At 71.5% G+C, this 55008-nt stretch carries 56 protein-coding genes and 2 tRNA genes (2 of these 58 running past the window's edge); 31 read left to right on the top strand and 27 right to left on the bottom strand.

Annotation, left to right across the window (positions count from 1 at the left end):
* The 3 genes in view from ABGB14_RS30050 to ABGB14_RS30060 are tightly spaced (at most 52 nt apart) and all read left to right on the top strand, a layout consistent with a single transcriptional unit that may run on beyond the window.
* A protein-coding gene (locus ABGB14_RS30050) for a DUF4235 domain-containing protein (RefSeq protein WP_347647188.1) crosses the window boundary here: on the top strand, positions 1 to 157 show its 3' portion. Its footprint begins 107 nt before the window's first position; only the last 157 of its 264 coding nucleotides appear in the window; its start codon lies off the left edge, out of view; the stop codon is at positions 155 to 157.
* Between the two features lie 52 nt (positions 158 to 209).
* On the top strand, positions 210 to 1340 hold the full coding sequence (locus ABGB14_RS30055; RefSeq protein ID WP_347647189.1) for a histidine kinase: 1131 nt from the start codon (positions 210 to 212) through the stop codon (positions 1338 to 1340).
* Positions 1337 to 1993: a response regulator transcription factor gene (locus ABGB14_RS30060; protein ID WP_347618790.1), complete on the top strand. Its 657-nt coding sequence runs from the start codon at positions 1337 to 1339 to the stop codon at positions 1991 to 1993. The genes ABGB14_RS30055 and ABGB14_RS30060 overlap by 4 nt, the downstream gene beginning before the upstream one ends.
* Here ABGB14_RS30060 and ABGB14_RS30065 read toward each other — a convergent pair.
* Positions 1983 to 2648 (bottom strand): DUF2306 domain-containing protein, encoded by a 666-nt coding sequence (locus ABGB14_RS30065; protein WP_347647190.1) that lies wholly within the window; start codon positions 2646 to 2648, stop codon positions 1983 to 1985. The two genes, ABGB14_RS30060 and ABGB14_RS30065, sit on opposite strands and share 11 nt — an antisense overlap.
* Before the next feature lie 177 nt (positions 2649 to 2825).
* Between ABGB14_RS30065 and ABGB14_RS30070 the strand changes: the two genes are divergently transcribed.
* Complete coding sequence (locus ABGB14_RS30070) at positions 2826 to 3815, top strand: NAD(P)-dependent alcohol dehydrogenase (protein WP_347647191.1); 990 nt, start codon at positions 2826 to 2828, stop codon at positions 3813 to 3815.
* A gap of 78 nt (positions 3816 to 3893) precedes the next feature.
* Here the strand turns inward: ABGB14_RS30070 and ABGB14_RS30075 are convergent, their stop codons facing one another.
* The gene (locus ABGB14_RS30075) at positions 3894 to 4226 is read right to left on the bottom strand and encodes a hypothetical protein (RefSeq protein ID WP_347647192.1); all 333 of its coding nucleotides are present in this window, start codon (positions 4224 to 4226) and stop codon (positions 3894 to 3896) included.
* Positions 4227 to 4381: 155 nt separating this feature from the next.
* Between ABGB14_RS30075 and ABGB14_RS30080 the strand changes: the two genes are divergently transcribed.
* Positions 4382 to 4744, top strand: a complete 363-nt coding sequence (locus tag ABGB14_RS30080; RefSeq protein ID WP_347647193.1) for a DUF4267 domain-containing protein — start codon at positions 4382 to 4384, stop codon at positions 4742 to 4744.
* Between the two features lie 69 nt (positions 4745 to 4813).
* Here the strand turns inward: ABGB14_RS30080 and ABGB14_RS30085 are convergent, their stop codons facing one another.
* On the bottom strand, positions 4814 to 5653 hold the full coding sequence (locus ABGB14_RS30085) for a serine hydrolase (protein WP_347647194.1): 840 nt from the start codon (positions 5651 to 5653) through the stop codon (positions 4814 to 4816).
* Positions 5654 to 5726: 73 nt separating this feature from the next.
* Here ABGB14_RS30085 and ABGB14_RS30090 point away from each other — a divergent pair, with 73 nt between their 5' ends.
* Entirely contained in the window at positions 5727 to 5954 is a 228-nt protein-coding gene (locus tag ABGB14_RS30090; protein WP_347647195.1) for a DUF1508 domain-containing protein, read from the top strand.
* Here ABGB14_RS30090 and ABGB14_RS30095 read toward each other — a convergent pair.
* On the bottom strand, positions 5951 to 6481 hold the full coding sequence (locus ABGB14_RS30095; protein ID WP_347647196.1) for a VTT domain-containing protein: 531 nt from the start codon (positions 6479 to 6481) through the stop codon (positions 5951 to 5953). The two genes, ABGB14_RS30090 and ABGB14_RS30095, sit on opposite strands and share 4 nt — an antisense overlap.
* 163 nt (positions 6482 to 6644) lie before the next feature.
* Here ABGB14_RS30095 and ABGB14_RS30100 point away from each other — a divergent pair, with 163 nt between their 5' ends.
* Positions 6645 to 7151, top strand: coding sequence for a hypothetical protein (locus tag ABGB14_RS30100; RefSeq protein ID WP_347647197.1), 507 nt, complete (start codon positions 6645 to 6647; stop codon positions 7149 to 7151).
* On the opposite strand, the gene ABGB14_RS30105 is transcribed toward ABGB14_RS30100, so the two are convergent.
* The 3 genes from ABGB14_RS30105 to ABGB14_RS30115 all read right to left on the bottom strand — a co-directional run bounded on the left by ABGB14_RS30105 (position 7141) and on the right by ABGB14_RS30115 (position 12738).
* Positions 7141 to 10515, bottom strand: coding sequence for a BTAD domain-containing putative transcriptional regulator (locus tag ABGB14_RS30105; RefSeq protein ID WP_347647198.1), 3375 nt, complete (start codon positions 10513 to 10515; stop codon positions 7141 to 7143). The genes ABGB14_RS30100 and ABGB14_RS30105 overlap by 11 nt on opposite strands.
* 252 nt (positions 10516 to 10767) lie before the next feature.
* Complete coding sequence (locus ABGB14_RS30110; protein WP_347647199.1) at positions 10768 to 11826, bottom strand: lysylphosphatidylglycerol synthase domain-containing protein; 1059 nt, start codon at positions 11824 to 11826, stop codon at positions 10768 to 10770.
* Positions 11827 to 11919: 93 nt separating this feature from the next.
* Positions 11920 to 12738 carry a PIG-L family deacetylase gene (locus ABGB14_RS30115; RefSeq protein ID WP_347647200.1) on the bottom strand — a complete coding sequence of 273 codons (819 nt, stop codon included), beginning with the start codon at positions 12736 to 12738 and terminating at the stop codon, positions 11920 to 11922.
* A gap of 23 nt (positions 12739 to 12761) precedes the next feature.
* Between ABGB14_RS30115 and ABGB14_RS30120 the strand changes: the two genes are divergently transcribed.
* Positions 12762 to 13916: a glycosyltransferase family 4 protein gene (locus ABGB14_RS30120; protein ID WP_347647201.1), complete on the top strand. Its 1155-nt coding sequence runs from the start codon at positions 12762 to 12764 to the stop codon at positions 13914 to 13916.
* Here ABGB14_RS30120 and ABGB14_RS30125 read toward each other — a convergent pair.
* From ABGB14_RS30125 to ABGB14_RS30135, 3 genes are all read right to left on the bottom strand, one after another.
* Entirely contained in the window at positions 13892 to 15364 is a 1473-nt protein-coding gene (locus tag ABGB14_RS30125; RefSeq protein WP_347647202.1) for a DUF2079 domain-containing protein, read from the bottom strand. The two genes, ABGB14_RS30120 and ABGB14_RS30125, sit on opposite strands and share 25 nt — an antisense overlap.
* A 92-nt stretch (positions 15365 to 15456) precedes the next feature.
* Positions 15457 to 15831, bottom strand: coding sequence for a hypothetical protein (locus ABGB14_RS30130; RefSeq protein WP_347647203.1), 375 nt, complete (start codon positions 15829 to 15831; stop codon positions 15457 to 15459).
* 87 nt (positions 15832 to 15918) lie between these two features.
* Complete coding sequence (locus tag ABGB14_RS30135; RefSeq protein WP_347647204.1) at positions 15919 to 16482, bottom strand: TetR-like C-terminal domain-containing protein; 564 nt, start codon at positions 16480 to 16482, stop codon at positions 15919 to 15921.
* 50 nt (positions 16483 to 16532) lie between these two features.
* Between ABGB14_RS30135 and ABGB14_RS30140 the strand changes: the two genes are divergently transcribed.
* Together ABGB14_RS30140 and ABGB14_RS30145 are read left to right on the top strand one after the other, a co-directional pair.
* Entirely contained in the window at positions 16533 to 17663 is a 1131-nt protein-coding gene (locus ABGB14_RS30140; protein WP_347647205.1) for an NAD(P)/FAD-dependent oxidoreductase, read from the top strand.
* An 81-nt stretch (positions 17664 to 17744) separates the two neighbouring features.
* On the top strand, positions 17745 to 18839 hold the full coding sequence (locus tag ABGB14_RS30145; RefSeq protein ID WP_347647206.1) for an aromatic ring-hydroxylating dioxygenase subunit alpha: 1095 nt from the start codon (positions 17745 to 17747) through the stop codon (positions 18837 to 18839).
* On the opposite strand, the gene ABGB14_RS30150 is transcribed toward ABGB14_RS30145, so the two are convergent.
* Entirely contained in the window at positions 18809 to 19363 is a 555-nt protein-coding gene (locus ABGB14_RS30150; RefSeq protein WP_347647207.1) for a DUF1707 domain-containing protein, read from the bottom strand. The genes ABGB14_RS30145 and ABGB14_RS30150 overlap by 31 nt on opposite strands.
* Before the next feature lie 180 nt (positions 19364 to 19543).
* On the opposite strand from ABGB14_RS30150, the gene ABGB14_RS30155 reads away from it, so the two are divergent.
* Entirely contained in the window at positions 19544 to 20476 is a 933-nt protein-coding gene (locus ABGB14_RS30155; protein WP_347647208.1) for an anti-sigma factor RsbA family regulatory protein, read from the top strand.
* Positions 20477 to 20485: 9 nt separating this feature from the next.
* Here ABGB14_RS30155 and ABGB14_RS30160 read toward each other — a convergent pair whose 3' ends face one another.
* Positions 20486 to 21460, bottom strand: coding sequence for an aldo/keto reductase (locus ABGB14_RS30160; RefSeq protein WP_347647209.1), 975 nt, complete (start codon positions 21458 to 21460; stop codon positions 20486 to 20488).
* A 233-nt stretch (positions 21461 to 21693) separates the two neighbouring features.
* Here ABGB14_RS30160 and ABGB14_RS30165 point away from each other — a divergent pair, with 233 nt between their 5' ends.
* The 7 genes from ABGB14_RS30165 (at position 21694) to ABGB14_RS30195 (ending at position 27170) form a co-directional block, all read left to right on the top strand.
* Positions 21694 to 22317 (top strand): DUF998 domain-containing protein, encoded by a 624-nt coding sequence (locus tag ABGB14_RS30165; protein ID WP_347647210.1) that lies wholly within the window; start codon positions 21694 to 21696, stop codon positions 22315 to 22317.
* 66 nt (positions 22318 to 22383) lie between these two features.
* Positions 22384 to 22842 carry a universal stress protein gene (locus ABGB14_RS30170; RefSeq protein WP_347647211.1) on the top strand — a complete coding sequence of 153 codons (459 nt, stop codon included), beginning with the start codon at positions 22384 to 22386 and terminating at the stop codon, positions 22840 to 22842.
* A gap of 110 nt (positions 22843 to 22952) precedes the next feature.
* The gene (locus ABGB14_RS30175; protein ID WP_132505553.1) at positions 22953 to 23456 is read left to right on the top strand and encodes a TrmH family RNA methyltransferase; all 504 of its coding nucleotides are present in this window, start codon (positions 22953 to 22955) and stop codon (positions 23454 to 23456) included.
* 136 nt (positions 23457 to 23592) lie between these two features.
* Positions 23593 to 25071 (top strand): methionine--tRNA ligase, encoded by a 1479-nt coding sequence (gene metG, locus ABGB14_RS30180; RefSeq protein ID WP_347647212.1) that lies wholly within the window; start codon positions 23593 to 23595, stop codon positions 25069 to 25071.
* A gap of 38 nt (positions 25072 to 25109) precedes the next feature.
* Positions 25110 to 26087: a phosphotriesterase-related protein gene (locus tag ABGB14_RS30185; protein WP_347647213.1), complete on the top strand. Its 978-nt coding sequence runs from the start codon at positions 25110 to 25112 to the stop codon at positions 26085 to 26087.
* 41 nt (positions 26088 to 26128) lie between these two features.
* Positions 26129 to 26515: an STAS domain-containing protein gene (locus tag ABGB14_RS30190; protein ID WP_132603662.1), complete on the top strand. Its 387-nt coding sequence runs from the start codon at positions 26129 to 26131 to the stop codon at positions 26513 to 26515.
* A 217-nt stretch (positions 26516 to 26732) separates the two neighbouring features.
* Positions 26733 to 27170, top strand: a complete 438-nt coding sequence (locus ABGB14_RS30195) for a hypothetical protein (protein ID WP_347647214.1) — start codon at positions 26733 to 26735, stop codon at positions 27168 to 27170.
* Positions 27171 to 27400: 230 nt separating this feature from the next.
* On the opposite strand, the gene ilvD is transcribed toward ABGB14_RS30195, so the two are convergent.
* Entirely contained in the window at positions 27401 to 29050 is a 1650-nt protein-coding gene (gene ilvD, locus ABGB14_RS30200) for a dihydroxy-acid dehydratase (protein ID WP_347647215.1), read from the bottom strand.
* A 76-nt stretch (positions 29051 to 29126) separates the two neighbouring features.
* The gene (locus tag ABGB14_RS30205) at positions 29127 to 30347 is read right to left on the bottom strand and encodes a saccharopine dehydrogenase C-terminal domain-containing protein (RefSeq protein ID WP_347647216.1); all 1221 of its coding nucleotides are present in this window, start codon (positions 30345 to 30347) and stop codon (positions 29127 to 29129) included.
* Between the two features lie 98 nt (positions 30348 to 30445).
* Here ABGB14_RS30205 and ABGB14_RS30210 point away from each other — a divergent pair, with 98 nt between their 5' ends.
* The 3 genes from ABGB14_RS30210 (at position 30446) to ABGB14_RS30220 (ending at position 32627) form a co-directional block, all read left to right on the top strand.
* A complete protein-coding gene (locus ABGB14_RS30210; RefSeq protein ID WP_347647217.1) occupies positions 30446 to 31144 on the top strand; it encodes a TetR/AcrR family transcriptional regulator in 699 nt (232 codons plus the stop codon).
* Between the two features lie 121 nt (positions 31145 to 31265).
* Positions 31266 to 31535, top strand: a complete 270-nt coding sequence (locus ABGB14_RS30215; RefSeq protein ID WP_347647218.1) for a hypothetical protein — start codon at positions 31266 to 31268, stop codon at positions 31533 to 31535.
* Positions 31536 to 31553: 18 nt separating this feature from the next.
* Positions 31554 to 32627, top strand: coding sequence for a spore photoproduct lyase family protein (locus ABGB14_RS30220; RefSeq protein ID WP_347647219.1), 1074 nt, complete (start codon positions 31554 to 31556; stop codon positions 32625 to 32627).
* Positions 32628 to 32667: 40 nt separating this feature from the next.
* Here ABGB14_RS30220 and ABGB14_RS30225 read toward each other — a convergent pair whose 3' ends face one another.
* The 3 genes from ABGB14_RS30225 to ABGB14_RS30235 are packed head-to-tail and all read right to left on the bottom strand — an operon-like array spanning position 32668 to position 34407.
* Positions 32668 to 33612: a serine hydrolase gene (locus ABGB14_RS30225; protein ID WP_347647220.1), complete on the bottom strand. Its 945-nt coding sequence runs from the start codon at positions 33610 to 33612 to the stop codon at positions 32668 to 32670.
* 24 nt (positions 33613 to 33636) lie between these two features.
* Positions 33637 to 33960 carry a transcriptional regulator gene (locus ABGB14_RS30230; RefSeq protein WP_347647221.1) on the bottom strand — a complete coding sequence of 108 codons (324 nt, stop codon included), beginning with the start codon at positions 33958 to 33960 and terminating at the stop codon, positions 33637 to 33639.
* 3 nt (positions 33961 to 33963) lie between these two features.
* Complete coding sequence (locus ABGB14_RS30235; protein ID WP_347647222.1) at positions 33964 to 34407, bottom strand: hypothetical protein; 444 nt, start codon at positions 34405 to 34407, stop codon at positions 33964 to 33966.
* Between the two features lie 168 nt (positions 34408 to 34575).
* Here ABGB14_RS30235 and ABGB14_RS30240 point away from each other — a divergent pair, with 168 nt between their 5' ends.
* Positions 34576 to 35190, top strand: coding sequence for a M23 family metallopeptidase (locus ABGB14_RS30240; RefSeq protein WP_347647223.1), 615 nt, complete (start codon positions 34576 to 34578; stop codon positions 35188 to 35190).
* A gap of 116 nt (positions 35191 to 35306) precedes the next feature.
* On the opposite strand, the gene ABGB14_RS30245 is transcribed toward ABGB14_RS30240, so the two are convergent.
* Positions 35307 to 36344: a hypothetical protein gene (locus tag ABGB14_RS30245; RefSeq protein WP_347647224.1), complete on the bottom strand. Its 1038-nt coding sequence runs from the start codon at positions 36342 to 36344 to the stop codon at positions 35307 to 35309.
* An 83-nt stretch (positions 36345 to 36427) separates the two neighbouring features.
* Between ABGB14_RS30245 and ABGB14_RS30250 the strand changes: the two genes are divergently transcribed.
* Positions 36428 to 39274: a BTAD domain-containing putative transcriptional regulator gene (locus ABGB14_RS30250; RefSeq protein WP_347647225.1), complete on the top strand. Its 2847-nt coding sequence runs from the start codon at positions 36428 to 36430 to the stop codon at positions 39272 to 39274.
* A gap of 449 nt (positions 39275 to 39723) precedes the next feature.
* Here the strand turns inward: ABGB14_RS30250 and ABGB14_RS30255 are convergent, their stop codons facing one another.
* The 6 genes from ABGB14_RS30255 to ABGB14_RS30280 form a co-directional block, all read right to left on the bottom strand.
* The gene (locus ABGB14_RS30255; RefSeq protein ID WP_347647226.1) at positions 39724 to 42231 is read right to left on the bottom strand and encodes a Tex family protein; all 2508 of its coding nucleotides are present in this window, start codon (positions 42229 to 42231) and stop codon (positions 39724 to 39726) included.
* A 27-nt stretch (positions 42232 to 42258) separates the two neighbouring features.
* Positions 42259 to 43422: an amidohydrolase gene (locus ABGB14_RS30260; protein WP_347647227.1), complete on the bottom strand. Its 1164-nt coding sequence runs from the start codon at positions 43420 to 43422 to the stop codon at positions 42259 to 42261.
* Between the two features lie 127 nt (positions 43423 to 43549).
* Positions 43550 to 43774: a PF20097 family protein gene (locus tag ABGB14_RS30265; protein WP_347647228.1), complete on the bottom strand. Its 225-nt coding sequence runs from the start codon at positions 43772 to 43774 to the stop codon at positions 43550 to 43552.
* 15 nt (positions 43775 to 43789) lie between these two features.
* On the bottom strand, positions 43790 to 44224 hold the full coding sequence (locus ABGB14_RS30270; RefSeq protein ID WP_347647229.1) for an RpiB/LacA/LacB family sugar-phosphate isomerase: 435 nt from the start codon (positions 44222 to 44224) through the stop codon (positions 43790 to 43792).
* 34 nt (positions 44225 to 44258) lie between these two features.
* Positions 44259 to 44331 (bottom strand) — tRNA-Arg (locus tag ABGB14_RS30275).
* A 3-nt stretch (positions 44332 to 44334) separates the two neighbouring features.
* Positions 44335 to 44407: transfer RNA gene (locus tag ABGB14_RS30280), tRNA-Met, on the bottom strand.
* A 226-nt stretch (positions 44408 to 44633) separates the two neighbouring features.
* Between ABGB14_RS30280 and ABGB14_RS30285 the strand changes: the two genes are divergently transcribed.
* The 7 genes from ABGB14_RS30285 to ABGB14_RS30315 are packed head-to-tail and all read left to right on the top strand — an operon-like array spanning position 44634 to position 52519.
* Positions 44634 to 45704 (top strand): DUF917 domain-containing protein, encoded by a 1071-nt coding sequence (locus ABGB14_RS30285; protein ID WP_347647230.1) that lies wholly within the window; start codon positions 44634 to 44636, stop codon positions 45702 to 45704.
* A complete protein-coding gene (locus ABGB14_RS30290) occupies positions 45697 to 47370 on the top strand; it encodes a hydantoinase/oxoprolinase family protein (protein WP_347647231.1) in 1674 nt (557 codons plus the stop codon). The genes ABGB14_RS30285 and ABGB14_RS30290 overlap by 8 nt, the downstream gene beginning before the upstream one ends.
* A 23-nt stretch (positions 47371 to 47393) precedes the next feature.
* Positions 47394 to 49007 (top strand): ABC transporter substrate-binding protein, encoded by a 1614-nt coding sequence (locus tag ABGB14_RS30295; RefSeq protein WP_347647232.1) that lies wholly within the window; start codon positions 47394 to 47396, stop codon positions 49005 to 49007.
* A gap of 5 nt (positions 49008 to 49012) precedes the next feature.
* Positions 49013 to 50029, top strand: a complete 1017-nt coding sequence (locus ABGB14_RS30300; protein ID WP_347647233.1) for an ABC transporter permease — start codon at positions 49013 to 49015, stop codon at positions 50027 to 50029.
* Complete coding sequence (locus ABGB14_RS30305) at positions 50026 to 50883, top strand: ABC transporter permease (protein ID WP_347647234.1); 858 nt, start codon at positions 50026 to 50028, stop codon at positions 50881 to 50883. The genes ABGB14_RS30300 and ABGB14_RS30305 overlap by 4 nt, the downstream gene beginning before the upstream one ends.
* Complete coding sequence (locus ABGB14_RS30310; RefSeq protein WP_347647235.1) at positions 50880 to 51638, top strand: ATP-binding cassette domain-containing protein; 759 nt, start codon at positions 50880 to 50882, stop codon at positions 51636 to 51638. Before ABGB14_RS30305 ends, ABGB14_RS30310 begins: the two co-directional genes overlap by 4 nt.
* A gap of 2 nt (positions 51639 to 51640) precedes the next feature.
* On the top strand, positions 51641 to 52519 hold the full coding sequence (locus tag ABGB14_RS30315) for an ABC transporter ATP-binding protein (RefSeq protein WP_347647264.1): 879 nt from the start codon (positions 51641 to 51643) through the stop codon (positions 52517 to 52519).
* On the opposite strand, the gene ABGB14_RS30320 is transcribed toward ABGB14_RS30315, so the two are convergent.
* Entirely contained in the window at positions 52512 to 52979 is a 468-nt protein-coding gene (locus ABGB14_RS30320) for a MarR family winged helix-turn-helix transcriptional regulator (protein WP_347647236.1), read from the bottom strand. The genes ABGB14_RS30315 and ABGB14_RS30320 overlap by 8 nt on opposite strands.
* Before the next feature lie 75 nt (positions 52980 to 53054).
* Between ABGB14_RS30320 and ABGB14_RS30325 the strand changes: the two genes are divergently transcribed.
* On the top strand, positions 53055 to 54461 hold the full coding sequence (locus ABGB14_RS30325) for an MFS transporter (protein ID WP_347647237.1): 1407 nt from the start codon (positions 53055 to 53057) through the stop codon (positions 54459 to 54461).
* Here ABGB14_RS30325 and ABGB14_RS30330 read toward each other — a convergent pair.
* Both ABGB14_RS30330 and ABGB14_RS30335 read right to left on the bottom strand, forming a co-directional pair.
* Entirely contained in the window at positions 54439 to 54804 is a 366-nt protein-coding gene (locus ABGB14_RS30330) for a DUF742 domain-containing protein (RefSeq protein WP_347647238.1), read from the bottom strand. The genes ABGB14_RS30325 and ABGB14_RS30330 overlap by 23 nt on opposite strands.
* Positions 54797 to 55008 carry the final stretch of a nitrate- and nitrite sensing domain-containing protein gene (locus ABGB14_RS30335; RefSeq protein ID WP_347647239.1) on the bottom strand. It continues 1651 nt past the right edge of the window, so only the last 212 of its 1863 coding nucleotides appear in the window; its start codon lies beyond the right edge, outside the window — the gene reads right to left on this strand; the stop codon is at positions 54797 to 54799. Before ABGB14_RS30335 ends, ABGB14_RS30330 begins: the two co-directional genes overlap by 8 nt.

A 55008-nucleotide genomic window follows, 5' to 3' on the forward strand; every position in this document is an offset into this window, starting at 1 on the left:
CTCGCCCGACGCCGAGGACCTCGAGCGCGACCTGACGGAGATCCTGGTCGCCGCGGCCTTGCAAGGGGCGCTGTTCGGCCTCATCAAGGCCATGGTGCACCGGGCGAGCGCGAAGACGTTCCGGCGCAGGTCGATCCAGGGCCGGGCGAAGGTCTGACGAACGCTCCATGACCGGTCCCCGGCGGGGCGGACTCTCGTACGATGAGGGCGTGCTTCGCTCCGTGTGGAACGAGCCCCCTCCCCCCAGCCCGCCCGCGCGGGGCCGGCGGGACTGGGCGCTCGTAGGGGTGCTCTTGTCGCTCGCCCTGCTCGAAGGAGCCGTGCGGCCGGACATGCCGTGGCGGGCCGTCTCGGTGATCGTCACCGTCGTGCTGGTGCCCACGCTGCTCTGGCGCAGGACGCGGCCGCTGCTGATGGTCGTGATCGCCTTCACCACCTCGAGCGTGGTCCCGCTGTTCATGGACGGCGGTCGCCCCGACGCGTACACGATGGTGTTCGTGCTGATCCTGGTCTATTCGTTGTTCCGCTGGGGGTCCGGCCGCGAGGTCGTGATCGGGCTGGCGGTCATGCTCCCCGGCGTGCGCTTCTCGCTGGCCGGCGCGCCGCTCGCCCCCGCCGACGCCGTCGGCGCGTTCGCGGTCCTCTTCTCGGCCATGGCGCTCGGCGGGGCGCTGCGTTACCGGGCGCGGGCGCGGATGCGCGAGCTCGACCAGGTCAAGCTGCTCGAACGCGAACAACTGGCCCGCGACCTGCACGACATCGTCGCCCACCACGTCTCGGCCATGGCGATCCGCGCCCAGGCGGGCCTGGCGACGGCGGTGAACCGGCCGGAGGCCGCCACCGACGCGCTGCGCGTGATCGAGGCCGAGGCGACGCGCGCCCTCGCCGAGATGCGCGCCATGGTGCGCGTCCTGCGCAGGAACGAGCCGGCGGAGCTGGCGCCCAGCCGGCACATCTCCGACCTGCGGCAACTCGCCGGCAAGGGCCGCGTCGGCCCGTCCGTGGACGTGCGGCTCGCCGGAGATCTCGACGGCCTCTCCCCGTCGGTCGGGGCCGCGATCTACCGCATCGCCCAGGAATCGATCACCAACGCGCGGCGGCACGCCCGCCACGCCACCCGCATCGACGTCCTGGTGGCCGCCGACGACACGTCGGTGCGCTTACGGGTGAGCGACGACGGCGACACCGCCTCGCCGCGCCAGGCGGACTCGCCCGGCTACGGGCTGCTCGGCATGATCGAGCGCGCCGACCTGCTCGGCGGCACCTGCGAGGCCGGCCCGGGCCCCGAACGCGGCTGGACCGTGACCGCCGTCCTGCCCAGGGCAGGGGCGGCGACGTGAGCATCCGGGTGATCGTCGCAGACGACCAGGAGATCGCGCGCACCGGGCTCAGGATGATCCTGGACGCCCAGCCGGACATCGAGGTCGTCGGCGAGGCCGGCGACGGGCGGCGGGCCGTCGAGCTCGCGCGCCGGTTACGTCCAGACGTGTGCCTGTTCGACATCCGCATGCCCCACCTCGACGGCATCGAGGCCACCCGCTCCGTCGCGGGGCCGGCCGTGGACGCCCCGCTGGCCGTGGTCGTCATCACCACGTTCGACCTCGACGAGTACGTCTACGCCGCGCTCAGGGCCGGCGCCCGCGGATTCCTGCTCAAGGACGCCGGCCCCGACCTGCTCGGCCAGGCCGTACGCGCCGCCGCGGGCGGCGACGCCCTCATCGCCCCGAGCGTCACCGCCCGGCTGCTCGCCGCCTTCGCCGACTCGGGACGCGGCACCCCGCCGGCGCAGCCCGTCGAGGCGCTGACGGACCGCGAGGAGCAGATCCTGCTCACCGTGGCGCGCGGCCGGACGAACAGCGAGATCGCCGCCGAGCTGCACATCTCGCTCAGCACCGTGAAGAGCCACATCGCGAGCCTGATGACCAAGCTCGGCGTGCGCAACCGCGTCGAGATCGCCATGTGGGCCTACGAGACCCGCCGCGTCAGGCCCTGACCGGGCGGCCCGCCCGCCGCCTCCTGACGATCCACTCGGCCACGGCGAGGTTGATCACCCAGCCGGCGCCCACGAGCAGCGCCCTGCCGGTCCCATCAGGGGGAGCGGGCACGAAGAGGAACCAGAGCGCCTGCGTCACCGCCTGCGACCCCGCGGCCAGGCCGAGCGCGTACGCGCGCATCATCCAGGCGCGGTGGCGGGCGATGTCCCGGCGCAGGACCGCGGCGACGCCGAGCACGAGGGATCCGGCCATGACCGTGCCGAACACGAGCCGGAAGGCGGCGAGGAGGCCACCGTCCCCGGGCGGCAGGGCGGAGAACAGCGTCAGCCACAGGCCCGTCAGCGCCGCCACGAGCCCCAGCGGGACCAGGATCCTGCCGAGCACGCGATGCCGCCGCGGCCGCCACCGCCCGCCGAACTGGAAGGCGCCCAGCAGGTTGTACAGGCAGGCGGCGACGATGTGCAGGGCCACGGGGAGCGGCGCGGCGAAGAACCGCGCGTTGTCCGGCGTGACCTCGGCGCCGCCGGTCAGCTCGGTCAGGCGGATCGCCCCCGCGAGAAGGGGGACGAAGCCGAGCGCGATCAGCCCGGTGCGCGCGAGCCAGGTCGCCCTGCCCGCCCCGAGGCGCGTGATCGTCGTGCTCTCGTGGGTCATGCCCCGATCGTGGCCGCGCGAGCGGTCGCGGTCATCGCCTTTCAGGACCGGTTCCGGGCGTCCGAACGGCTGACGGGAAGGTCGTACTTTCGGCTGTTACGCCCTCGTGCAGGGCTGTTCACACTGACGTTCGTGGTGGTACGCGACCGGCGTCACCAACGGCACGAGGAGCATCCCATGAAGGCGTTCGTTCTGCGCTCGTACGGCTCACCCGACGTCCTGGAGCTCAAGGAGCTCGGCAAGCCGGAGCCCGGTGACGACGAGGTGCTGGTCCGGGTGCGGGCCACCTCCGTCCAGCCCTACGACTGGCATCTGATGAGAGGCGAGCCGATCGTCGCCCGCCTGATCGGCGAGCTCGGCCTGCGCAGACCGAAGGTCGGCATCCTGGGCGCCGACGTGGCCGGCGAGGTGGCGGCGGTGGGCAAGAACGTGACGGAGTTCAGCCCGGGAGACGAGGTGTACGGCATGCCCCTGCAGGGCGGCTTCGCCGAGTACGCCTGCGTTCCCGAGCGCATGCTGGCGCCCAAGCCCAGGAACCTGTCGTACGAGGAGGCCGCGGCGGTGCCCCTGGCGGCCGGCACCGCCCTGCTGGCCGTGCGCGACCACGGGCAGGTGCAGCCAGGGCACAAGGTGCTCGTCAACGGGGCCTCGGGCGGCGTGGGCACGTTCGCCGTGCAGCTCGCCCGCGCGTACGGCGCCGAGGTCACCGGCGTCTGCAGCTCGCGCAACGTGGACATGGTGCGGTCGATCGGCGCGGACAAGGTCATCGACTACACCCGGCAGGACTTCACGCGGAACGGGCAGCGCTACGACGTGCTGATCGACATCGCCGGAAGCCGCCCGGGATCGGCCTGCCGGCGGGTGCTGACCGGCAGGGGAGCGCTCGTCGCCGTCGGCGGGCAGGCCGGCCGGTGGTTGCAGCCCGCCGGGCACGTCTTCTCGGTGCTGGCCGCGGGGCCGTTCGTGTCCCAGCGGGTGTCGTCCGCGGACGTGGTGAACTGCGAGGACACCAAGCGGAACCTGCTGGCGCTGACCGAGCTCCTCGAGGGCGGCGAGGTCTCGCCCGTCATCGACCGGAGCTTCCCGTTCGAGCGCATCCCGGAGGCCGTCGCGTACCAGGAGGCCGGGCACGCTCCCGGAAAGGTCGTCATCACGGTCGGCGACTAGGAGTCCGGGGCCGTGGGACCGTGTCGTCGTCCCCGGGCCGTGCGCCGGGCGCCGTTCGGCCTTCCCGCCGTGCACCTCTCAGGGCTGCTCTTCGTTGAGCCGGTCAGTGTGCCGGTAAGGGCGCAGGTCAGGGTGCCGGTCAAGGTGACTGCCGGGGTCGGCGACGACCGGACGGCTCACGATGGCGCTGTCGAGGCCCGTCTCCCTGATGTGGCGTTCGAGCGCGGGAGCCTGCCACGCGGTCGTGATGAGCGTGAGCTCCCAGCTGATCTCGTCGTGGCGGGCGGTCGGGCGTGGCGTCTCGGCTATGTCGATCGACGTGGCCAGTCCCGCGCGGAGGATGCCGTTGGCCAGCACGGCCGCCCTTTCGTGGCCCTCGATCGTCGCGCGGACCTCGATGAATTCCGCCATGGTCATCCTTTTCGAGGGGGTGAAGGCCAACCCTACTGTCCTCAGGTGCGAGAGAGATGTGCCCCAGATTGATTCTAGCATTGCTAGAAGTCTGGTCATTGCTAAACTACGGTGACTGGAGTACCTGTCAATGACCGAAGCTTGGAATGCATGCCATGGTTGCCACCGCGTACGTGATCGCCGCGCTCATCGGCGCCGGACTGATCGTGATCAGCCTGCGCTTCCTCCTTGTGCCCGAGTCCGCCGCCGCGGGTTTCGGGGTGCCCGGTACGGCCGCCGGCGCCTACTTCTCCGTCAAGGCCGTGCGCGACCTCGCCACCGCACTGCTGATCTTCGTCCTGCTCGCCCTCGGCGAACCGCGCACCCTGGGCTGGGCCTTCCTGGCCATGGCGGTCATCCCGCTGGGCGACGCGATCATCGTGGCCCGCCGCGGCGGCCACCCGGCGCTGGCGTACGGCATGCACGGCGGCACCGCCGCGGTCACCGTCGCTGCGGCGCTGTTGCTGCTCCTGAGTTGAGCGCGCCGTCAGCCCCGGGCGCACCATGGCCACTCCGACCCGCCGGGAGCGACGCCGAGGGCCGGTCCGTCAGCCGAGGGCGATCCGGTCGCCCGCGTAGTCGAGGAGCCGTTCGGCCGTGGTGAAGCGGCGCTCCGCCGAGCTGTCGTTCAGCAGCACGCCCACGACCTGCTCGCCACCGCGTACGCCCGCGAACAGCAGGCAGTATCCCGCGGCCCTCGTGTAGCCGGTCTTCACGCCCAGCACCCCGTCCGCGCGCGTGAGCAGCTTGTTGGTGTTGTGCCAGGTGTGCGCCCGGTGCACCTTCGTCTTCGCCACCCTGTGGACCGTGCGCCTGACCACGGTCGTGAACGTGTCGTCGTCCAGTGCCCACTGGGCCAGCCTCGCCTGGTCGGCGGCCGTCGAGTAGCCGCCGTTGCCCGGGGTGGGCATGCCGTCGGCGTTGGTGTAGCGGGTGTCGTCCAGGCCGAGCGAGCGGGCGGTGCGGTTCATCTTGGCGACGAAGGCGGTCTTGCCCGGGCCGTAGCGCCGCGCCAGCGCGTTGGCCGCGTCGGCGCCCGAGGGCAGCATGAGGGCGTACAGCAGGTCCCTGACCGTGAAGCGCTCGCCCTTGCGCAGGCCCGCCGTCGCGGCGCCGTTGCGTGCGGCGTACGCCACGTCGGTCGCGGAGATCCTGACCGTGTCGCTCAGGCTGGCCTCGCGCAGCACGACGTACGCGGTCATGATCTTGACGAGGCTGGCGACCGGCATCCGGCGCGTCTCGCGCTTGTCGAGGTGGATCGTCCCGGCCGAGTCGATGACGTACGCCGCCTTGGCCGCCACGGCGGGCTCGTCCGCCGCCACGGCAGGGGTGGCGACCCCGACCAGCACAGTGACCACGACAGAACCCATGAAACCGGCGATACGCATGGCAATCATGGTGTCAGGAGATCAAGGGTTCGTTTGCCTGACACGGCCATAGGTATGGATCTGGCACGGGTAAATGGTTGATAGATCCGACATGACGGGGGCGGCGGCCATGGCAGGCAGGTTCATCATCAGCAAGGACGAACAGGGCGGTTACCGCTTCGCGCTCGTGGCGAACAACGGGCAGACGCTCGCGGTCGGCGCGGGATTCCCGACCAAGGTGGCCTGCGTGAACGGCATCGAGACCGTACGCAGGAACGCCCCCGAGGCCGTCATCGACGACCGGAGCGGGCAGGAGACCTAGGAGACCAGGGCCTCGTCCTCGGAGGCCCGGCGGCGCCGCCGGCGGCGGATTACGAGCGCGGCCACGGCGGCGACGGCCACCACGGCCACGGCGGCCGCGGCGAGGGGCGAGGCGGCGGCCAGTTGCAGCCACCCCCACACGATCGCCGTGCCGCCGAACCACCACAGCGGTGCCCAGGTCAGGCAGCCCAGCGCGCTGGCGACGACGTACCAGGGGTAGGACACGCGCAGCGCCCCCGCCACCCACGGCAACGTGTGGCGCAACATGGGCACCCAGAAACAGCCGTAGACGGCCAGCGCGCCCCACTTCTCGACGACCTGCTCGATCTTCGTGATGCGCTCGCGGCCCAGCTTGACGCCGACGCGGGACTCGTAGAGCTTCTCGCCGAGCTTGCGGCCCACCCAGTAGTAGACCTGGAACGCTCCGAACAGGGCGAGCATCAGGATGGCGCCGACGAGCCAGTAGGGGAGGCCGAGCCAGAACGGCTCGGCGATGCCGTCGGAGACGGGGGCGATCGCACGTACCATCCGCAGCCACCCCTCCCAATGCCTTAGGTCAGCCTTACCTTAATCAAAGTCCCGCTTGCCTGCCACAGCGGCTGCAAGTCTCCCGCAACGGGTGCAACCAGCCGACAAGCGGGACTCAACCGCCCTGCCTCACTCTATGGCGGAGGCGAAAGAGGTGTTGACGATGACGACGAGAAGCGCAGCCGCCCTCGCCAGCGGCACCGCGAACACGGTCAAGCTCTTCGTGGCCGCGCTCGCGTTCACCAGCGCCTACGTCGGCTTCTCCGCCTACCACAACGCCATCTCGGCCACCGAGCCCGTGACGACCATCACCCTGTCGGCCCGCGAGAGTCCCATCTCCGCTCCCACCAGGCGGACGGCCCCCGCCGCCAGGGCGGGTGAGGTCTCCGTCGGCGGTGGCGCCGGCTGCGCCGACCCGTACGTGGCCCGGAGCGTGGTCGTCAACCCCGACCCCGACCAGGCCGTGACGTACGGCTGGCGGCTCACCCGCTGGAGCCCCGCGAGCCGGGCCTGGCGCACCTACCTGGTGGACCACGGCGGCTTCGCCGCCGCCGCTAGCACCGTCGAGTGGCGGCCCCACGTCTCGGGCAACCCCGGGTGGTACCGCGTCGAGCTGGCCGTCGAGGGCGCCGAGACCATCAGGAGCGAGCGATTCCAGGTCAGCTGTTGACCGACTGCCGCGCCGCCTCCACCCAGCGCGGCACGCCGACCCGCCCGGCCACCTCGAGGGCCTTGTGATAGTGGTCGCGCGCGGCGTCGGGCTGCCCCAGGCGGATGGCGAGGTCGCCGAGCGTCAGAGCGACAGGCCACAGCGCCACCACGCCGGTGCCGGCGCCCGCCACCCGGTCGGCGAACGGCTTGAGCTTGTCGTAGCAGTCGACCATCCGCTCCCGGTCGTCCAGCAACATGCCGGCCAGCGCCCGCCAGGTCATCACCAGCTCGTAGAGGAAGTCGGGACGCACCGGCGGACGGGTGGCGGCCACGGCCCTGGCCTCGTCGAGACGGCCCGCCGAGGCGAGGGCGAGGGCGTAGGCGTCGAGCGTCCACTTGGCGCCCCGCAGGTGGGCCTCGGCGAGCTGGTCGACCATCCCGGCGGCCCGGCCGTCGACCAGGTGCAGGCAGAACGTCGTGATCAGCGGCAGGTCCTGGCGGCCCTCCAGCATGCCGGCCCGCTCCGTCATCCTGGCCGCGTCGCGGTAGGCCCGCCCGGCGCCGGCGTAGTCACCGGCGATCATGAGCCGCTGGCCGGCGTACCAGACGACGACCGCGGCCGGCGCCGACAGGTCGTACTGCTTGGCCAGGCGGTCGGCGGCGGCGGCGTGCTCGTCGGCGGTCGCGAACTCACCCCTGGCCGCCGCGCACTCCAGCAGCACCAGATGGGCCAGCGCCTGCGTGGCCATCTGGCCGGAGCGCTGGGCGACCTCCAGCAGCTCCCTGCCGATGCTCTCGCGCGTGTCGACCGCGGGGATGTCGTACGACTGGCGCAGCCGCCCGCTGAGCGCGGCCGCGATCAGCGCGGAGTCGCCGCTCTGCCTGGCCAGCTCCAGCGCCTCCAGCGACGCCTGCCGGCCTCGCTCGGGGGAGGAGGAGCCCTCCAGCTCCAGGGCGAGCGTGGTCAGCAGACTGGCCCGCAGCCGCTGCTCGCCCTCGGGCAGCTCCATGAGCGCCCGCTCGGTGACGTCGACGATCTCCCACGCGGTGCGGGTGAAGTCGCGGGCCATGCCCTTGTGCGGCACGGCCAGCGAGGCGGCCACCTTCGCGGTGATCTCGAGGTCGCCCAGCGGGAGCGCGGTGTCCATGGCCTGGCGGCGCAGCACCCTGGCCGCCGACATGTCGCCGCACAGCGCCAGGGCCCTGATCTGGCGCAGCATGAGCGCCAGCCGCTTCTTGGTGCGCTCCGGCGTCTGCGCGCCGCCCGGCTCGTCGTTGCGCGAACGGTCGAACGCGGCGATGGCCTGCTCCCACAGCGTGGCCGCCTCGCGGTGGGCGAAGCGCCGCTCGGCCTGCTCGGCCGCCAGCCCCGCGTAGTGGACGGCCTTCTCGGCCGCGTCGGCGAGGAAGTAGTGGTGGCCGAGCGCGGCCACGTCGGACGGAGTGCGCTCCTCGATGACGGCGGCCACGGCCGCGTGCAGCCGGGTGCGGCGCAGCCGGGACGCGTCGGAGTAGATCGTGTCGCGCACCAGGTCGTGGTCGAACCTGAGCAGCCCGGGCCCCGGCTCGGTCACCAGGCCCGCCAGCAGTGCCGCCTCGACGGCCTCGATGACGGCGTCCTCGTCGCCCGCCACGGCGATGAGCACGTCGAGGTCGACGTCGCGGCCGATCACGGCGGCCTGGAGCAGGATCTGCTGCGCGCCGGACGGCAGCCGTGAGATGCGCCGCCGCAGCACGTCGCGCACGCCGGAGGGCACCTGCGAGAGCACCTCGGTGGCGCTCGCCCGGTCGGCCGCGCCCTCGGAGTCGAGCAGGCGCACGGTCTCGCGGACGAAGAACGGGTTGCCGCCGGTGCGCTCGACGATCGACTCGACCGCGTCATCGTCGATCTCGCGCACGCAGGTGGCCTTGACCAGCTCGGCCACGGCCTTCGGGTCGAGCCCCGACAGGCCCACGCGGACCGGGCCGAGCCGGGCGAGGGCGGCCAGCACGTCGGACTGGCGGTCGTCGAGCTCGCTCTCCCTGCACGTCACCACGAGCAGCACCCGGCTGGTGGCCAGCAGGCTGGGCAGCGCCCGCAGCAGGGCCAGCGTCTGGTCGTCGGCCCAGTGGAGGTCTTCGAGCGTCAGCAGCACGGGCGACCTGCGCGCGACCCCCGCCAGGTAGCCGCCGACCGCGCGGTGCAGCCGGAAGCCGCCGGACACCTCGTCCTCGTCGGGGTCGGGGGCGGCGTCGTCGAGCAGCGGCGCGAGCAGCTGGGCGTATTCGCCGGCGCCGGTCACGCCGATGAGGGCGCGCAGGATCTCGACCCACGCCCAGCCGGGCGGGGTGGCGCTGGAGTCGGGGCAGGCCCCGGAGGCGGCGATCCAGCCGTCGCCGGCCAGCCGGGTCTCCACCTGGCGCAGCAGGGTGGTCTTGCCCGCGCCCGCGACCCCGGTCACGATCGCGACCTGGAACCTGCCGGTGCGGGAGGCCGCCGTGGTCAGCCTGGTCAGCTCGGCGTCGCGGCCGACGAACGGCTCGGGCTCCAGCGGCGGCGGGTCGACGGGCGTGGCCGGCCGGGGCGGCCAGGTGTCGGTGACCGGCGCTTGCCGCGCGGGCCGCGCCGGAGCGGCCAGCTCCAGCTCGGGCGACTGGGCCAGGATGTCGGACTCCAGCTTGCGCAGCGCCGGGCCCGGGTCGATGCCCAGCTCGTCGGCCAGGATGTTGCGCGCCCTGCGCAGCGCGGCCAGCGCGTCACCCTGCCGGCCGCAGCGGTAGAGGCCCAGTGCCAGCAGCCGCCAGCCCTCCTCGCGCAGCGGATGCTCCGTGGTCAGTGCCTCGAGGTCGGGCACGGTCTCGGCGTGCATGCCGAGCCGCAGGCCGGTGTCGGCGTGCCGCTCGCGCGCCACGAGGCGCAGCTCGGTCAGCCGGTTGACCTCGGCCTCCGCCCACGGCTGGTCGGCGAAGTCGGAGTAGGGGGTGCCGCGCCACAGGCCCAGCGCCTTTTCCAGGCGGCCGCGGGCGGCCTGCGGATCGCCCTCGTCGAGGTGCTCGCCGGCCGCGCGTACGAGCTGCTCGAACCTGAGCGCGTCGACCTGGTCGGAGGCCACGCGCAGCGCGTAGCCGGACGCGACCGTCACGAGCAGCCGGTTGGGGCCGCCGCGCGGGCGGCCGGGCTCCAGCACCCTGCGCAGGCGCGAGATGTAGACCTGCAGGCCCGACTGCGCGCCCTTGGCCGCATCGTCGTCCCACAAGTCGTAAAGAAGCGTGTCAACGGGCACGACCTGGCCTCTGGCCACGAGGAGCCGGGCGAGGACGGCCCGCTGCCGCAACCCGCCGAGGTCGAGCTCGTCGTCGTGTTCGTACGCCTCGACTGGCCCCAGAACTCGGAACGCCACCATGTCAGCCGCCACGCTATGCGGGCCTGCGAATCACGCACAAGGTCTTTGTTGGGTTTGGGATTGTCACCGATCTACCTCCGCTTGGAAACCGCGTCCCCCGATGCGGTGAGTCGTTGCAGGGTGCCAGGACATGGTGTTCACCTCGTGGTCGTGGTGCAGTGACCTGGAGCGCGTGCCGACCGGCCGCCGGGCGCGGCGGACGGCTCGATCCGGGTCGCGGAACGTCTTCGGCCGAGCGGGCCGGAGCGGTGGTCAAGAGGGGGCCTTCGAGATCGTGGACGGGGGCTCCGCCTCGGCGTCTCGGCCGTTTCGCCGGCGCAGGAGCGCCCATGCGCCCAGTGCCAGGCCGCCGAACGGGATCTCGATAGTGTAAGTCCAGAAGCCGAAAAGCAGTGCGGTCGCGATCGCGGGAGTGCCCGGCACCCCGAACGCGATCAGCAGGGCGGCCACGCCGCTCTCCATGATCCCCGCGCCGCTGGGCGTGATCAGGGCGCTGGTCAGGACCCTCGACAGCGCGAAAACGGCGATCGACTCGGCCAGGCCGGGCCAGGCGCCGGTGGCCTGCATGCAGGCGGCCATGATCGCCCACTGGAAGCCGAGGAAGAAGATCATGCCGAGCGACAGGCCGGGCCACCGGGTCCTGACGACGCCGGCGGTGTCGGCGCGCAGCCGGTGGAAGGCCGCGGAGGCGTGGAACTTCACCCGCAGCACCTTGGTGAGGCCGTCGAGCGCCCGGCCGAGCAGCGTGGCGGCGCGCTCCCAGTAGAGCGCCGCGGCCACGACCGCGCAGAGCACGAGGATGGAGATCGCGCCCGTCCAGCCCGCCTTGGCGACCGTCGCGTTGGGCGCCTCGTCCGCCATCAGCAGCGCGATGATCCCGACGGCCGGCAGGATGAACCTGAACAACGTGTTCCAGATGCCGCTGACCAGCGTCATGACCACGAACGAGCGGTTGGAGAAGCCCCATCCCTTCGTCATGGCGAACGACACCGCCACGCCGACCGCCCCGCCGAACGGCAGGAGGTTGCTCACCGCGCTGCCCGCGGCGTTGAGCGTGAGGCCCTGCAGGTTGTTCAGCCCCGGCAGGGAGTTGGTCAGCACGAACGTGTAGGCCACCAGGCTCAGCAGCCACAGCACGGCCATGATCGCGATCTCGCCCGCGCCGAGGGCGGCGAACAGGGCGCCGATCTCGGCCCAGGAGACCGGTTTGCCGGTGAGCGCGCGCACGATCTGAGGCAGGTAGACCACGAGCAGCACGGCCAGCCCGAGCGACAGGACGGACAGGGCGATCTGGAGCCACTTGTTCTTCATCGGGATCCAGTCTGACGGGTGACGCGGCGGCGCTCGTCGTTCGGGGGAACTTCGGGGAACTTCGGAGAACTGCGGGGGAACTCCGGCGGGGGACTAGGTCGGCCACCGGTCGAACGGATGGGTGAGGCGGGCGCCGGGAGGGAGGTCACGGCGAACGTACCACTCCGTGCCGAAGACCAGGCGGTAGAGAGGGCGGGGGACCTTCAGCATGACGGCGAGGGTGCGGTCGCTGTCGCCGCCGCTGGCCTGCGAGGCGTGCGCGGCCATGGACGCCCGCTTCTGTTTCGCATATTTCCGGACATTGACGCGGTGGGTGATCGTCTCGCTCGCCGAGTACGCGCTCTCGAACGTCCGCACGTCGAACTCCGGCGGGAACCGGTAGAAGCGGCTCGCCAGCCGCAGCAGCCTGACGAGCGGATCGCGGTTGACCGTCGCCTCCAGGACGATCGGCGTGCCCGCGATCTTCGACGCCCGCTTGCCCACCCGGTGCACCTGCACGTGGTCGGGATGGCCGTAGCCGCCCGCCGGGTCGTAGATCGCCAGCAGCTCGGCCTCCTCCTCCTGCAGGATCGCGGCCAGCGCCTTGGCCGCCGCCTCGGTGTCGGCGTCGATGAAGGCGTTGTCGGGTCGCTCGTCCGCGCTGCCGCCCTGAGGGCTCAGCCCCGAGTCGCCGTAACCCAGGCATTCCACGCGGGCGCAGCCGAGCAGCGCGGCCGACGCGTAGAGCTCCTTGAGCCTGGTCTCGCCGAGCGCCTCTCCCGGCTCCATCTCGGCCAGGCCGCGCTCGCCCGCCGTGGCCACCACGAGCACCACGCGGTGCCCCTCGGCCGCGAGCATCGCCATGGTGCCCGCCGTCAGCAGGGCCTCGTCATCGGGGTGGGCATGAAAGAACACAGCGGTACGTGGAGGCACACGCCCAGATTAGTCTGGGAGGGGTGCGGATCTTTCACGTGAGCGACTGTTACCTGCCGCGACTCGGGGGGATCGAGGTCCAGGTCGCCGATCTCGTGCGGATGCAGCGGGAGGCCGGACACGACGTCTCCGTGGCCACGGCGACCAGGGGCGAGCCGCTGCCGGGCGTGCACAGGATCGTCGCCAGGATGCCGTTCGACCTTCCCGTGCACCCGTTCGGAGTGGGGCATCTCACGCGCCGGCTCGCCTCGGTCCGGCCCGACGTGGTCCACGTGCACGCGGGGGCGGTCTCGCCGTTCGCCTGGATGGGCGCGCGGGCCGCGGTGCGTGCCGGGGTGCCGTGCGTGGTGACCGTGCACAGCATGTGGGATCCGGTCACGCGGGGCCTCTACCGGCTGCTGCGGCTCGCGTTCGGCTGGCAGCGGTGGCGGCTGGTGGCGACCACCGTCAGCAACGCCGCCGCGGCTCCCATCCGCGAGGTGGCGGGGCCCGGGGTGCCGGTGCGCGTCGTCGCCAACGGGCTCGACCTGTCGGGCTGGGCGCCGCCGCCAGGCCCGCCCGCCCCGCGCGAGGAGGTGCATGTCGTCGCGGTCGGGCGGCTGGCTCCGCGCAAGCACCCCGTACGCCTGCTGAAGCTGCTGCAGGCGGCCCGCGCGCGGGTCCCCTCCGAGATCCCCATGCGGGCCACGATCGTCGGCGACGGGCCCGCACGGGGCCAGATGGGACGATTCCTCGCCAAACACGGCATGACCGGCTGGGTCTCGCTGCCCGGGCGGCACACCCGTGAGCAGATCGCCAAGGTCCTGGAGACGGCCGACGTCTTCGTGGCTCCGGCGCCGCGCGAGTCGTTCGGCATCGCGGCGCTCGAGGCGCGGGCGGCGGGGCTGCCCGTGGTGGCCAGGGCGCAGAGCGGGGTCGCCGACTTCGTCAAGCACGGCACGGAGGGGCTGCTCGGGCGCACGCCGGGCGACCTGGCACGCGCGGTGGCGCGGTTGTGCGCCGACGAGAAGCTGCGCGAGTCCATCGCGGCGCACAACCGCGCCACGCCGCCCGCCGCGGGCTCGTGGCCGGCCGTGATCGAGGGCTTCGACCAGGCGTACGCGCAGGCGAGGTCCATGCGCCGCTCCCGCGAGCGGCCCGGTCAGGGGCCCGGTCAGCCGCGCCGCAGCACCACGTAGCCGTCGCGCTCGAACACCTTCACGTAACCCCGGGCCTCCAGCTCGCCGACCGCGGCGAGCTGCTGCTCGGGCGAGCCGAAGGGGAACTCCCAGCGGGAGGTGTCGGCCACCACCCACGGCGCGCCGTGCGGCGTGGCCCCCCACAGCAGGACGGTGGTCCTCGAGGTCAGCGCGGGGCCGACGGAGTTGGCGGCCTCGACGGTGACCCCCGAGGGCACCTTGGCGACGGCCTCGGCGGCGGCGGCCGCCTTGGGCTCGGTGTAGAAGCCCGGATGGTAGAGCTGGTCGAGGGCGAACCGGGGCACCAGGGTGAGCGCCACCGCACAGGCGCCCGCCGCCCAGGCCAGCTTGAGCGAGCGGTCGCCGGAGCGTCTGATCAGCCGTAACAGCCTCGACAGGCCGTCGACGCCCGCGCAGAGCAGGATCACCACGGTGAACGCGCTGTAGTGGAAGTCCGCCTGCCACCACTGGGGCCGGTCGGCCAGCATGCGGACGAGCACGTGCGGCAGCGCGACCAGCGACAGCGGGGAGAGCAGGCACAACAACAACGTCGGCCACACCATCAGGAGCAGGGTGTCGACCTTGGCCTCCTCGCTGAAGGCGAGCAGCACCGCGGCGAGCGGGTCACGCAGGATGCCGAGGAGGGCGCCGGGCAGGTCGTCCCCGAGATGCCCGTAGGCCCAGTAGTCCTTGGCGTCGCCGCCGAACACCGAGATCGTCAGCCCGCGCACGAGCAGCACGGCGCCGAGGCCGAGCAGCGCGCTCAGCACGCCGCGCCACCGGTCGCCGAGAGCGATCAGGCAGGCCCCCGCGCCGATCACCATGAGCCCCATGTCCTCCTTGACGAGGAGGAGGGCGGCCATCGCCAGGAACGCGGGCAGCATGCGTCCGGCGTGGTAACGCTCGATCATGATCGCTGTGAGCACGGGGACGAACATGGCCTCGTGCACGTCGAACGCGACCGCCTGCGCCACCGGCCACGACAGCGCGTACGCGACGCAGACCAGGTAGGCGGGCCAGGTGCCGAGGACGCGCCGGGTGAACAGCCAGACGAACGGGATCGCGGCGGCGAACAGCGCCGCCTGCGCGACGACCAGCGTCCCGGGGCCGTCGTGGATCCAGTAGAACGGCGCCAGCACCGCGTAGATGGGCGAGAAGTGGTCGGCGAGCTGGACGTAGTCCATGCCCCGGCCGCCGAACATGCCGCGCACCGGGATGTACGGAGGCCGCAGGCCCGCGTAGTTGCGCACCGCCTGGTCCACGATCACCAGGTCGAACGTGGTGGCCCTGAAGGTGGCGAGCTTGACCAGGCCGAGCACGGCGTAGGCCACCCCGGCGACGAGCGCGACGGCGCCCACCCGCACGCGGTGGCCCGGTAGCCGGCTCTTCCATGACGGGACGTCGCCGCCGCCGGCCCCCACCGGCGTCTCGAGCGTCTGTCCCGTCACGGGGAGCAAGACTAGAACGGATCAGCCCGAACCCGGACACGGCCGCCGCCCCTTACCGCCCCCCACGGGCGGAGCGGCGACCGTGCGCCCGGCTAGGAGCAGGCGGCCGTGATCTTGCTGGTGAAGCCGTTCACCTTGCCGCTGAACTCGGAGACCGAGCTCAGGTCGCCGCCCTTCATGGAGTCGAACCCGGCCGCGAGGTCGTTGAGCGCGGCGGCGACCTCACCGTCGTACTTGCCCGCGAGCTCCTTGGTCTTGTCGGCCGCGGTCTGCGACGCGGTGCCGATCGCGTCGGTGTCGGCGGCGTTCTTCGTGACCGCGGTGCTCCACTCACTGGCGATCTTGCTGGCCTCGCCGGCCGCGGTGTTGCAGTCTACGGCGTTGCCCAGGGCACCACAGGCGGTGGTGAGGACGGCAAGAGTAAGCGTCGCGGCCGCGACGGCCAGACGACGGCGTGGGGGAGTCATTTCCGTGCCCTTCGTAGGTTTGCTAACGAAGGGAACATTATGGGGCACGACTTGACCGCCACTTGCACCCCACTAACACCACGGGCGTCAGACAGGCGTAAAGCCGTGCAGCAGGACCTGCACGATCTGCTCCGGCTCGGGTAGGGGAAGATCCAGGAGCCCCCGGTAAGCGACGAAACCGGCGAACATATCGGTAAGCATCCAGAGGTCGGCGTTCGGCGGCAGCTCGCCGCGTTCGATCGCGCGCTCGTACACGATCCACGAGCGCTCCATCCTGGCGCGCATCCCGGTACGGATGATCTCGGCGACCGCCGGGTCCCGGCCCGCCTCGCCGAAGACCTGCCTGGCCAGGCGCGCGACGTCGGGATGGTGCCAGAGGGCGAGGGTGTCGGAGACCACCACGCGCAGGTCGCCCTCGAACGAGCCGGTGTCGGGGATGGCGACGTGCGCGTTCATGAGGCCGGTGATGGCTTCGAGCACCATGTCGCGCTTGCTGGCGTAGCGGCGGAACACGCTGGCCCGGCCCACGCCCGCCGCCGCCGCGACGTCGTCCACGGTGAAGTCGAGGCCTTGGGAGAGCACCAGCCCGGCCACGGCCTGCCTGATGCGGTGATCGACCGTGGGATCGGGCTTGCGTCCACGCGCAGACATAATGATACTCCCAATATCAGATATCAACGGTCTCACAATTAGGGGTTGCTATGAGGGTAATCGTGGTCGGAGCGGGCGTCGCGGGGCTCGCCGTGGCGCGCGGCCTGCTCAACGCCGGTCACGAGGTCGAGATCTACGAGGAGGCCCCCGAGCTGCGTACGGCCGGCGGTTCGGTCACGCTCTGGCCGGCCGCCACGGCCATCCTCCGCGAGCTCAAGGCCGACTACTCCGGGACCGGGCGGCGCCTGGAGACCATGGAGTCCTGGGCCGTCGACGGGCGCAGGCTGTTCACCGTCGACCTGACCGAGGCCGAACGCCGCTACGGCCACCCGAGCGTGCACGTGGCCCGCCGCGACCTGGTCGAGCTGCTCGCCGACGGCATGCCGGTGACCTACGGGGTGGGCGCCGAGCACGTGGTGCCCGAGCGGGCCGAGGTGCGCCTGTCCGACGGCCGTACGGTCCGCGGCGACGTGCTCGTGGGGGCCGACGGGCGGCGCTCGGCGGTGCGCGAGGCCCTGTGGGGCGGCGACCGCGCGAAGCTGAGCGGCTGGGTGACCTGGCAGGGGTTCACCACCAGGCCCACGACGCTCACCGAGCAGGCCAGGGCCGTGATGATCGCCGGCGCGCGGGGGTTGTGCGGGCTGATCCCGGCGGGCGGGGGCCGGCTGTTGTGGTGGTTCGACGTCAAGGCCGCGCCGGGCGGGCCCTTCTGGGACGGCGATCCCGACGTGGCCGAGCGACTGCGGGAGCGGTTCCGCGGATGGGCGGAGCCGGTGCCCGACATTCTGGAGACGATCACCGAGATCGACTTCTTCCCCCATCACAAGCAGCCGTTCGCCGCGGCCTGGGGCAAGGGGCCGACCACGCTGGCCGGCGACTCCGCCCACACCATGCCGCCCACCATGGCCCAGGGCGCCAACCAGGCGCTGGAGGACGCCTGGCTGCTGAGTACGGCGATCGGCGGCCTGGGGTCCGGGCCCGGTCGCGACGAACTGGCCGGCGCGCTGCGCGCGTACGAGCGGGCGAGGTCGAAGGTCGTACGCCTGCCCGCCCGGCTGGCCGCCACCGCGATCACCGACAGGCAGGGCTCGTTCGCCGGATTGTTCCCCGACCGGTTCGCGACCTGGCTGTATGTCAAGTGGTTGCGGAGAGTCAGCACATACCTCTTGACAGCGTCCTGAGCGCGACCTGACGATGTCGCATATAGAGCAACTCGGTGCGTAATACGCAACAAGAGGTGACGGTTGACGACGACGTCAAGCTTGATCGCGACCCTTCAGGGGAGCTCCTACACGGACCCTGAGGTGTTCGCGCACGAGCAGGCAAGGATCTTCGAGAACCTCTGGTTCTGCGCCGTCAGGGCAGGGGATCTGCCCAAGCCGGGCGCGTTCAGGACGGTCCAGGTCGGCAGGGAGAACGTGATCGTGGTCCGCGGCCGGGACGACCGGCTGCGCGCCTTCCTCAACGTCTGCAGGCACCGCGGCGCCCGGCTGTGCGTGGAGGAGCAGGGCGAGGTGCGCCGGACGATCAGGTGCGCCTACCATGCCTGGTCCTACGACCTCGACGGCCGGCTCGCCGCCGCGCCCAACCTGGTGAAGATGCCCGACATCGACCGCGTGGCGTACGGGCTGGTGCCCGTGCACCTGCGGGAATGGCTGGGGTACGCGTGGGTGTGCCTGGCCGCCGAGCCGCCCTCGTTCGAGGAGACGGTGCTCAACGCCGCCACCGAACGGCTCGGCGACCCGGCCGCCATCGACCGCTACCACGTCGAGGATCTCGCGCTCGGCCGCAGGATCCGCTACGACGTCAAGGCCAACTGGAAGCTCATCGTCGAGAACTTCATGGAGTGCTACCACTGCGCCACCATCCATCCCGAGTTGACGGCCGTGCTGCCGGAGTTCGCCGGCGGCTACGCGGCCCAGTACTACGTGGGCCACGGCGCCGAGTTCGCCGCCAGGGCCGAGGGCTTCACCGTGGACGGCGGCCCCGGCTTCGGCCGGCTGCCCGAGTTGTCACACGAACAGGACCGGCGCTACTACGCGATCACCGTCAGGCCGCAGGTGTTCGTCAACCTCGTGCCCGACCACGTGATCATGCACCGCATGTACCCGATGGCCGCCGACAGGACGGTCGTCGAGTGCGACTGGCTCTACCATCCCGACGTGATCGCCTCGGGGGCGGACCTGTCGACGTCCGTCGAGTTGTTCCACCGGGTCAACGAGCAGGACTTCGACGCCTGCGAGCGGACCCAGCCCGGCATGTCGTCAAGGGCGTACGTGGAGGGCGGGGTGCTCGTGCCGAGCGAGCACCACATCGCCCTCTTCCATCAGTGGGTGAACCAGCGCTTGCGGGGATAGCGCACGGTGAGCCCTCCGTACTTCGCCCTGCCGCTGATCACCACCTGGAGGGCGCCGGGGCGAGGCCGGCTCGGGACGTGGCTCGTCGAGGTGTTGCCCCAGTCGCTCTGGAAGGCGTCCACGTTCACCACCGCGCCCTCGGGCAGGATGATCTTGGCGGAGCCGTACGTGAGGTCGAGCTCGACGTCGACGACCGAGTGCGTGATGACGGCCTGGGAGAGGTCGAGCTCGGCGCTGCCGTACTTGGAGGACACCCGCAGCCGCCGGGGGACGGCCCAGTCGCCCGAGCGCTTGAGATGGCCGTGCTTCGCCTCCAGCTCGACCACGTCGTTGACCTGGGGCTGGTCGACGGGGAGATCGTTGATCAGACTCAGCAGGTCGCCGTAGGTCTTCGCACTCAGGGCGACCTCGAGCCGGTCTTCGAGCTCCATCTGGGTGAGACGACCCTCGGTGAACGCCCGTTGAAGCTGCTGGGCGGTGCGTTCCCGATCTTCGTCGGAGACCCGCATCTGCATTTCCGACATGTCATGAGCATAGGTTCGCAACGCTCAGAACGGGAGACGTCGGCCGGAAGGGGTGCGCAAATCGAGGGGCGGCGTCGGGCGCACAGGCCGGGGGCGGTGGCTGACCTGTATTCTCTTCACATCTATTGGGTACCCGGCGGATCGCCGTGAAGTCGCGATCCTTGGGTAGCGTGAAGGCTGATGTTGGCAGAACCGTTCTCGCATCCGGCTCTCCTCTACCGAGGCGAGCCGGAATACGTTGCTGCCACGACCGCCTTCGTCCGCGAGGGCCTGGCGGCCGGCGATCCCGTCGCCGTAGCCGTCCCCGCCCGCAATCTCTCGCTCATCGAGGCCGCGCTGGGGCCGGAGGCCAGGGCGGTCAGCCTGATCGACATGGGCGAGGAGGGGCGCAACCCCGGCCGCATCATCCCCGCCGTGCTGCGCGACTTCGCCGACCGGCACGCCGGCGACCACGTGCGCATCATCGGCGAGCCCGTCTGGCCGGGCCGCACCACGACCGAATATCCCGCGTGCGCCCAGCACGAGGCGCTGATCAACCTGTCGTTCGCGGGCCGGCACGTCACGATCCTGTGCCCCTACGACGTCGCAGCCCTGGCCCCGGCGGTGATCGAGGAGGCGGCGCGCACCCATCCCGTGCTGCGCGACGCCTCCGGCGAGCGGCGCAGCCCCGCCTACGCGCCCGAGCTGGTGATCGACGCGCACAACCGGCCGCTGGACGAGCCCCCGCCGAAGTGCCCCACGCTGCGGTTCGACAGCGGCAACCTGTCGGCGGCGCGGGCGCTGGCCGCGCGCGAGGCCGCCACGCTGGGCTTCGACGGCGACCGGCTCGACGACGTGCGGCTGGTCGTGGCCGAGCTGGGCGCCAACAGCCTCGACCACGGCGGCGGCGACGGCACGATCAAGGTGTGGTTCGCGGACGGGCGGCTGGTGTGCGAGGTCAGCGACGCCGGCCACATCACCGACCCGCTGGCCGGGCGCAGCCCGGTCGACCCGCGCCAGGCGGGCTCGCGCGGGCTGCTCATCGTCAACCTGCTCAGCGACCTCGTACGCGTGCACTCGACGCCGGAGGGCACCACCACCCGGGCCTATTTCGACGCCCCCCGCCACCGCTGAGCGGCGGCGTCAGAGCTCGACCTCCGCCATGCTGGGATAGCGCGTGCCGCGCACCGCGCCGGCGGGCACGGCCGCGGCCAGCGCGCCGAGCTGCTCGGGCGTCAGCCTGATGTCCGCGGCGGCGGCGTTCTCCTCCAGATAGCGCAGCCGCTTCGTGCCCGGGATCGGCACGACGTCCTCCCCCTGGGCGAGCACCCAGGCCAGCGCGAGCTGCGCCGCGGTGACGCCGGCCGCGTCGGCGATCTTCTTCACCTCGGCCACCAGCGCCTGGTTGTGCCGGGCGTTGTCGCCCACGTTGCGCGGCATGTGCTTGCGGAAGTCGTCGTCGGGCAGCTCGTCGGCCGGCGGCAGCGTGCCGGTCAGGAAGCCGCGGCTGATCGGCGAGTAGGCCACCAGCGCGACGCCGAGCTCGCGGGCCGCCGGCCGGATCTCCTCCTCGATGCCCCTGGTGAACAGGGAGTATTCGCTCTGCAGCGCGGCGATCGTATGCACGGCGCAGGCCTCGCGCAGCGTGCGCGCGCTCACTTCCGACAGCCCGAGATGGCGCACCTTGCCCTGGTCGACCAGCTCCGCCATGGCGCCCACCGACTCCTCGACCGGGACGGCCGGGTTGCGGCGGTGCATGTAGTAGAGGTCGATGTGGTCGACGCCGAGCCGCTTGAGCGAGGCGTCGCAGGCGGCCCTGATGTACCCGGGGCTGTTCTCGACCGAGCGGCTGTCCCCTTCACGCTTGACGCCGAACTTGGTGGCCAGCACCACCTCGCCGCGGCGGCCCTTGATGGCGCGGCCGACGAGCTCCTCGTTGGCCCCTTTGCCGTACATATCGGCGGTGTCCAGAAAGTTCATGCCGAGGTCGAGTGCGCGGTTGATGACGGCGATCGACTCGCCCTCGTCGCCCCGGCCGTAGAATTCGGACATCCCCATGCAGCCGAGCCCGAGCGCGGAGACCTCGGGTCCGCCGTTTCCGAGCGTGCGCCTCTTCATCACTGCCTCCTTGGTCCTCCCTCCAGGGTCACCTCTGGAGCGCACTCCAGGTCAAATCGGGCTGCGGCCGGCTCCACCCACCCTGAGGGGGCAAGCCCTACCCAGGGTCATGTCCAGGCAGGTCACCGGTGTCGGCCAGGGTCTGCCGCGACCAAGGTATTAGGGGATCCTTCAGGGCCGGTTCGGGCCCATCTCCGATGGTCGCAAAGCTCGCGTTCCACGAGCTTGGAGGCATGAAGGGATTGCTTGCCACGGGATTCGCAGCCATCGGCACCGGGAGCGGCGCCATGCTCGCCCTGCACGCGGGATCCGACCTGGACCCGCTGCACAGCGTGATCAGCGAGTACGCGTGGCAGTCCGCCGGATGGCTGCTGCCCGCCTCGCTGACGTTGTTCGCGGCAGGCTCCGCGCTGATCGCCGAGGCACTGCGCCGGTCCGGGACGAACCTCTGGGTCGTCGCGCTGCTCCTGGTATGGGGGACGAGCATGTTCCTGGTCGGCGCCTTCCCCACGGACCGGCCTGGAGTACCGCTCTCCCTGTCGGGAGGCATCCACCGTTATGCCGCCTTCGCCGCCTTCCTGGTGATGCCCGCGGCAGGATTGTTGCTGGCCCGGGCGAACGTGCGGTTCGCCAGAGCGGTGCGGGTCCTCAGCGGGGTGGCGCTGGGGGCGCTGCTGCTGGTCGTGATCCCGTACGTGGTCCGCATGCTCGGCGTCCCGCTGACCAACGAGGACATCCCGGCCGGCCTGACCCAGCGGGTCGTGGTCATCACGGAGCTGGGCGTGCTGGCGCTGGCCGGCCTGTCGATGCTCAAGCCCTCGGCCCGGCGCTCCGGCGTCTCGCCGATCATGGCCTAGCCCCAGGAGTGAAAGCAGCCTCCCGGGAAAGGGGAGAGTTCCGCATTCACCTGAGGAGTGGCTGTAATGACGATTCTGATCGCGTACGACGGTTCCGACGACGCCAAGGCCGCGATCGCGTTCGCGGCCGAGATGTTCCGCGGCGCGGACGCGGTCGTGCTGACGGTGTGGGAGCGGCTGGCGATGACCTCGGCCAGGGCCTCCGCCGGGCTGATGATGGCCATGGACCAGTCCGCCCTCGAGGACGAGGCGATCGCCAAGGCGATGCGCGAGCTGGCGGGGCGCGGCGCGGACCTGGCGAAGGAGGGCGGGCTGAACGCCGTCCCCCGGTGCGACGTGGACAGCGTGGCCGTCTGGTCGACGATCGTGGACGTCGCCGGCGAGATCGACGCCAAGCTCATCGTGACCGGCACGCGCGGGCTCGGCGGGGTGCGCTCGCTGCTGCTCGGCAGCACGTCGGACCGGGTGCTGCACCACGCGGGCAGGCCGGTGCTGGTGGTGCCCGCCCCGGAGCGGAAGGACTGAGCGTTCACGTGTTCGCGTACGATGAGGGCACCGTGACGTCGATGGCCCGGGCGTGCCGCTGAAAGCGCCCCGCACATGCACACCACTGAGAGGACCACCCTCCCGCGCGCATGAGCGGGATCCGGGTGCGCACCAGGAAAGATCTCCGGTCCCAGCGACGGCGGCGACCGCCCCGCTGCCTGGGTCACCTCACCGTCGCGCCGCTCTGGCCGATGCACAACGCCAACCTCGGCACCCTCCTGCGCACGTGTGACGCGGTCGGCGCGTGCCTGGCCGTGCCGCGCCTGCCGTGGGTGCCCGAGGCGCTGGCCAAGGGCAACACCCTGCGCAAGGGAGCCTGCGTGCACTGGGTGCGCCCGCTGGACTGGCTGGCCCGCAGGGAGGAGCGGGTGCTCGGCGTCGAGCTGGCCGAGGAGGCCATCCGGCTGGCCGACCTGCCGATGGCCAGGGAGCCCACCGTGGTCGTGCTGGGCCACGAGTCCACCGGCATTCCCGGCGAGGCGCTCGACCTGCTCGACGCCGTGGTCGAGATCCCCATGATCGGCACGGGCGCGAGCCTCAACGTGGCGGTGGCCGGGTCGCTCGTGCTGTACAAACTGGCCGGATTCTCCTGAGCTCGCCCTGTAGCATGGGGATCATGACGACGTGCCTGGTGATGATGAGCCCCTAGGGGCTGCTCATCGGCGACGTCTTGTTGAGGCCCTGCGAGCGGGGCCTCTCGTCGTGTCCGGGGCCCCTTGGAGGCATCCGATGTACCTCACGACGACCATCCCCTACGTCAACGCCCGCCCGCATCTCGGGCACGCCCTGGAGCTGGTCCAGGCCGACGTGCTGGCCCGGCACCACCGGCGGCGGGGCGAGCCCGTGCGGTTCCAGACCGGCACCGACGACAACTCCTTGAAGAACGTGCTGGCCGCCGAGGCGGAGGGCGTGCCGGTGCGGGAGCTGGTGGACAGGAACGCCGCCGCGTTCGAGGCGCTGCGGGGGCCGCTGGACCTGTCCTTCGACGCGTTCATCAGGACGAGCAGCCATCCGGGGCACCGTGCCGGCGTCGAGCGGATCTGGGAGGCCACCCGGCACGACCTCTACCAGCGGCACTACGAGGGGCTCTACTGCGTGGGCTGCGAGCAGTTCTACCCGGAAGGGCCCTGTCCCGATGGCCACGAGGCCCCGCTGCAGGTCGTCTCCGAGCAGAACTGGTTCTTCCGGCTCTCCCGCTATCAGGACATCCTGCTCGACCTCGTCCGCGGCGGGCGGCTCAGGATCGAGCCGGCGGCCCGGCGCAACGAGGTGCTGGCGTTCATCGAGGCGGGGCTGGACGACATCAGCGTCTCGCGGTCCGCCGCCCGCGCCCGGGGGTGGGGCATCCCGGTTCCCGGCGATCCCGGCCAGGTCGTCTACGTGTGGTGGGACGCCCTCGCCAACTACGTCACCGCGCTCGAAGGCGGCGACTACGACCGCTGGTGGGTGGCCGAGCCGCGCAAGGTGCACCTCATGGGCAAGGGCGTGATCCGCTTCCACGCCGTCTACTGGCCCGCCATGTTGTTGTCCGCGGGAAGGCCGCTGCCCACGGAGATCTTCGTGCACGACTACCTCACGGCGGACGGCCGCAAGATCAGCAAGTCGTCCGGTGGCGCCGCCGACCCGGTGGCGCTGGTGGACGCGTACGGGGTCGACGCCGTGCGGTGGTGGCTGCTGCGCGAGGTGCCGCGCGTGGGCGACGCCGACTTCACCGAAGGACGGCTGGCCGCCCGCGCCGACGAGGACCTCGCCAACGGGCTGGGCAACCTGGTCAACCGGGTCGTCACCATGGTGCACCGGTTCCTGGACGGCCGGGTCCCAGTGGAGGCACGGGAAGAAGTGCCGTTCGACGTGGCTGACGCGGTGCACGAGGCTCTGGAGGCCTTCGACTTCCGTCGGGCGGCGAGCGCCGTGCAGGCGCTGGTCGAGCAGGCCAACCGGTACGTCGAGCGGACCCGGCCCTGGGCGCGGTCGCGGGCAGGCCAGGAGGTGGCCCTGGCCACGCTGGTGCACGCGTGCCGGACGCTGGCCGTACAGCTGGAGCCGTTCCTGCCCACGGCGGCGGCGCGCGTGGCCGCGGCCGTGACTTCCGCGGGTGACGGGCGGCTGCCCCGGCCGGAGCCGTTGTTCCGGCGGCTGGCCGTGCCGACCGCCGGGCCACGTGACGCCCCGCGAGCCGGTGTTGACGGCGGGCGGTCGCCAGCCTAGGTTGGCGCGCACCAGACCCGCCGGTATGGAGGCGCCGCATGCCCACCGTCGACACCCTGCGCGGTCCCGTGGACGTTGACGATCTCGGGCAGACCCTCATGCACGAGCACATCTTCGTCGTGGCCGCCGAACACCTGGACAACTACGGCAGGGGCGCGTGGTGGGACGAGGAGTTCCGGGTGGCGGACGCGGTCGGGAAGCTCAACGCGGTGGCGGCGAAGGGCGTGCGGACGCTGGTCGACCCGACGGTGTGGGGGCTGGGCCGCTACATCCCGCGCGTCCAGCGGGTCGCCGAGCAGGTGCCGGGCCTGAACATCATCGTCGCCACCGGCCTCTACTCCTTCGAGGAGCTGCCGCACCAGTACGAGCACCGGGGCCCGGGCCTGTTCCTCGACGGGCCCGACCCGATGGTCGACGACTTCGTCCGCGACCTCACCGACGGCATCGCCGACACCGGGGTCAGGGCGGCGTTCCTGAAGTGCGTCGTCGAGGCCAAGGGCCTGACGCCCGGCGTCGAGCGCATCTGCCGGGCGGTCGCGCGGGCGCACGCGCGCACCGGCGCGCCGATCACCGTCCACACCAACGCGTTCACCCGGAGCGGACTTCTCGCGCTCGACCTGTTCGCCGAGGAGGGAACCGACCTGGAGAAGGTGATCGTCGGGCACGCGGGAGACAGCAACGACCTCGACTACCTCATGCGCATGGCCGACACCGGCGCGACCCTCGGAATGGACCGCTTCGGGTTGGACGTCTACAACTCGACCGCGCAGCGGGTGGCCACGATCGCGGAGCTCTGTCAGCGCGGATACGCCGACCGTATGGTCCTCAGTCATGACACCGCCTGTTTCATGGACTACTTCGGCGGTGCCTGGGATGACGCCCGCGCCACGCTCGCGCCCAACTGGCGCTACGATCACATTCACGACGACGTGTTGGCCGCACTGCTCGACTCGGGTGTGACCGATGGCCAGATTGAGCAGATGCTGGTGTTCAACCCGAAGCGCTACTTCTCGTAGAGTGGTTGGATCGGGCAAGCAACGCAGGTAGGTGGAGCTGGGTGACTTCGGAGCAGGCCTTGTCGATAAGCCTCGGACTCCAGGGACCCTGTGTCATCGCGCGGTTGACGGGGGATTTCGACTTCGGCTCCGCCGCGGAGGTTCGCGACCGCGTCACCAAGGCTCTCGACCTGACCCAGCCTCCGCTGCTCGTCATCGACATGCAGGCGGTCAGCGTCTGCGACTCCTCGGGCCTGTCCGTGCTGGTCTACCTGCACAAGGCCGTCACCGCCTCAGGGGGCCGGCTGCTGTTGTCGGGGCTCAACGGCCGCTGCAAGCACCTGTTCGCGATCACCGCGCTCGACAAGTTCTTCGACATCCGCAGCACGGCCGAGCTGGCCATCGCCGAGCTCAACGAAGCGGGCGATCCGCCGCCGTTCACCGACTGAGTGCCGGCAAGGGGCCCAGCCGGAGGGCCGTCTGCCGTGTTGTCCCTGCTCAGCAGGCTGGGCATCTCCGGCATTCGGGTATAAGCCCAGCATAAAAATGTAACTGTTTCATATCAGATCGCCTTGGTGAAATGTTGGTATTTCCGGATTCTTGTTGTAATCGACTGGATACCGGTCGCTGCCACAGGGGGATGGCGACGGCATCACTGGGGGAATCATGATCAGAAGTCTGGTTGGAACGTTCTTAGTCGCCGCTGCGGCTACCTCGCTCATGGCCGCGCCGGCCGGCGCGACGTCGTCCTCGGCCGGCGCGTCCTCGGCCGGCGCGGTCGCGGTCACCGCCAAGCCTCATCTCATTCGCGGCAAGATCTCCTTCGGCCGGTGCGGGCACACCTGCCGGGTCAAGGTCAGAATCAGGAACATCTCGCGTACGACCGTCTTCAACGTCAGGCTCAAGGCCCGGCTCAAGGTCAACGGCAGGCACGTGGGCACGTGCTACGACAACGTCGGAACCATCAGGGCCCGCAAGACCCGCTGGGCCTCGTGCACCGTGCGCTCCAGGAGCCTCTCCCGCGCCTACAACCGGTATCTCGCCGGCAGGAGCGACTACAACCGGCACGTCTTCACCACGACCTACTACAGGTATTACCGCTAGACGACGGACGAGGGCCGGCAGCGTCGCGGCCGGCCCTCGGGCCTACGCGGTGACGAGGAGCGCCAGCCCGATCAGCACCACGACCGGGACAAGCCACATCACGGCCTCGACAGCGAACTCCTTGTACATCGCGTGAATCTCCTTCTCCGGGGCAGGCACACGTCAATGGGCAGCATAGCCGCCCGCCGACCATGCCGAGGTCGCGGTGCTCGCGGAGCTCGCCGCCGGGCTCAGGCGGTGACCGCGCCGTCGGAGGCGGAGCGGACGGTGGCCACATATTTGGTCAGCACGCCGCGTTCGACCTCGCGTTCCGGCCGCTGCCAGGCGGCGCGGCGGCGTTCCAGCTCAGCCTCGGGCACCAGCAGGTCGAGGGTCGCGGCGGCGCTGTCGATGACGATCGGGTCGCCGTCGCGCACCAGCGCGATCGGCCCGCCGTGGTACGCCTCGGGGGCCACGTGCCCGATCACCCGCCCGTGCGAGACCCCGCTGAAACGGCCGTCGGTCACGAGGGCCACCGAGGTGCCGAGGCCCCGGCCGACCAGCGGGCCGGTGATCGAGAGCATCTCGCGCATGCCGGGCCCGCCCGCCGGCCCCTCATAGCGGACCACGATCACGTCGCCGGGCACGATGAGGTCCGCCTCGATGGCGGCGATGCACGCGTCCTCGGAGTCGAAGACCTTGGCCGGGCCTTCGTGGCGGAAGTCGTCCTTGCCGCCCAGTTTGAGCACGCATCCGTCGGGGGCGAGTGAGCCGCGCAGGATGGCCAGGGCGCCCCGGGCCTTGAACGGCTGGTCCGCGCCGGCCACGACGGTCTGGCCCGGTGTCTCCCGGGCCTGCGTGGCGACGTCGGCGAGCGTGCGGCCGTCGACCAGGGTGACGTTCTCGCGTAGCAGGCCGGCTTCCAGCAGGCGGCGGACGACGAGGGAGGTGCCGCCCGCCCGCCACAGGTCGGCGGCGGTGTGAGGGCCGCCGCTCGGCTTGAGCCCGGTGATGATCGGGACCTGGCGGCAGACCTCGCCGATCGTGTCGATGGCGAGGGGAAGTCCCGCTTCGCGGGCGATGGCGAGCAGGTGCAGGACGGCGTTGGTGGAGCCGCCCATGGCCGCGACCGAGACGATCGCGTTGTGCAGGGCGTCGGCGGTCAGGATGCGGGAGGGGCGGGCGTCGCGGGCCAGCGCCTCCATGGCGATCTGGCCGGCGTGGCGGGCGGCGGTGTCCTTCTCCGGGGCCACGGCGGGGATGTCGCCGATGCCGAAGGGCGCCAGGCCGAGGAAGTCGGCGACGCTGCCCATGGTGTTGGCGGTGTACTGGGCGGCGCAGGTGCCGGCCCCGGGGCAGGCGTGGCGGGCCAGGTCGTCGAGTTCGGCCTGGTCGAGGCGGCCGACGGCGCGTTCGCCGAGGGCTTCCCACATGTCCTGGATGGTGACGTCGCGTCCGCGCCAGCGGCCCGGCAGCATGCTGCCGCTGTAGAGGACGACCGCGGGGACGTCGAGGCGGGCCAGCGCCATGATGGCGGCCGGCACGGTCTTGTCGCAGCCGACGATGGCCACCAGGGCGTCGAAGGAGTGGGCCCGGCCCATGAGCTCGATCGAGTCGGCGATCACTTCGCGGCTGATCAGCGAGGCGCGCATGCCTGGCGTGTGCATGGTGAGGTTGTCGGAGACGGCGATGGTGTTGAACTCCATCGGCAGCCCGCCCGCCGCGCGCACGCCGTCGGCCACGTGCGCGGCCAGCTCGCGGTGGTTCAGGTTGCACGGCATGGTGCCGGTCCAGGTGGAGGCGATGCCCACCACGGGGCGGCGCATGTCCTCGTCCGACAGGCCCATGGCATAGAGGTGGGAGCGGGCGGGTGCGCGGTCGGGGTCGTCGGCGATGCTCAAGGGGTCAACCTCCGGTGTACGGGTCGTCGCACCTCAATGATCCTGTGCCCGCTCCCGGCGGCTTCCTCCGGCCCCCTCACTGCTCGCGCAGGCCCCACGGCGAGCCGTACGCCACCAGCAGGTCCAGGAACGGACGCGGCTCGAACGCCTCCGGCCCCAGCACGCCCGCGCCCTTCCACACGCCGCCGGCCAGCAGTTCGAGGGCGACGACGGGATTGACGGCGGTCTGCCAGACCACGGCCTGGGAGCCGTACTCGTGCATCGACCACGCGTTGTCCACCACGTGGTACAGGTACACCTCGCGCGCCCGCCCGTCCTTGGCCCCCTTCACCCAGGTGCCGGCGCAGGTCCTGCCGCGCATGCGGTCGCCGAGCCCCGCCGGATCGGGCAGCACGGCGGCGACCACGTCGCGCGGGGCCACCAGGGCGGTGCCCTGTCCGGACCTGACCCTGACCGGTTCGGTGCCGGCCAGCCCGAGCGTGTGCAGGGTCCTGAGCTTGTCGATGAAGTCCTGGCCGAGGCCGTACTTGAAGGTGACCCGGCCGGCGTCCACCCAGCGCGGGACCAGCACGACCTCCTCGTGCTCGACGTTCACGCACTCGACCGGGCCGATGCCCTCGGGGAAGTCGAAGACCTCCGGCTCGCTGAACGGCTCAGTGGTGTGCCAGCCGCGGCCCTTCTCGTAGACGACCGGCGGGTTGAGGCATTCCTCGAGGGTGGTCCAGATGGAGAACGACGGCGCGAACGCGTGACCCTCGACGGTGAGGTCGCCGCCGTCCCTGACGCCGATCTCCTCGATCTCGTCGAAGAGCTCGTCGGCGGCGTACCTGGCGAAGACGTCGGAGAGACCTGGCTCCACGCCCATGCCGACCAGGGCGAGCCGCCCGGACGCGGACCACGCGTCCGCGCGGGCGAACTGCTCGTCGCCCAGCTTCCCCCCCACCTCCTCGTACGGCCGGTCGGGGTGTGGCCGCGACAGCGACATCGCCATGTCGAGATAGTCCGCTCCGGCCGCGAGCGCCGCCTCGAACAGCGGCAGCACGAAACGGGGGTCGGTGGCGTTCAGCAGGACGTCGCAGCGGTGTACGGCGAGCAGCGCGGCCACGGCGGCGGTGTCGCCGGCGTCGACCCTGGCGGGGGTGAACCTGCCCGCCCGCTCGCCCAGCGCGGTGATGGCCGCCTCGGCGCGGGGGAGGTCGTAGTCGGCGACGACCATGTGCTCGAAGAACGGGCGGCGCGCCGCGATCCTGGTGATGGCGGTGCCCACACCGCCGGATCCCACGAGAAGGATGCGCATGACGATAAATCCCCTTTTAAGTGGATTCGAGGGGTGTGTCGTCCATCCCATGCCGGTAGGCTCATCAACGTCAATGATGTTGACATAAGGGGCGGGCCATGGCCGAACGGGTGGTCGGCGAGACGTCGCGCAGGCGGCGGCGCCCCACCAAGCAAGGGCAGGTCCTGACCCACCGGCTCATCGTCGAGACCGCCCTGCGGATGTTGCGCGAGCACGGCGCGGCAGGGCTCAGCGCCCGCCGGCTCGGCCTCGCGCTCGGGGCCGACGCCAGCGCCGTCTACCGCTACTTCCGCGGCATGGACGACCTCGTCCTCGCGATCGCGGACGAGCTGTACGGCCACGCCATGGCCGGCTGGGCGGCCACCGGCGACTGGCAGGCCGACCTGCGCGACCTCGGCCTGCGTATCCACCACGCCTACCTCGCCCACCCGCAGGCCGCCCTGCTGACCGCCAGCCGCGTCACCGGCCGGCCGAACGAGGTGGCGGGCGACGAGACGATCCTCGGCATCCTGCGCGGCGCCGGCTTCCCCGACGACGACGCCGTCCGGATCTACCACGCGTTCATCGACCAGAGCCTGGCCTTCGCCATCCTCGACGCCGCCACCCTGGCGCTCCCCAAGGCGGCGCGGGAGGCCGACGAGGAAGTGTGGCGCGACACGTACGCGCGGCTGCCCGCCACCACCCACCCCAACATCGCCGCCACCGCGCCGCTCCTGGTCGCCCGCATGAACGACAGCGCCTACCCGACGGCGCTCGACATGCTGCTGTCCAGCGCTTCGTCCCAGCTCAGCGGGTAGATCGCAGGTATGCCCGAGCCATCCACGTGCACCTGGGCATGCGCGGCCTCTTCCTGCGCCACGCCGACCCGTCGGCCGCGTCCCGCAACGCGGCACGCGGCTCAGGCTGGCCACGGACGAGGTGGCGTACGACCTCATCGCCCTCATCCAGTGCGAGCCGCTCGGCCCGCGTGCCTCGCTCGACCCCGACCCGCTGCGCGGGATGTGGCAGGCGGCGACCGCGTACATGCCGCTCGGCAGGGACGCCGGGCAGGTCGTCAGCGACCCGGACGCCCCGGACGAGCGCCGGGTCTGCAAGCGTGAACGGTGCCGCCGGCGCGGGGCCGCCGTACGGACCTGGCAGCTCGCCTCCAGAACCGCGTATGCCTGCCCGGTGGGCCAGTCCGGGTAGCCTGGCAGCAGGAGTGACATGAGCATCACCACACGTGACCACCTGCTGGACATCCGGCGCATCTACCTCGAGCCCGCGGCCGCCGAGCTGCCCAGGGGCCAGGAGATCCTCGCCCGTTTTCCCGGCGCCGAGCTCATCGAGATCGCCGGCCACCACCGCATCCCCGAGCTCTACGGCGACGAGCGCAACGTCGCCCGATGGGTGCGCATCAAGACCGAGGCGCTGGTGCTCGGGGTGAAGAAGTCGCTGACGGCCCGCCCCAACGGCCGCTCCGCCGACTTCATCGCCCCTTCCACGGCCAACGGCTGCGCGATGGCCTGCGCCTACTGCTACGTGCCGCGCCGCAAGGGATACAGCAACCCGATCACCGTCTTCGCCAACATCGACAAGATCATCGCCTACCTCCGGCGTCACGCCGCCCGGCAGGGCGTCAAGTCCGAGCCCAACCAGGTCGATCCCCACGACTGGGTCTACGACATCGGCGAGAACTCCGACTGCTCCGTCGACGCCACGATCTCCCGGAACGTCCGCGACCTGGTGGAGACGTTCCGCGACCTCCCCGGCGCCAAGGCCAGCTTCGCCACCAAGTACGTCAACCGCGACCTGCTCGACTGGGACCCTCGGTCGAGTACCAGGATCCGCTTCAGCCTCATGCCCGCCGCCGACTCGAAGCTCCTCGACATCCGCACCTCACCCCTCACCGACAGGATCGCGGCGATCAACGACTTCGTCGCCGCCGGGTACGAAGTGCACGTCAACCTCAGCCCGGTCGTGGTCCGCGACGGCTGGCTGGAGAGCTGGGCCGAACTGCTGGAGCAACTCGACGACGCCCTCAACCCCGAGGCGCGCCGGCAGCTCGCCGCCGAGATCGTGTTCCTCACCCACAACGAACGCCTCCACGAGGTCAACCTGGGCTGGCATCCCCAGGCGGAGGAGGTGTTGTGGCGGCCGGACGTGCAGCAGGCCAAACGGTCGCAGACGGGCGGCTGGAACGTCCGCTACCGTACCGGCCTCAAGGGACGCTACGTGGCCGCCCTCACCGACCTGATCACCGCCAAGCTGCCTTACTGCCGCATCCGGTACGCCTTCTGAGCTCCGGTGCGCAACGGGGCGCGCCGAAGAGCGATGGAGTTCACGTCAATGCTGTGCGGACTTTCACGAAGAAGCCGGAATCCGTCGCCATTCGAATCAGGAACTGCTGGTGAGCGTAGCTGCGCATCCCGGAGAACCAGGTCGTCTCCGGTAGCCGCCGCAGTGCGAGGACGGTCTCGCGCGGCTTCTGATCCGGGCGGACGATGTACATGGCCTCGCTGATCACGCCGGGCATCGAGCCGCCCTTGGTGCCGATGAGGAGCGTGCGGGGATCGGCGCCGGGCTGGCGCATCGGCCATTCCAAGTGCCTGCTCGCCGTCTTGTCCGTCCTGAGCCCGGCCAGCACTCTGCGCAGAACGCCGGGTTCGACGCGGGTCACGGTTTCGCCCAAGGAGGCCTGCTGGGCGAAGCCGGGAAGCGTGAGCCGCACCGGCTTTCCCGCCTTGACGTAGTTCTTCAGGCAGACGTCGGCGGTGAACGTGCAGCCGCCGAAGGCGCGGAGCATCTCGCCGTTGATGGTGCCGACGCGCGTTCGCGCGATCTTGCGCAGCGCGCCGGGGCCGAGGCGGTCGCGCAACAGGTCGGCGGCGGCGTTGTCACTCTCCTCGATCATGGCGGAGACGATCTGGTCGAGCGTGACGCTCGTACCGGGCTTGAGCCGTTGGAGCGCCGCTTCGTGCGCACCGCCATCGGTGCCGGGCAGGTGGTAGGAGTTCCACCGGGTCACGGGGACACGTTCGTCCGGCTCGATCTTTCCCTTGTGGACGGCGGCGGTGTAGGCAGCGAGGTGGATGATCTTGATGGTCGACGCCACGGGGGTGAGGCGATCGGCATTGTGGCTGATGCCCTGCGTCACCAGCGCGACGTCGTCGGGGTGAGCGCGGATGTAGGAGAGTACGGCCTCAGCGTCCTTCAGGTCGGCCGGGGCAGCGCTCGTCGGGGAGACCAGCAGCGAGGGCAGGAGCATGGCGAAGAGAGCTTTCATCTATCAAGCCGCCTTTCGAGATGATCAGTCGGTTTCTTGTGCTCGTGCGCGAGAGGTGCCCTCCGTGATCTGCCGGAGTGTGGCCATGTAGCTCTGGAAGGCGTCACGCCCGGCGTCGGTCAGCGACAGCCAGGTTCGAGGACGCTTGCCGACGAAGCCTTTCGTCACCCGCACATAACCCGCCTTCTCCAGCGTCTGGATGTGCTTGGACAGCAGCGAGTCGCTGACCTCGATCGTGTCCCTCAGGTAGCTGAACTCGACCGTCTCCGCCGCCGCGAGCATGGCCGTGATGGACAGCCGTACCGGTGCGTGGATGATCTCGTCGAGCGCGTGCCGAGGATGGCTCACCGATCACTCCCCGGAGCGGAACACGCGCACCGCGCCGTACAGCAGGGGAGCGCCCGCGATCAGCGCGACCACGACGTCGGGCACCACCCACTCCGGCCCCGGCTCCATCGGGCGCAGGAACATGTTGTAGAGGGACGCGAGCACGACCGTCCCCACGAATGCCCCGGTGACGGGGTAGACGATCCGGGACATCAGCCGACTGTAGACCCGCTCGCGGAAGACGAGGCGAGCGCCGAGCACCACGCCGACGACGAGGAGGAGCCCTAGGCCGCTGTAGTCCTGGACCGCCTCGGGGCCGAGCAGCGCGGCCAGCCAGTAGGCGGTGGTGATCAGCCACAACGACAGGAAGAAGATCGCGCCCCGTCGGCCCGTCCTTCGTACGGCGCTCTGCGCGCGGTCCACTTCGCGAAGGGCGGCTTCCGCTGACAATTCGTCATGTTCAGGCATGTTTCCTCCAAGTCACATCCTTTACTTGGAAGAGAGTACTCAACCGTCATTCAAGTGTCCAGCCCCGGATCGAACGCAGCGAATCCAAAGCCTGCGCATAAGCGGCGCGATAACCCCCTCGTCTCACACTGGTTCCACCGGATGTGATCAAGCGCAGGAGGGATACACATGACGGGGGAAATCCGCAGACCGCTGGCCGCACTCACGCTGGCCGTACTCACCGGCGTCGGGCTGGTCGGGCCCGCTCAGTTGGCCCACGCCGATGCTTCGCACGCAAGAGGGCCGCGTCCAGCCATGCAGCTCCCGTTCCCGTGCGAGCAGAAGTGGCGTCTGAATACCTGGGGCCACGCGCCGGCACTGGACATGGTGCGGGAACCGCAGAGAGCGACCAACGGATCCAAGCTCATCGCGCCGGCTGCCGGGACCGTGGTCATGTCGAAGTGGAGCAACGGCGCCGGGCACAGCGTCAAGATCGATCACGGTGGCGGGTGGTACACCGTCTACATCCATCTGCGGGTCCGCAGCGTCAAGGTCGGCGACCGGCTCACCCGCGGTTCCGTGCTGGGACAGGTGGGCGGCACGGGGACGAACGGCAATACCCCTCACCTGCACTTCGAGACCTGGTACGACAAGAACGGTGACGGAAAGACCGGATGGGGCGGACCGGGAGTGGAACGGGTCCCCTCCGTTTTCAACGGCGCCGTCTACGGCAACCGCGACGGCCAGGAATACCGCAATGTCTCCAGCAACAACTGCAATGTCGGGGAACTGGGACCGCACTGATCCGCCCAGCTGACCTGCCCGCCCAGTCCTGTGCTTCCGAGGGGCGGTCCAGCCTCGTCGAAATCCAGGGGTGAGGGACGGTTCTGGGGATGTGCCGGCCCGGATCCGATCAGGGGTCAGAGGCGGTTCTGGGCGATGCGTTTGCCCAGACCGGCCAGGGAGTCGTCGGCCATGAGCGCGGGCAGGCGCGGCGCGTCCTCGTCGATCCGGCGCAGCACCGCGGGATGGTCGCCGCTGAAACGACTCCACGCCCTGACCACCTCCGGCATCGCCGCGATGGCCGCCTCCGAAAGGATCGCCTCCCGGGGCAACCACGACGTCAGGAACGCCGAGACCCGTTGCGGGCTCCACCACCGCGGCCGGTCCCCGACGAACTCGGCCAGCTTCTCGAACGCCTCCCCCGCCCCCTGCATCTCCGGCAGGTCCCGGAACCGGGCCAAGATGTCGTCGGACGCGCCACGCACCAGCCCCGGGACGCCCTGGGCCCGGGTGATCGCCAGCGGCCGCACGCTCGCCAGCGTGTCCGCGACCTCCGCTCCCATGATCCGGTCACCCAGCTCGAACGCGTCCAGGATCCGCCCGGCCACCGTCCCGGGCTCGGCCGCCTCCAGCCCCAGATCGTCAAGGAACTTGACCTCCTCGACCAGCGCGTCGACCGCCAGCCCGCCTTGCGGCTGGTCGATGCCGACGACCAGGAGGTGCGGCTCCTTGCCGTTGTCGTAGCGGAAGGAGAGCACGGCCAGGACCTGCTCGCCGTACGGGTCGGCCTTGCCGTACCAGGCGCCCTCGCACGTCACCCGTCCCATCCGGCGCACCCACCCGGCGAGCGTCCCGGCCAGCCCGCGAGCGGCGTCGGCGTACACTTCGGCACCCGCCCCCGTCGTCGCGTCACCCGCCGGGGCGGGCATGTCCGGCAAACCCGGGGCGTCGGGAGGAGACAGCGGACGGCCCGCGTTGACCGCCGCGATGGCGACCAGCGTGAGCCGCGCCTCCGGACCGCCGTCCACCGCCAGCTCGCTCAGGAACGGCCGGATCTGCGCCGGATCCAACCCGGCCGTGACCTTGGCCGCCCAGAGCTCGGTCCGCAAGGGCGAACGCCACCTGAGCAGGTCACGCGCCTGGACGACAGCCGTGGAAAACGCCTCTGTGCTCACCATCCGACCGTACCTCGCTGACGCGCGCCCCTCGTCCCTCGCTCCTGCCCCCTATCCTGATCACAGGCGAAGAGTGGGGCAGCATGGAGATCCGCATTCTCGGGCCTGTCGAGGTCCGTCGAGACGGGGCGCCGGTGCCGCTCGGCGGTTCGAAACAGCGCGCGCTCCTCGCGCTTCTGGTGCTCAACGCGAACGGTGTGGTCTCCGTCGATCGGGTGATCTCGGCACTGTGGGACGAGGACGTGCCGGCAACGGTCGCCAACCAGATCCAGCAGATGGCGTCCAAGCTACGCCGAGCGCTGGGCAGGGACACCGGCCGCGAGTCTCCACTCGTGTACCGCTCCTCGGGCTACGTCCTGCGCCTGGACGAGACGGCGAGCGATCTCGCTGTCTTCGAGCGCTTCGCGGAGCGCGGACGTGCCGCGCTCGCCGACGGCCGGCCGGCCGACGCTGCCCGCGATCTCGGCGCCGCGCTCGAGCTGTGGCGGGGTCCCGCACTGGGCGACACGACCGGCCCGCTGATCCTCCTGGAACGCCCACGGCTGGAGGAACGACGCCTCGGGGCCGTGCAGGACAGGATCGACGCCCAGTTCGCGCTCGGCCGTCATGCCGATCAGATCGGTGCGCTGACGGCGCTGGTGGCCGAACATCCACTGCGCGAGTCGTTCCGCGAACGGCTCATGCTCGCGCTGTACCGATCGGGCCGCCAGGCCGATGCGCTGGCCGAATACCAGCGGCTGTACCACCTTCTCGACGAGGAGCTGGGCATCCAGCCATGCGCGAGCGCGCAACGACTGCATCGGCAGATGCTTGCCGGCGCACCCGATCCGGAGGCCGGGCCGGTGCCGGGCCCGCCGCCGGCTTCGGCCGCGCTCGCCGGGCACGGGCCACGGGACGTACCGGTCGTGCCGCGCCACCTTCCCGCGGCCACCCGCGACTTCGTCGGACGGGGGGACCAGGTCAAGCTGCTCGACGAGCTGCTGCCCGACGGCGAGAGCGGCGACGCGCCCGCCGTGGTGATCTCGGCGGTCTCCGGCACCGCCGGCGTCGGCAAGACCGCGCTCGCGGTGCACTGGGCGCACCGGGTCGCCGAGCGATTCCCCGACGGCCAGCTGTACGTGAACCTGCGTGGCCACGACCCGCTCGGTCACGGGCTGTCGCCGGCCGAGGCGTTGCGCCGGTGTTTCGACGCGCTGGGGGTGCCACCGCAGCGGATCCCCGCCGATGTGGACGCCCAGGCGGGGCTCTACCGCAGCCTCCTGGCGGGAAAGCGCATGCTCGTTCTCCTTGACGACGCTCGTGACGAGGAACAGGTACGGCCGCTGCTGCCGGCCTCACCGGGCTGCTTCGCCCTGATCACCAGCCGCAACCAGCTCTCCGGCCTGGTTGCGGCCCAGGCCGCCCGGCCGATCCCGCTGAGCCTGCTCACCGAGGTCGAGGCGCGCGAGTTGCTTGCTCGCCGGCTCGGCGACGATCGTGTCGTCGCCGAGCGTGAGGCCGTCGACGCCATCATCTCTCGCTGCGCGCGGCTCCCGCTTGCCCTGGCGGTGATGGCCGCCCGCGCCGCCGCCCAACCCGGCTTCCCGCTCCATGCGTGGGCCGAGCGGCTGCGCGACGCCGAGAGCACCCTCGACGCCTTCTCGGGCCCGGATCCCGCCACTGACCTCAGAGCGGTGTTCGCCGTCTCCTACGACGGGCTCTCCGCGGGCGCGGCCCAGCTCTTCCGGCTTCTCGGACTCCACCCCGGCCCGGACGTCTCGCTCACCGCCGTCGCCAGTCTCGCCGGCATCCGCGTCTCCCAGGTGCGGCCCCTGCTGGCCACCCTCACCGCCGCGCAGCTGCTCATCGAGCACCGTCCCGGCCGCTTCACCTTCCACGACCTGCTTCGCGCGTACGCCAACGAGCTCGTACGCGGGCAGGAGAGCAGCGCCGAAGCGCACGGGGCTCTTCGCCGCCTGCTCGACCACTACGTGCACACGGGCCGCCGGGCAGCGCTGCTGATCAACCCGGCGCGTCGCGAGATCACCCTCGACGATCCCGTTCACGGGGTCACGATCGGCGATCTGACCGGCAGCCGGCAGGCCGAGGCCTGGTTCTCCGACGAGCGTGCCGTTCTTCTCGCGGCCATCGACCTGTCGGTGGCCGCCGGGTTCGATGCGGCGGCCTGGCAGATCGCCTGGACTCTCGAGAACTTCCTCGACTGGCAGGCCCAGTGGGGCGACTTCGCCGGCATCCAGACGATCGCTCTCGCCGCCGCCAAGCGGCGGGGCGACACCTTCCAGCAGGTGCTCTCACACCTGGCCCTGGGTTGTGCGTCCAGCAGCCTCGCGCGGTACGACGACGCCCACACCCATGCGAAGCGGGCGTTGGAGCTCGCGGCGGAGATCGACGACGAGGCGGCGCAGGCGGAGGCGCATCATACGCTCGCCTGGGTCCACGGGCAGCGCGGTGACCTCGATGAGGCCGCCCACCACATGCGGCTCGCCCTTGAGCTGTACCGCGTCGCGGACGTGCCGCACGGGCAGGCCGAGATGCTCAGCGGGCTCGGACGGCTGTACGCCGACCTCGGCGACGGCGACCGGGCCGTCAGCTGCTGCCGACAAGCGCTCGCCCTGTTCCAGCAGATCGGCGACGCGCGTGGGCAGGGCGCGGCATGGGACGCTCTCGGGTACGCCCACCACCACCTCGGCCACCACGAAGAAGCCATCACGTGCCACCGCCAGGCCCTCGATCTCCTCCGAACCGGGCGGGACAGCGTGACGGAGGCGGAGACGCTCCTCCACCTCGGCGACGTGCACGCCACCCTGCACGACGATCAGGCGGCGCGACAGGCCTGGCAGAACGCGCTGGCCATCCTGGACGAGCTCTCCCACCCCGGCGCCGACGAGGTGCGCGCGAAGCTCCGTAACCACCGTCAGGCCTCGGGGTGAACTCCTGAACCGTACGGGCCTCCCGATTCGGCGAGGAGCAAGGCAAGCCCGGCTGAACGCGCGCTCCGCTGGGTCCTCCGCTGGGCCCTGCGCACCCAAAGCCCACGCATATGCGTCGCGATTGCCGCCGCGTTGTCGATGGCCGGCTGCGCTCCTCCGACGGCGCCCACCACGCCGCTCTCTACGCCTGGGATGCCAACCCGGGCAACGGCACGTGCGTCCCGGGGAGCCGTGCTGTGGCGGCACAACATCGGCGACCCCTACGACGACCCTCACCAACTCGCGGGCGCTGAAGGCATCGGCGCCGCGGGGAGGCGTGTCCAAGGTCAGGGCTGGCCGGGGGCGTGCGCCTCGCCGGGGAAGACCTGCCCGGTGCCGGGGCGGGGATGCGGCCCTCGCCGGAAGCCGCCGGGCGGCGTTTCGCGAGGGCCGGCGTCGGGCCGGGATGGTCAGCGGTTGTCGCCGCCCAAGCCCGCCTTGCGCAGGGCCTCGGCCATGGCGCCCGTCGGTGCGGGACGGCGCTGGCCGCCGCGCCCGCGCTGGCCGTCGCCGTTGCCGCGCTGCCCGTTGCCCCTGCCGCCGTCGCCGCGACGCTCGTCGCGACCGCCCTGGCCTCGGCCGTCACCACGAGCGCCCTGGCCGCCTTGGCCGTCGCCACGAGCGCCCTGACCGTCACCGCGGCCGCCCTGGCCGCGTCCGCGCTGGCCGTCGCCACGGCCGCCGTTGCCTTGGCTGCCGTCGCGACCGTCGTCGGCGCCGCGGGGGCCCTGGCGGCCGGGGCCGCGGCGGGAGCCGTCGGCCGGGGACTGGGTGGTGATCTCGTCTTCCAGGCGAAGCGTCAGGGAGATGCGCTTGCGGGGGATGTCGACGTCGAGGACCTTGACGCGCACGATGTCTCCGGGCTTGACCACGTCGCGGGGATCTTTGACGTAGGTGCGGGACATGGCGGACACGTGGACGAGGCCGTCCTGGTGCACGCCGACATCCACGAAGGCGCCGAACGCGGCCACGTTGGTGACGACGCCCTCCAGGATCATGCCCTGCGTCAGGTCGGAGAGCTTCTCGACGCCCTCCTTGAAGGTGGCCGTCTTGAACGCGGGCCTCGGGTCACGGCCCGGCTTTTCCAGCTCGCGCAGGATGTCGGTGACCGTGGGCAGGCCGAACGTGTCGTCGGTGAAGTCGTCGGGCCTGAGCGAGCGCAGCGCCGCGGTGTTGCCGATCAGCGTCTTGAGGTCGCTCTTGACGGCGCCGAGGATGCGCCGCACCACGGGGTAGGCCTCAGGGTGCACGCTGGACACGTCGAGCGGGTCGTCGCCGCCGCGGATGCGCAGGAAGCCGGCGCACTGCTCGAACGCCTTGGGCCCGAGCCTGGGCACGCTCTTCAGCGCCGAGCGCGCGCGGAAGGGGCCGTTGGCGTCGCGGTGGCGGACGATGCTCTCGGCCAGCGTCGAGCCGATGCCGGACACGCGCGTGAGCAGCGGCGCCGACGCGGTGTTGACGTCGACCCCCACGGCGTTGACGCAGTCTTCGACCACCGCGTCGAGCGAGCGGGAGAGCTTGGATTCGGCGAGGTCGTGCTGGTATTGGCCGACGCCGATCGACTTGGGGTCGATCTTGACCAGCTCGGCCAGCGGATCTTGCAGCCTGCGGGCGATGGAGACCGCCCCGCGCAGCGACACGTCGAGCTCGGGCAACTCCTGCGAGGCGTAGGGCGAGGCGGAGTAGACGGAGGCCCCGGCCTCGGAGACGACGATCTTCGTCACCGACGGCATGTGCTGGACCAGCTCGCCGGCCAGCTTGTCGGTCTCGCGCGACGCGGTGCCGTTGCCGATGGCGATCAGCTCGACGCCGTGCCGCTGCGCCAGCGCGCCCAGCACGGCGAGCGACTCGGCCCACTGCCGCTTGGGCTCGTGAGGGTAGATCGTGGCCGTTTCGACGACCTTGCCCGTGGCGTCGACCACGGCGACCTTCACGCCCGTACGCAGGCCGGGGTCGAGCCCCATCGTCGGCCGCGCGCCGGCCGGCGCGGCGAGCAGCAGGTCGCGCAGGTTGGCCGCGAAGACCCGCACCGCTTCGTCCTCGGCGGCCTGCCACAGCCGCATGCGCAGGTCGATGCCCAGGTGCACCAGGATGCGCGTGCGCCAGGCCCAGCGCACGGTCTCGGTCAGCCACTTGTCGGCCGGTCGGCCCTGGTCGGAGACGCCGAACCGGGAGGCGACGCGCATCTCGTAGTCGGGGCTGTCGTCGGGCTCGAGCGTGACGGAGAGGATCTCTTCCTTCTCGCCCCTGAACATGGCCAGGATGCGGTGGGAGGGCAGCTTCGTGAACGGCTCGCCGAAGTCGAAGTAGTCGGAGAACTTGGCCCCCGCCTCCTCCTTGCCCTCGCGCACCTTGGAGACCAGCCGGCCACGGTTCCACAGCTGCTCGCGCAGGGCGCCGATGAGGTCGGCGTCTTCGGCGAAGCGCTCGACCAGGATCGCCCTCGCGCCTTCGAGAGCCGCGGCCGCGTCGGCCACCCCCTCGGTGACGAAGCCCTCCGCGGTGGCCGCCGGGTCACACGCGGGATCGGCGAGCAGCTGGTCGGCCAGCGGTTCGAGCCCCAGCTCCCGGGCGATCTGCGCCTTGGTGCGCCGCTTGGGCTTGTAAGGCAGGTAGATGTCTTCGAGCCTGGCCTTGGTCTCCGCCGCCATGATCTGCTCGCGCAGCTCGTCGTCGAGCTTGCCCTGCGACTCGATCGACTCCAGGATGGCCGCCCGGCGCTCCTCCAGCTCGCGCAGGTAGCGCAGCCGCTCCTCGAGCGTGCGCAACTGCGCGTCGTCGAGGGCGCCGGTGGCCTCTTTGCGGTATCGCGCGATGAACGGCACGGTCGCGCCGCCGTCGAGCAGATCGACGGCTGCCTGCACCTGCCCGTCGCGTACGCCGAGCTCTGCCGCGATCCGCTGGTGAATAGAGAGCACTTGCCTGCCTTTCGATGGTCCCGCCGGTCAATTGTGCAGGACTACGCCGTCTTTCATGACCAGAGTGCGCCCAGGGTGAACGACCACGGCCTCCGCCGGGCCTCCCGAGGGCACGACCACCAGGTCGGCCCGGTCACCCTCGGCCAGGCCGTAGCCCGCGAGCCCCAGCGCGCGGGCGCCGCCGTAGGTGGCGGCCTCCAGCGCCAGCTCGATGTCCTCGTCCGCGCGGAAGGTGCTGCGGTAGGCGACGTGCATCGCCCGCTCCAGCATGTCGCCGCTGCCGTAGGGGCCCCACAGGTCGCGGATGCCGTCGTGGCCGCACGCGATCGTGACGCCCGCGGCCCGCAACTTCTTGATGGGCGGCACGGGGTAGTTGTAGACGGCCCCGGTCACCAGCGCCACGCCCGCGTCGGCGAAGCCCTGCGCCAGGCGGTCGACGTAGGGCTCGTCGAGCTGGCCGAGCGCGTAGGCGTGGCTGACCGTGACCCGGCCGCCCAGCCCGAGCACCCTGGTGCGCTCGGTGATGAGCTCGAGCTCCCAGCCGCCCAGCGAGCCGCCGTCATGGAGGTGGATGTCGAGATGCGTGCCGTAGCGCCCGGCCAGGCCGAAGATCAGATCGAGGTGGCGCACCGGGTCGCGGTCGATGCCCGCGGGGTCGAGCCCGCCGACCGCCTCGACGCCGCCCTTCAGCGCCTCTTCGAGCAGCTCGGCGGTGCCGGGGTTGGTCAGCACGCCGTGTTGCGGGAAGGCGACCTGGCGCACGTCGAGAGGGGAGCGCGCGGCGGCCTCGCGCACGGCCTCCACGCCGCGCAGGCCGACCTCGGGATCGATGTCGGTGTGGGTGCGCACATGGGTGGTGCCGGCCGCGCTCATGCGCTCCAGCAGCGCGCCGATCCGCTCGACGCTCGGCACGCCCAGCTCGGCCCGGCGGGCGAGGTCGTTGCCGATGCGGCCGGCGAGCGTGTCGCCGGCCGAGTGGGGCACCCATGGCCCGCCATGAAGCGTCTTGTCGAGGTGGCAGTGGGCCTCGACGAGGCCGGGCAGCACCAGCTGACCCGTGACGTCGACGACCCGGGCGGCGGGCGCGTCGATGCCCTGGCCGACCCGGGCGACGCGGCCGCCGCGGACGAGGACGTCGGCGGGTGCGCCGAGCCCCCAGGGGTGCCCGCCACGGATCAGCACGTCGGTCATGCCCAGCACCCTAAACGGCCGGACCGACGATTTCCGTGTCGCCGCTGTGACGGTTCCGGACCCGGCGGGCGGCGCGGACGTCATCCAGGGTGACGGATGCCCGGGGTGGACGGGCTGGGTGATCGGGTCAGCTGGGGTTGCGGGCGAAGAGTTCGAGATGGTGGCACGTACGGCAGCGGTAGGCCTCGACCTGCCACTTGGGCCGGCCGAAGAGCTTGGCTCCGCCGAACAGACCGCGTTCGAGCGGGCCCTCCACCCATCTGACGTATCCCTGGGAGCTCTGGCCGGAATCCATGATGAACCCGGGCTCCAGCGACTCTTCCCCGCAATGCGTGCACCGCAGAATGGACATGCGGCCCGAGCGTAGTCAGATCTCGTCGAGATGGGAGACGTTTGCCATGTCGGCGGCGTCGGTGCTGGGCCGCCCCTCGAACCAGGCGTCGAGGATCTCACCGAGCACCACGTCGGACGTCAGCCGGAGGCTGAGCGCGAGCACGTTGGCGTCGTTCCAGGTGCGGGCGCCGTCGGCGGTGTAGGCGTCGACGCAGAGCGCGGCGCGGACGCCGGGCACCTTGTTCGCCGCGATGGACGCGCCCGTGCCCGTCCAGCAGCAGACGACCGCCTGGTCGGCACGCCCTTCGCTGACGTCTCTCGCGGCGAGTTCGCAGGCCCACGCCCAGTCGGCGCGTTCGCCGTCGCCGAGCGCGCCGTGGGCGACCACCTCGTGCCCGCGCCTGCGCAAGTCCGCCACGACCCGCTCGGCCACGCCGTCCTTGCTGTCGGCGGCCACCGAAATCCGCATGTGTCCTCCCGGCTGCTCACCTCAGATGTACCAGCGCCCCCGGCTGGAATCGAACCAGCGGCCTCCTGTTCCGGAAACAGGCGCGCTCTCCGCTGCGCCACGAGGGCCCGTGGCGGGTGCGGGAATCGAACCCGCCTGGAGCGACGCATGAAATCGCCGGGCACACCAGCGCCCCCACCCGCCTGGGAAGACGCCCGGGCGGGGCCGGGGCCGGAGATCAGCCCCGACGCGCCCAGGACACGCCCGTGCGGCGCCGCATGCGCATTCGCCGGGTGGTCATGGGAGGTCCTTTCGCTGGATCAGGTGCCGGTATCGAGCATGGCGGTCGTACGCGTGACGGCGCAACGCGTTTATGCCGCACATGTCAGACTGGCGCATTGGTGCGGTATGTGCTTGGTTGTGCAGCCATATGAGCATTGACGAGAGTGACATCCCGGCGCTCGCCCGGGGGTGCGCGATCCTGGGCACCGGCGGCGGGGGAGACGTGCGTACGGGGTCGCTGGCCGCGGTCAGGGCCATCCGGGCGTACGGCGAGGTGCCGCTGGTCGAGCTGGCCGACCTGCCCGGCGACGCGCTGGTCGTGCCGCTGTCCGGGATCGGTGCGCCGACGGTCGGCCACGAGATGATCCATGGCGAGGACGAGCCCGAGCGCGTCGCCGAGGAGGTGGAGCGGCTCTTCGGCCGGCCGCCGAGCGCGATCATGTCCTCCGAGATCGGCGGCTCGAACGGGGTCGCACCCGTCGCCTGGGCCGCGCGCCTCGGGGTGCCGCTGCTCGACGCCGACGGCATGGGCCGGGCGTTCCCCGAGGTCCAGATGGTGTCGATGTACGTGGCCGGGATCCCGGCCGACCTGGTGATCATGTCTGACATCGTGGGGAACGTCGTGACCATCCGCCCGATCGACGGGCTCTGGTCCGAGCGTCTGGCACGGGCCGTGTGCGTGGCCGCCGGTTCGCACGCGCTGATGGCCGACTACGTCCTGACCGCCGGCCGGGCCCGCGGCGCGGTCATCGAGGGCACGGTCACCCGCGCGCTGGCGATCGGCAGGGCCACGGAGGGCGCGGACGACCCGCTCGGAGCGCTCCAGGACCGGCTCGGCGCGGTACGCCTGATCACCGGCAAGCTGACCGACGTGGAGCGGCGCACCACCGGCGGTTTCGTCCGGGGGACGGCCACGATCGAGGGCACCGGCGACGACCGCGGCCGCCGCCTCACCGTGGAACTGCAGAACGAGAACCTCGTCGCCGTCGAGGACGGCGCCGTGCGGGCCATGGTCCCCGACCTCATCACGATCGTGGACACCGAGACCGCCGCCGCCGTCCAGACGGAGAGCCTGCGGTACGGCCAGCGCGTCAGCGTGCTCGCCTGGCCCTGCGACCCGCTCTGGCGCACGCCCAGAGGGCTGGAGACGGCCGGGCCCGTGGCGTTCGGCTACGACCTCGACTACGTACCCGTCGAGGAGCTGACGGCGCATGGCTGACCTGCGGATGGGGATCGACGTCGGCGGCACGAACACCGACGCGGTCGTGCTCGGCGCCGACGGCCGGGTGGTGGCCAAGGCCAAGCGGCCGACGAGCAGGGACGTTACCGGAGGGTTGCGGGCGGCCATGGACGCGGTGCTCGCGGAGCTGGAAGGGGCCGCGGGAGCGCGGACGCCGGACGGCGGCGTGCGGAGCCGGGTGGGCCGGGTCATGCTGGGCACCACCCACGCGACCAACGCGATCCTGGAGCGCGGGAACCTCGGCCGGGTCGCCGTGCTCAGGCTCGGCGCGCCCGCCACCACCGCCGTGCCCCCGCTCTCCGGCTGGCCGGACGACCTGCGCGAGGCCGTGTCGGCGGGGGAGGCCGTCGTCCCCGGCGGGCACTACGTCGACGGCCGCGAGATCAGCGCGCCCGACCTCGGCGCGGTCCGCCGCTTCCTGGACGGCGTGGAGGCCGACGCGGTGGCCGTCACCAGCGTCTTCAGCCCGGCGAGCGACGGGCACGAGCGGCTCGTCGCCGAGCTGGTCACCTCCGAGTACGGCCTGCCGGTCTCGCTGAGCCACGAGATCGGCACGCTGGGGCTGCTCGAACGCGAGAACGCCACCGTGCTGAACGCCGCCCTCTACGGCGTCGCCGCCCACGTGACCGGCGCGCTGAGCGCCGTCCTGGCCGAGCGCGGGCTGGACGCGCGCCCGTACCTGGCGCAGAACGACGGCACGCTCATGACGGTGGAGCACGCCGCGCGGCTGCCGGTCGCGACGATCGGGTCGGGCCCGGCCAACTCCTTGCGCGGCGCCGCGTTGCTGTCCGGCGTGGCGGACGCGGTCGTGGTGGACGTCGGCGGCACGTCCACCGATCTCGGGGTGCTGGCCGGCGGCTTCCCCCGCGAGTCGGCGGCGGCGGTCGAGATCGGCGGGGTGCTCACCAACTTCCGCATGCCGGACATCCTCTCCGTCGCCCTCGGCGGCGGGAGCGTGGTGCGCGGACGCGGGGTCGGCCCCGACTCCGTCGGCTACCGGATCGCCGGTGAGGCGCTGGTCTTCGGCGGGGCCACGGCGACGATGACCGACGCGGCGGTGGCGGCGGGCCGCACCCCGCCGGGGGCCGCCGCATGGCGCGGGCGTCTCCCCGCGGCCGTCCTGGCCCGCGCGGCCGCACGACGGAACGGCGCGGACGCGCGGGCAGCGGCGGCGGGCGACGGGCCGGGCGGAGGGCCGGTCGCGCGGGACGGGACGGAAACGATCGCCGACATCCTGGCGAGGGCGATCGCCGTCGCGGACGAGATGGTCATCGACGCCGTGGATCGCATGGCGCTCGGCAGGACCGACCGGCCCCTGGTCGCGGTCGGTGGGGGAGCGTTCATCCTGCCCGCCCGCATCCCGGGCGTGAGCCGGGTGATCCGCCCCGAGCACGCCGAGGTGGCCAACGCCGTGGGAGCGGCCATCGCCCTCGCGAGTGGCAGAGTCGATACGATCTTGCCTGCGGGAGATAGTCGGCCAGAAGCGATCGAAAGGGCCAAGGAAGAGGCGGTGGCGCGAGCCGTGGCGGCGGGGGCGGATCCCTCCGGCGTCGAGATCGTCGATCTCCTCGAGGTGCCGCTGAGCTATCTCTCCGAGCCCGCCGTACGCGTACACGTCAAAGCAGCCGGACCCCTCGCCCGGTGAAAGATCGAAAGGATCCCCCCACCATGCGCTGGCACAAGCGCTTGCTCGTAGCCGGGCTCACCGGCGCCCTGGCTCTGACCGCAGCCGCGTGCGCGGGCGGCCAGGTGCGCGGCGCCGGAGGCACGCCGGAGCCGGCGAAGAGCTCCGGCCCGGCCGCCACGCAGACCGCGAAGGCCAACGACAGCACGTTCGTCTACGTGCCGAACCTGGACGTGGTCACCGACTGGGACCCGGCCACCTCCTACTCCAACGAGATCGTCGCCCTGTCGAACATCTACGAGGGCCTGACCCGTTACAACTTCCAGTCCCGCGAGGCCGAGCCGCGCCTGGCCACCGAGTGGAGCTCGGCCGACGGCGGCAAGGAGTGGACGTTCAAGCTGCGCCAGGGCGTGAAGTTCCACTCGGGCGCCACGCTCGACGCCGAGGCGGCCAAGAAGGCGATCGAGCGGACGATCGAGAAGAAGGGCGGCGCCGCCTACATCTGGGACTCGGTCGACACGATCGAGGCCGTGGACGCGACCACGCTGAAGTTCACGCTCAGGCGCGCCGCGCCGCTCGACCTGATCGCCTCCTCGGGCTACGCCGCCTACATCTACGACGTGGGCGCGGTGGACGCCGACGGCAAGACGACCGCCGGCACGGGCCCGTACACGATCGACTCCTGGCAGAAGGGCAAGGAGACCGAGCTCACGCTGAAGGCGTTCGAGGACTACTGGGGCGGCTGGACGCCCGAGCAGTACAAGAAGGTCGCCTTCCGGGTCACCCCCGAGACCACCACCGCGTGGCAGCTGCTGCAGAAGGGCGAGGTCAACTTCGTCCAGCGGCTGAACCCGCAGCTGTTCGAGCAGGCCGGCATGACCGACAACGTGCAGACGGCGCGGTCGCCGTCGTTCCAGAACCTGCTGGTGCTGTTCAACACGGCCGCGGGCCCGACGAAGGACGTCAGGGTACGGAAGGCGCTCCAGCTCGCGATCGACTACGACGGCCTGGCGGCGGCGCTGAAGGGGGCGGGGCTGAAGGCCGGCGGCCTGGTGCCGGAAGGGCTGCTCGGCCACGTGAACGGCATGGAGCCCGAGCACGACCCGGCCAGGGCACAGGAACTGCTCGCCGAGGCCGGATACGGCCCCGACCTCGCCGAGCTCAGGCTCTCCCTCACCTACGCGCAGGGCGACGAGGACCAGAAGATGCTGGTCACGCTGCTGAGCTCGGCGCTGAAGAAGCTCAACATCACGCTGCAGGCCAAGCCCATGACGTGGAGCGCCCAGTGGGACCTGGGGAAGAAGCAGGGGCAGGACATCTTCGTCATGTACTGGTATCCGGACTATCCGGACGCCTATTCGTGGTTCCTCAACGTGTTCAAGAGCGAGGACGAGCCGCGGTTCAACCTGTCGTACCTGAAGGACCGCGAGATCGACGCGGCCGTCGAGAAGCTGCCCGAGCTCATGGCGACCGACGCGCTCAAGGCGGAGGACGCGTTCGAGGAGCTGCAGAAGAAGATCATCGGGGAGCAGGCGGCGGTGGCGGTGCCGTACGTGCAGACCTACCAGCGCGCGCTGACCGCTGATGTCAAGGGGTACGTGGACAACCCCGCCTATCCCAACGTCGTCTTCTTCTACGACCTCGAACGCGCACGCTGACGCCCATGCTGCGCTATCTGGCCCGCCGGCTCGGCCAGGCCCTCCTGGTCGTCGCCGGCGTGGTCGTGCTCACGTTCGCCGTCATGCGGCTGGTGCCGGGGGATCCGGCGGTGGCGTTCGCCGGGCCGAAGGCCTCGCCGGAGGAGCTCGCCGCGGCGCGCGAGCGGTTCGGGCTGGACGATCCGCTGCCGGCGCAGCTCTTCGCCTACGTGCGCGACCTGTTCACCGGCGACTGGGGGGTCAGCCTGCGCACCCGGCAACCCGTGCGCGAGGATCTCTATCTCGCCTTTCCCGCCTCGCTCGAACTGGTCGGGGCGGCTCTGCTGATCGCGGTGGCGGCGGGGATCCCGGTCGGGGTGCTGGCCGCCCGCTATAAGACGAAATTTCCGGACTTGGGGGTGCGGTTCGGCAGCATGCTGGCCGTCTCCGTCCCCGTCTTCTGGCTGGCCCTGGCCCTGCAGCTGATCTTCGCCGGCAAGCTCGACTGGTTCCCCGTGGCCGGCGAGTACGACTCCTCGCTGGACACCACGAGCCCTCTCACCCTGTGGACGAACATCACCGTCGTCGACGCCCTCATCACCGGCAACTGGCCCATCCTCACCAGCACCCTCCACCACCTGGCGCTGCCCGCCCTGGTCGTGGCCGCCTACCCAGCGGGCGTCATCGCCCAGATGACCAGGGCGACCCTCATCGAGGAGTCCGGCCAGGACCACGCCAGGCTGGAACGCGCGCTCGGGTTCGGCGAGACGTCCATCCTGACCAAGTTCGCCCTCAGGCCGGCGCTGAGCCCCGTGTTGTCGCTGATCGCCCTGGTCTTCGCCTACTCCCTCGTCAACGGCTTCCTCGTCGAGGCGATCTTCAACTGGCCGGGCCTGGGCCGCTACGCCGCCGAGTCGATCCGCTCGCGCGACACGCCGGCCATCGCCGGCGTCACCCTCCTGGTCGCCCTGGTCTACGTTCTGGCCAACCTGGTCGTGGACGTGCTCCAGGGCTTCCTCGACCCCCGGGCGAGGAGCCGATGAGGAGCCCGCGCGCCGAGGTGCCGCTGCGGCGCTCCCTGCCACGGGTGCCCGACCGGTTCGCCGCCTTCGGGGCGGTGCTCATCGTGCTCATCGTGCTGGCCGCGATCATGGCGCCGTGGCTCGCCCCGTACCCGGACGAGCCGCGCCCGCTGGAGGGGTCGCTGCCGCCGGGCGGCGCGCACTGGTTCGGCACCGACCAGCTCGGCCGCGACGTGCTCACGAGGATCCTGTACGGCGGCCGCACCTCGCTGGCCATCGCGGTGTCCGTCCTGGCGGTCTCGGCGCTCGGCGGTGTGACGCTGGGCGTGGTGGCCGGGTACGCGGGCGGCTGGGTCAGGGACGTGATCATGCGGGTCACGGACGTGTTCCTGGCCTTCCCCGCCCTGCTCCTCTCGCTGGCGCTGGCGGTCGTGCTGCCGCCGAGCGTGAACACGGTCATCCTGGCCATCGCGGTGACCTGGTGGCCGTGGTACACCCGGCTGGCCGCGTCCGTGGCCGCCACGATCGCCGCCAGCCCGTACGTGGACGCCGCCCGGTGCCTCGGCGTGCCCGCGCCGCTGATCGTTTTGCGGCACGTGCTGCCGAACTCGCTCACCCCCGTCCTGGTCCAGATCTCGCTGGACGCGGGCGGCGTGATCCTCACCGCGGCGGCGCTGTCGTACCTGGGGCTCGGCGCGCAGGAGCCGACGGCGGAGTGGGGGCTGATGGTGCAGCAGGGGCAGACGCTGTTCACCACGAACTGGTGGATCGGCACGTTCCCCGGGCTGGCGATCCTGGTGACGGCGTTCGCGTTCAACATGCTGGGGGAAGGGTTGCGCAACGCGCTCGACCCCAGGGCGAGGACGGTCACGTGATCGAGGTGCGTGACCTCCAGGTGCGCTACGCCGGGCGGTTGGCGGCCGACGTCCCCGAGCTGGACGTTGGCGCGGGCGAGTGCGTCGCGATCGTGGGGGAGAGCGGCTCGGGCAAGTCCACGACGCTGCTCTCGCTCCTGGGTCTCACCGAGGGCGCCGAGGTCTCGGGACACGTCAGGGTCTGCGGGGTCGACGTGCTCGCCGCCTCGCCGCGCCGGCTGCGCGAGATCCGCGGGGCCAGGGCGGCGCTCGTGATGCAGTCACCCCAGTCGGCGCTCAGCCCCGCCACCCGTCTCGGCGTGCTGATGCGCCGCGCGCTCAGGCTCCACGGCGTCGGGAAAGGCGCAGGCCGGGGCGGGAGCCTGGACGAGATCATGGCGGAGTCCGTGGCGGCGGTCATGCTCGACCGCACGATCCTGCGGCGTTACCCGCACGAGATCTCCGGCGGCCAGGCCCAGCGCTTCGCCATCGCGCTGGCCATCGCCCTGGGCGCCGAGGTGATCCTCGCCGACGAGCCGACCAGCGCCCTCGACGTGACCGTGCAGGCCGAGGTGGTCGGGGTGCTCCACCGGCTCAGGGTGGAACGAGGGCTGGCACTCCTGCTCGTCTCCCATGATCTGGCCCTGGTCTCGACGATCGCCGACCGGGTGCTGGTCATGAAGGGCGGGGAGGTGGTGGAGTCGGGTCCAGCCGCGAGGGTGCTGGCCGAGCCGTCGCATCCCTACACGCGCGAGCTGCTGGAGGCGCTGCCGTGACCATGCTCAGGGCCGAGCGGGTGACCCTCGGGTACGCCGGGCGGGCCGTCGTGCACGACGTGAGCCTGGACGTCACCGCGGGTGGCGTCGGGCTGATCGGGGAGAGCGGCTCGGGCAAGACGACCCTGGCGCGCGCGTTCCTGGGCCTCCTCACCCCCATGGCCGGAAACATCTGGTACGGCGACCAAATCCTCAAAAAAGCGGACATGCGGGCGTTCCGGAAAGACGTCCAGCCCGTCTTCCAGGCCGAGGCCCTCGACCCCAGGATGCGCATCGGCGCCTCCGTCGCCGAGGCCCTGCCGGCGCGAGGACCCCGCGCCGCCCGTGCCAGGGTGCCGGAACTGCTCGAACAGGTCGGGCTCGACCCCGTACTGGCCGGCCGCAGGCCGCACCAGCTCTCGGGAGGCCAGCGCCAGCGAGTGGTGATCGCCAGGGCCCTGGCGGTCGGCCCCCGCCTGCTCATCCTGGACGAGCCCACGAGCGCGCTCGACGTCACCGTCCAGGCCAGGATCCTCGACCTGATCGCCTCGCTGGACACCGAGCGCCTGCTGATCACGCACAACCTCGCCGTGGTGCGGCGGCTCTGCCGCACCACGCACGTGTTGTTCGCGGGGCAGGTCGTCGAGTCGGGAGCCACGCGCGACCTCCTGGCGAACCCGGCCCACCCCTACACCCGCGCCCTGCGCGACGCCGTGCCCGAGCGCGGCGGCCCGCCGCCGCGGGCCAGGGGCGCGACGGAGGCCGTGCCGGCGCGGACGGGCTGCCCGTTCAGGCTCCGCTGCCCGCTGGCCGTGCCGGAGTGCGAGCGGCCGCCCGCGCTCAGGGACGTGCGGGGCCGTCAGGTGGCCTGCCACCGGGCGGAGGACGTGCTGGTCACCTAGCCGGATAGCGCGCCTTGAGGTGCGCGGTGAAGTCTTCGGCGAGTTTGTCCATCAGCCTGGCCAGCTCCGCTCGCTCTTCCGGGGGCCAGCCGGCCGTGGCGCTCTCGAACCACGCGGCCGTCACCCGGCGGCACCTGCTCGCGGCCTCGGCGCCGTCCTCGGTGAGCGCGATGCGCCAGGCGCGGCCGTCGTCGGGGTCGCGCACCCGCTCGACCAGCTTGCGCCCCTCCAGCGCGGCGACGTGCCGGGTCACGTGCGGGCTCTCCACCTGCAGTCCTGCGGCGATCGCGCCGATCCTGCACGGCTCGCCCGCGTCCAGCAGGTGGACGAGGATCTGCACGTCGGGCCGGTCGAGCCGGACGCCCGCGGCCTCGGTCAGGCGCTCGTGCGTCTTGGCACGGTGGAGCGTGGCCGCGAGCCGGCGGTAGGCCGAGACCGTCTTGATGAGATCGTCGTCCATCGGTTTGCTTACCTAACTTAGGTATGTATCATCGTTCCTCGACTAATTACCCAAAGTATCTAAAAGGAGCGGAACATGGCGACAGCCGTCGCAACCGCGCGCCGGGACACCTCGGCGCGCAACCCCTGGCCGGCCGTGGTGTCACTGGCCTTCGCCGCGTCGATCGCCGCCTTGCAGAACACTGCGGTCGTGCCGTTGCTTCCCGTGCTGCAACGTGAGCTGGACGCCTCGCTCACCTCCGTGAGCTGGACGCTGACGGTGAGCCTGCTGGTCGCCGCGGTTTCCACGCCGCTGTTGTCGCGCTTCGGCGACATGTACGGCAGGCGCCGCATGATCCTCGCCGCCCTGGCGCTGCTGGTGGCCGGCTCGGTGATGGCGGCGCTGGCCACCTCTCTGACCTGGTTGCTGGTGGCGCGGGTGTTGCAGGGGTTCGTGGCCGCGCTGGTGCCGCTGTCGATCGGCGTGGTACGCGACATGTTGCCCGGACGCCAGCTCGCGACCGGCATCGGCGTGCTCAGCGCGACGATGGGCTTCGGCTCCGGCGGCGGGATGATCCTGGCCGGGCTCGCTTCCGGAGACTGGCACCTGGTCTTCTGGATCACGGCCGCCATCTCCCTGGTGGCCTCCGTCTTCGTGGCCTTCCTCGTACGCGACCGCGCGCCGGCCGTCAGAGGCCGTCCCGACCTGCTCGGCGCGGGGCTGCTGGCCGCGTGGCTGGTCGCGCTGCTGCTGGCCATCAGCGAGGGCGGCTCGTGGGGCTGGACCTCGCCCGGCGTGCTCGGGCTGTTCGCGGCCGCCGCGGTGCTGGCCGCCGTGTGGGTCGTGGTCGAGCGCCGGGTGCCCGAGCCGCTGGTGCAGATGGCGATGCTGGTCCACCGGGGCACGGTCGGCGCGACGGTGGCCTCGATGCTGCTCGGCCTCGCGTTCTTCACCCTCCTGACCGGCATCTCCGGTTTCGCCCAGGCGCCCGCCGGCTCCGGCTACGGCCTGGCGGCCTCCACCCTGGAAGTCGGGCTCTACCTGCTGCCCAGCACGCTGTTCATGCTGGTGCTCTCCCTGTTCGCGGGCCGGTTGATGCGTCACTTCCACGCCTCGTCCATGGTGGCCGCGGGCTCGGCGGTGACAGGGCTGGCGGCGTTGTGGCTGGTGGCCAGGCACGACGGCCCCGCCGACCTGTACATGGCGGCCTCGCTGATGGGCATCGGCTTCGGCATCGGGTACGCGGCGCTCGGCACCATGGCCGTCGAGCACGTCGAACCGGGCATGACGGCCGTCGCCGCGGGCGTGAACGCGCTCGTGCGCATCGTGGGCGGAAGCACCGCGGGCGCCGCGATCGCCGCCATCCTGGCCGCCAGTCCCGGCGTGCGCGGCTACCAGTGGGTCTTCGGCGTGGCCGCGGCGGCCGGAGCGGTGGCCGCGCTGTTCGCGGCCACGTACGGATGGCTCAACCGCCGGGCGGTCACAGCGCCTTCAGCCCGCTGATCACCTCGAGCAGCACCTTCGCGTCGGGGGCCGGAGGCGGGTGTTCGACCTGCACGAGCTGGCGCGCGTGCAGGTCGCCGACCAGCACCCTGATCACGCCGATGGGCAGGTTGAGCTCGGCCGCCACGTCCACGAGCCGGGTCGGCTGGGTGCACTTCTGCAGGATGATCAGATGTTCGGGGTCGAGGCCGCGCGGCGTCGTCAGGCCGCCGGACGTGATGATCACCGCGATGAGGTCGATGGCCTCGCTCGCGGGCACCGTACGGCCCCTCGTCAGCAGATAGGCCGGGACGATCGGACCGGCGTCCTCGTCCAGCCAGCGCTCTTCTGGCTTGTCACTCACTGCGCACCACCCGCATGGGTCGAGCGGGTTCCTTGACGTGGGGATCCAGGTCCGGATCGGCCACGTGCTCAGCCGGGATCAACACGATCGCGGTGGTCCCTCCATATGGTGAACCGCGTAGTGTCACGCGGATGTCATGCCTGGCGGCCAGGCGGGAGACGACGAAAAGGCCGAGCCTGTCGGTGTCGGCCAGGTCGAACTCCG

It is taken from the genome of Nonomuraea sp. B10E15, assembly GCF_039871615.1.
Taxonomy (GTDB): Bacteria; Actinomycetota; Actinomycetes; order Streptosporangiales; family Streptosporangiaceae; genus Nonomuraea.

Bases quoted from the DNA above. Each gene is read 5' to 3' on its own strand.
- ABGB14_RS30065 (WP_347647190.1), bottom strand. From the start codon at position 2,648: ATGACCCACGAGAGCACGACGATCACGCGCCTCGGGGCGGGCAGGGCG.
- ABGB14_RS30070 (WP_347647191.1), top strand. From the start codon at position 2,826: ATGAAGGCGTTCGTTCTGCGCTCGTACGGCTCACCCGACGTCCTGGAG.
- ABGB14_RS30075 (WP_347647192.1), bottom strand. From the start codon at position 4,226: ATGGCGGAATTCATCGAGGTCCGCGCGACGATCGAGGGCCACGAAAGG.
- ABGB14_RS30080 (WP_347647193.1), top strand. From the start codon at position 4,382: ATGGTTGCCACCGCGTACGTGATCGCCGCGCTCATCGGCGCCGGACTG.
- ABGB14_RS30085 (WP_347647194.1), bottom strand. From the start codon at position 5,653: ATGCGTATCGCCGGTTTCATGGGTTCTGTCGTGGTCACTGTGCTGGTC.
- ABGB14_RS30090 (WP_347647195.1), top strand. From the start codon at position 5,727: ATGGTTGATAGATCCGACATGACGGGGGCGGCGGCCATGGCAGGCAGG.
- ABGB14_RS30095 (WP_347647196.1), bottom strand. From the start codon at position 6,481: ATGGTACGTGCGATCGCCCCCGTCTCCGACGGCATCGCCGAGCCGTTC.
- ABGB14_RS30100 (WP_347647197.1), top strand. From the start codon at position 6,645: ATGACGACGAGAAGCGCAGCCGCCCTCGCCAGCGGCACCGCGAACACG.
- ABGB14_RS30105 (WP_347647198.1), bottom strand. From the start codon at position 10,515: ATGGTGGCGTTCCGAGTTCTGGGGCCAGTCGAGGCGTACGAACACGAC.
- ABGB14_RS30110 (WP_347647199.1), bottom strand. From the start codon at position 11,826: ATGAAGAACAAGTGGCTCCAGATCGCCCTGTCCGTCCTGTCGCTCGGG.
- ABGB14_RS30130 (WP_347647203.1), bottom strand. From the start codon at position 15,831: ATGACTCCCCCACGCCGTCGTCTGGCCGTCGCGGCCGCGACGCTTACT.
- ABGB14_RS30135 (WP_347647204.1), bottom strand. From the start codon at position 16,482: ATGTCTGCGCGTGGACGCAAGCCCGATCCCACGGTCGATCACCGCATC.
- ABGB14_RS30140 (WP_347647205.1), top strand. From the start codon at position 16,533: ATGAGGGTAATCGTGGTCGGAGCGGGCGTCGCGGGGCTCGCCGTGGCG.
- ABGB14_RS30150 (WP_347647207.1), bottom strand. From the start codon at position 19,363: ATGTCGGAAATGCAGATGCGGGTCTCCGACGAAGATCGGGAACGCACC.
- ABGB14_RS30155 (WP_347647208.1), top strand. From the start codon at position 19,544: ATGTTGGCAGAACCGTTCTCGCATCCGGCTCTCCTCTACCGAGGCGAG.
- ABGB14_RS30160 (WP_347647209.1), bottom strand. From the start codon at position 21,460: ATGAAGAGGCGCACGCTCGGAAACGGCGGACCCGAGGTCTCCGCGCTC.
- ABGB14_RS30165 (WP_347647210.1), top strand. From the start codon at position 21,694: ATGAAGGGATTGCTTGCCACGGGATTCGCAGCCATCGGCACCGGGAGC.
- ABGB14_RS30170 (WP_347647211.1), top strand. From the start codon at position 22,384: ATGACGATTCTGATCGCGTACGACGGTTCCGACGACGCCAAGGCCGCG.
- ABGB14_RS30175 (WP_132505553.1), top strand. From the start codon at position 22,953: ATGAGCGGGATCCGGGTGCGCACCAGGAAAGATCTCCGGTCCCAGCGA.
- metG (WP_347647212.1), top strand. From the start codon at position 23,593: ATGTACCTCACGACGACCATCCCCTACGTCAACGCCCGCCCGCATCTC.
- ABGB14_RS30185 (WP_347647213.1), top strand. From the start codon at position 25,110: ATGCCCACCGTCGACACCCTGCGCGGTCCCGTGGACGTTGACGATCTC.
- ABGB14_RS30195 (WP_347647214.1), top strand. From the start codon at position 26,733: ATGATCAGAAGTCTGGTTGGAACGTTCTTAGTCGCCGCTGCGGCTACC.
- ABGB14_RS30205 (WP_347647216.1), bottom strand. From the start codon at position 30,347: ATGCGCATCCTTCTCGTGGGATCCGGCGGTGTGGGCACCGCCATCACC.
- ABGB14_RS30210 (WP_347647217.1), top strand. From the start codon at position 30,446: ATGGCCGAACGGGTGGTCGGCGAGACGTCGCGCAGGCGGCGGCGCCCC.
- ABGB14_RS30220 (WP_347647219.1), top strand. From the start codon at position 31,554: ATGAGCATCACCACACGTGACCACCTGCTGGACATCCGGCGCATCTAC.
- ABGB14_RS30225 (WP_347647220.1), bottom strand. From the start codon at position 33,612: ATGAAAGCTCTCTTCGCCATGCTCCTGCCCTCGCTGCTGGTCTCCCCG.
- ABGB14_RS30235 (WP_347647222.1), bottom strand. From the start codon at position 34,407: ATGCCTGAACATGACGAATTGTCAGCGGAAGCCGCCCTTCGCGAAGTG.
- ABGB14_RS30240 (WP_347647223.1), top strand. From the start codon at position 34,576: ATGACGGGGGAAATCCGCAGACCGCTGGCCGCACTCACGCTGGCCGTA.
- ABGB14_RS30250 (WP_347647225.1), top strand. From the start codon at position 36,428: ATGGAGATCCGCATTCTCGGGCCTGTCGAGGTCCGTCGAGACGGGGCG.
- ABGB14_RS30260 (WP_347647227.1), bottom strand. From the start codon at position 43,422: ATGACCGACGTGCTGATCCGTGGCGGGCACCCCTGGGGGCTCGGCGCA.
- ABGB14_RS30265 (WP_347647228.1), bottom strand. From the start codon at position 43,774: ATGTCCATTCTGCGGTGCACGCATTGCGGGGAAGAGTCGCTGGAGCCC.
- ABGB14_RS30270 (WP_347647229.1), bottom strand. From the start codon at position 44,224: ATGCGGATTTCGGTGGCCGCCGACAGCAAGGACGGCGTGGCCGAGCGG.
- ABGB14_RS30285 (WP_347647230.1), top strand. From the start codon at position 44,634: ATGAGCATTGACGAGAGTGACATCCCGGCGCTCGCCCGGGGGTGCGCG.
- ABGB14_RS30290 (WP_347647231.1), top strand. From the start codon at position 45,697: ATGGCTGACCTGCGGATGGGGATCGACGTCGGCGGCACGAACACCGAC.
- ABGB14_RS30295 (WP_347647232.1), top strand. From the start codon at position 47,394: ATGCGCTGGCACAAGCGCTTGCTCGTAGCCGGGCTCACCGGCGCCCTG.
- ABGB14_RS30300 (WP_347647233.1), top strand. From the start codon at position 49,013: ATGCTGCGCTATCTGGCCCGCCGGCTCGGCCAGGCCCTCCTGGTCGTC.
- ABGB14_RS30305 (WP_347647234.1), top strand. From the start codon at position 50,026: ATGAGGAGCCCGCGCGCCGAGGTGCCGCTGCGGCGCTCCCTGCCACGG.
- ABGB14_RS30315 (WP_347647264.1), top strand. From the start codon at position 51,641: ATGCTCAGGGCCGAGCGGGTGACCCTCGGGTACGCCGGGCGGGCCGTC.
- ABGB14_RS30320 (WP_347647236.1), bottom strand. From the start codon at position 52,979: ATGGACGACGATCTCATCAAGACGGTCTCGGCCTACCGCCGGCTCGCG.
- ABGB14_RS30325 (WP_347647237.1), top strand. From the start codon at position 53,055: ATGGCGACAGCCGTCGCAACCGCGCGCCGGGACACCTCGGCGCGCAAC.